The sequence below is a fragment of the Elusimicrobiota bacterium genome (genome assembly GCA_028718185.1).
In the GTDB taxonomy this organism is placed as follows: domain Bacteria; phylum Elusimicrobiota; class UBA8919; order UBA8919; family UBA8919; genus JAQUMH01.
Map to the genome: position 1 here is coordinate 86811 of JAQUMH010000003.1, position 57671 is coordinate 144481.

Annotated in this window: 3 protein-coding genes (1 of these 3 only partly in view); all 3 read left to right on the forward strand. The window is 42.3% G+C overall.

The window, feature by feature from the left end; genetic code table 11:
- Positions 1 to 26 precede the first annotated feature (26 nt).
- Positions 27 to 54755 (forward strand): Ig-like domain-containing protein, encoded by a 54729-nt coding sequence (locus PHE88_06195; protein ID MDD5687402.1) that lies wholly within the window; start codon positions 27 to 29, stop codon positions 54753 to 54755.
- Positions 54756 to 55141: 386 nt separating this feature from the next.
- Positions 55142 to 57307, forward strand: coding sequence for an MASE3 domain-containing protein (locus PHE88_06200; protein MDD5687403.1), 2166 nt, complete (start codon positions 55142 to 55144; stop codon positions 57305 to 57307).
- A gap of 207 nt (positions 57308 to 57514) precedes the next feature.
- Positions 57515 to 57671, forward strand: the start of a protein-coding gene (locus PHE88_06205; protein ID MDD5687404.1) for a response regulator. 224 nt of this gene lie beyond the right edge of the window; 157 of the gene's 381 nt are visible here — the first part of the coding sequence; it begins with the start codon at positions 57515 to 57517; the stop codon falls past the right edge of the window.

The following is a 57671-nucleotide window of genomic DNA, read 5'->3' on the forward strand; positions in this document are numbered from 1 at the left end:
GATATATATTTCCTTCAGCCAATAGTTTGACCAGCGGTCATATTTACGAAGTATGTGTAAGCAGTGTTCAGGATACCATAGGTAACTGGGCGCCGGTGTCTGCCTCAAACCAGGGTGATAGTTATGTAATAGGGTCAACACCTACCGTAAAGCGATTTTTATGGGATACCGGGGTTCCGACTTCATCAATGACGGCATTTACCTGTAATTCATTTCTATCGTCATTGGGAACAATATCCGGAACAGCAGCAGATAACAGCGGAGGAATTGGTGTCTATAATGTACAGGTCCGCATTTCAAAAGCAGATGATAATTATGTATACTATAATTGGACGACTTCCGGCACGTGGATTAATGATTCAAATCTCTTAAACTGGTGGCAGGAAGCCACTTCAGGACCGTCACCGTGGCAATTAGTGATAAAATCCACGGATGCCGGTGGTGGCACTCCGTTTACATCCGGCGAGCAGTATATAATCCGTTCAAGAGCATATGATAACACAAAACAAATGACAGCCGCAGAAGGAGGACCTGTCGTTAATGTCTCTAATACCGAGTTATATTCGCCCGGAGTATGGACAGTCAATCGCACCTCATTTACCTGGGACAGTGCCCCGGCAATATCGTCGTTTACCGCCTCTCCACCTACAACCGGAGATGTAGCAACCAGCCCGTATTTTATAGGTTGGGCATCAGATACCGTGAACGCAAACGGTAATCCGTCTTCAAAATGTAACAGGGTAGAGGTTTTACTATTTGCAAAAACCGGAACATACTCCGGAAAATACTGGCAGGGTACTGATAGCGGTTGGGATACGGGAGCAATATGGGTAAGAAGCGATACAAGAGCCAACTCAAGTTATTCAGTAGATAAATGTACCTGGTCAATTCAGGGACCTGTTAATATGCCCACCGGCAACTATTGGATAGAATGTAGAGGAGTAGATAATTTAGGCACTACCCAGACGGATTTTACAACATACCGTTCAAGTATATCATTTTCTATAGATGCATCACCGCCTCAATCTAAAATAACAATACCCAATAGTGATAATGAGGGTATGGCACGGACTGTGTCCGGACTACCGACAATTTCCGGGACTGTTATTGATATGTCAGCCGGTGGTGCAACCGGTAATATTACACAAGTCAAAATAACAATCCTTGACAGGTCAATAGGTAACGGCACAACAAGTTTCTGGTCATCAACGAGTAATAATTGGTTTTCAGGTGCCGTAAATGGTTCCACGTATGCTATATGTAATCTTGATACAGGACCTACTCCGGCTGTGTGGGGATATATATTTCCTTCAGCCAATAGTTTGACCAGCGGTCATATTTACGAAGTATGTGTAAGCAGTGTTCAGGATACCATAGGTAACTGGGCGCCGGTGTCTGCCTCAAACCAGGGTGATAGTTATGTGCAGGGTTCAACACCGACTGTTAAAAGATTCTGGTATGAAACAAATAAACCCAACTCTTCCAATTTGTATCCTACTTCCGGTTTATACCTTTCCTCACTGCTGACAATAAGCGGGAATGCGGATGATACCGGCGCAACCACTAATGCAGGTGTCAATAAAGCACAGATATGTATTGCAAACGGGGATGATACGCAATCATATAATGCATGGACATCTTCTGCAACTTTCGAGACAAACTATCCTCACTGGATAGATATGTATTTCAATGGAACAGCAAGCCGATATGAAGCAAGGAATGAATATGAACTCAAGTATTCTTCAACTGCATTTTCAGAGGGAGCGACATATAGGGTAAGAATGCGTGCTATTGATAAAGCATATGATGCTGCAACTGAAGCATCAAACTCCGGGAATACCGAAAACACGTTTACATGGACAGTTAATATATCCTCGTTTATTTATGATAAAACACCGCCCCTTAATGTTGTAGTGACAGAGCCGCCTTCAACAAGAGAAAAAATAAATTCTCTTCCAACTATATCAGGTACCTGTGAAGATGGTATCAGAATAGCGGATACTAATGCAATTGAAATAAATATACAGGATGTAGATGGAACCGGCGCGCCTGCTACGTGGAAACTTAACGGTAGCGGCTGGCAGTCAGGGCTTGATGATAATGTATGGATTGCGACCAATACATTTGTAGGTTATTCTTCGGGTACCTGGACATACACATATCAATATGTTGTAAATGCTTCAACAAATAGCGATAAATATCAGATAAGGATAAGGTCTAAAGATAAAGCCGGTACTTATTCTGTTACATATTCAACACAATTTGTTTATGATTTATCAAACCCGCTGTCTGAAGTTAAATATCCTAATGCGAATTATATAAGTTTAACTTCATTACCAACAATTTCAGGAACAGCATCATCTGATACCGACCCGACGGTCGCTGCACTGAAATATCCAGGCGTAAAAATTAAAATTAAAAATATGTCAAAGACATCAAATGACTGGTGGACGGGTGGTAGCTGGGGTGGAGAGACTTCAAGGAATGCGACCGCATTTACAGCTGGTAATCCCTGCGTGTGGAGTTACAATGAAATATCAGCCAGTGATTTAACTTACGGAACAAGTTATCAGATATATGTCCAGGCACAGGATAAAGCGACCAATACGGAAAACAACGGGACATGGGCGGTAAAATATACAATTACATATGATACTGCCCCTCCGACAACCCAAATTACAAACCCGATAAAGAACGGCGAGACAACAGGATTGCCGACATTGTCGGGTACCTGTGTGGATTCCAATGGGCTTTCCGGAGTATCCAAGGTAGAGATATATTTACAAGACGAAGATTCAGCAGAGGTATGGAGCGGCGGTAGTTGGGGCGCACCGCCTTTGGACAACTGGCCTGATGCAGATTTGGGATACAATCCGTCATTAGGATATTCAACCTGGACATATGTATATACAGGTGATAATTTAAGTAACTGGTATTGGATAACTGCCAGGGGTTATGACAATTCCTCAAAGAATATAACAGGTGACAAAAATGTCCAGACAGAGTTTTCAGTAGACACATCATCTTTCAGATTTATAGCGGACACGTCATTTACCGGACCGACCCTAATAACACGACCTAATAGGGATGACAATACAATAGCCCGCAAGGACTTGACAACAATCTCCGGCACATCATACGATAACCGCTCGCATGCCCAGATACAAATAACATTAGAGGATTTGACGTGGGGTACAAGTTTCTGGAACGGTTCCCAGTGGTTTGACGGTGCAGTTAACGGTTCTACCAAGGTTGTTTGCCAAAAGAGCGGTTCAGGAACATTAGTTAATTGGTGGTATGACTGCACAACAGCAATGACTAGCGGACATAAATATGAGGCGCGTGTTTATGCCCGGGATAATGCCGGTAACACGCTTGGCGAATATGGAGCATACAGTAAGGGTTCAACAGATACCGTGAAGGAGTTTTGGTATGATTCAACAGTACCTATATCAACAATAACAACGCCGAGTGGCGGGATAATCTCATCACTTGGTAGTCCGTTAGCGACAATTTCCGGTACATCAGTAGACAATCCATCTTCAGGAGCCAGTGGAGTATCTACAGTAAAATGGTGTTTATCAAATGATGCCGATACGATGTCGTTCCATATATGGTCAACATCCGGGTCGTGGGATACCGGGTTATATTATAATGACGGCGCATCGATATCCGGCGGGTGGAATGACTGGAAAAGCGTATTTTACAGTACGCAGGCATTAGTATCAGGTTCCACATACAGGTTACGGAGTAAAGCAATAGACAATGCAGTTGCAAGTATAGGCGAGGCAGCTGGTTCCGGCAATACGGAATCCGACAAATCGTATTATGATAGTCGTTTTAGGTGGGATACTAATGGACCTGACTCAAAGATAACAACGCCTGATAGTGATTCTGCCCCCGGTGGAGGAACAAAGCGGAGGTCATCACTGGCGATAATATCCGGAACAGCGGATGACGATTCAGGTAGCGGGAAAATAAATTCAGATGGAGTAAAGGTATGTATCCGTGCAATCCCATCAGGTGGAGATGGGGGCGCCGGCACCAATGTAATGTATAGTGCGGGCGGGTGGGTAGCGACGCCCGTGAGCGAGTCCAACTGGTACTGGTTAGATGCCGGTTATGTAGGATATTCAACAGGAGTATGGACATATAATTTTTCAGTAATACCAACGACATCAGGTTGGAAATACAACATAATAGCGAATGCATATGATGCATCGAGTCCTGCGAACAAGCAGCAAACGTCAGGTTATGATGCAAATCTTTCATCCCGTACATTTATATGGGACCAGCAGAAACCCGTGTCCGCTATTAGTTGGCCTAATGTATCATATATATCATCACTTGGAACGATAACAGGAAATTCTTCATTTGATACAGCAATAGAAGCCGGCGGAATAAATCTAAAAGTAAAGAAAATGACAGATGGTTATATATGGACATCAGGAGGATGGTCTAATGGTGCTAGTGGTGTGGATATACTACCTACAGATAGTGGCGGAGAAGTATCGGATACGTATCAATATTTCTCACAAACATTGGTAGATTCACTAAAAAACGGTACCTCATACCAGTTTTTAGTAGCGGCAAAAGACTCCGCATTGCCAACAGGCAACAACGAAGATGTATCCGGCAAGTCATGGTGGACTGTGTGGTACGATTCTGCGCCTCCGACGACCCAAATTACATATCCTACAAACAATGGTGAGACGACCGCATTACCGACCATTTCCGGAACCGCAGCAGATGATCTTTCCGGTATCTCCAAGGTAGAGATATATTTACAGGACGAAGATTCTGCGGAAGTATGGAGTGGCGGTACTTGGGGCGCCCCGCCTTTGGCTGACTGGCCTGATGCCGATTTAGGCTACAATCCGACATTAGGCTATTCCACGTGGACATATGTATATACAGGCGCTAATTTAAGTAACTGGTATTGGATAACAGCGAAGGCATACGACAATTCTTCCAAAGCTGACGGTACCAAGAATGCGCAATCGCTGTTTACCTTAAGTGTATCATCAAACCGGTTTATAGCCGACACCGCATTTAGCGGACCTACATTAATAACAAGACCTAACACAGATAATAATACAATCGCCCGTAAAGACCTGACAACAATATCCGGCACATCATATGATAATCGTTCGCATGCCCAGATACAAATAACATTAGAAGACTTGACGTTGGGGACGAGTTTTTGGAACGGTTCCCAGTGGTTTGCCGGTGTAGTTAATGGTTCCACTAAGGTAGTTTGTCAGAAAGACGGTTCAGGAACATTAGTTCATTGGTGGTATGACTGCACAACAGCGATGACGAGCGGACATAAATATGAAGCCCGTGTTTATGCCCGTGATAATGCCGGCAACCAGTTAGAAGAATATGGAGCATACAGTAAGGGTTCGACAGATACGGTGAAGGAATTTTGGTATGATTCCACAGTACCCGTATCAACAATAACAACGCCGAGCGGCGGAATAATCTCATCACTTGGTAGTCCGTTAGCGACAATTTCCGGTACATCAGTAGACAATCCATCTTCAGGAGCGAGTGGAATATATATCGTGAAATGGTGTTTATCAAATAACGACGATACAATGTCGTTCCACATATGGTCAACATCAGGTAGTTGGGATACCGGGTTATATTATAATGACGGCGCATCAATATCCGGCGGGTGGAGTGACTGGAAGAGCGTATTTTACAGCACGCAGGCATTAGTATCAGGTTCCACATATAAGTTGCGAAGTAAAGCGATAGACAATGCAGTAACGAGTATAGGTGAGACAGCCGGTTCCGGCAATACGGAATCCGATAAAACATATCATGATAGTAAATTTAGGTGGGACACAACCCCGCCTGACTCAAAGATAACAACGCCCGATAGTGATTCCGCACCCGGTGGCGGAACGAAGCGAAGGTCATCACTTGCGATGATATCAGGAACAGCGGATGACGATTCCGGTAGCGGAAAAATAAATTCAGATGGAGTAAAGGTATGTATCCGTGTAATACCTGCAGGCGGAGATGGCGGAGCAGGCGCCAATGTAATGTATAGTGCCGGCGGCTGGGTAGCGACGCCCGTGAGCGAATCCAACTGGTACTGGTTAGATGCCGGTTATGTAGGATATTCGACTGGAGTATGGACATCTAATTTTTCAGTAATACCGACAACATCAGGATGGAAATATAATATATTAGCGAATTCATATGACGCTTCAAATCCTGCGAACAAGCAGCAGACGTCAAATTATGATACAAATCTTTCTTCCCGTACATTCATATGGGACCAGCAGAAACCTGTGTCGGCTATTAGCTGGCCATATGTAACATATATTTCATCACTTGGAGCAATTGCAGGAAATTCATCATTTGATACAGCGATAGAAGCCGGCGGAATAAATCTAAAAGTAAAGAAGATGACAAATGGCGATATATGGACATCAGATGGATGGTCTTATGGTGCTAGTGGTGTGGATATAGTTCCTACGGATAGTGGTGGTGAAGTATCGGATACGTGGTTATATTTCTCACAACAACTGGTAGATTCACTGCAGAATGGTACCTCATACCAAATTTTAACAGCGGCAAAAGACTCTGCATTACCAACAGGTAACAATGAAAATGTGTCGGGTAAGTCATGGCAGACCGTGTGGTTTGATACTCAAAAAGCAACCTCAACAATACAATACCCGATGGACCAGGGTGAGACAACAGGTTTTCCGTCGTTTTACGGGTTTTATTATGATAATTTAGCAATAAGCGGCGTAAAAATAAAATTGCAAAGGAAAGTTGACGGCCAGTTTTGGAAAGCAGGTTCAGGCGCTAATGGAAGTTGGGAAGGTACGGCAGAGTGGAATGACGCCGAAGTTTACAGTTCTTCCTGGGTATACAGGTATGGCGGAGCAACCGGTCTTTCTGAATGGTACGTTTTAACTTCTAAAGCACGGGACCAGGTACAACCGACAGCAAATGAGGAAACAACATTTACGGCAACTGTTAACTCAAATACTTTTATAGTTGATTTAGCTCCGCCTTCTGTTAAAATAGTCAGGCCCGATACAGATGACCAGACAAACTTTTTTGCACGAAAGGATTTAACAACAATATCCGGTACGTCTGTTGATAATCGTTCCAATGCTTTGATTGAAATTGCGATAAAAGATGTTACATTATCTGCGCTATGGCCCAACGGTACATACTGGTCAGGTACCCAGTGGTTACCTGCATCATTTGATGTAAACATTACAACAAAAGTTGTCTGTACGAAAAGTGGAACCGGTACAAGCATTAACTGGTATTATGTTCTTGGCGGCGCAAATATGACATCAGGACATGTCTACGAGATTCGTTCAAGAGCAGTTGATAGTGCAGGAAATGCTCTGCCGTTTGATGCTAATGCGTATGTTCAAAATTCAACACCGACAGTAAAAAGATTTATGTATGACCCTACACCGCCGACATCAGAAATAACAAATTATACCGGTGGCGGCAGGTACTCTTCAATTTTAACAATATCCGGTACTTGTTCCGATAATGACCCTGCAACTGTAGATGATTCGGGGATAGCAGACCTGAACGACGGTGGTGTACAATTTATGATACAGCAGGGTTCAAAATATTTGTACGTGTGGGCATCTTCATCAACGCTTGAATCAACAGAACATTGGATTACTCCTGACTGGGTATTAGGGCAAGAGGGTGCAAAATGGCAAAAGGTTATCCCATCTGCCGATAATGCTGCCGGACTACAAAATCAGGGTAGTTATACAATGGTATGTAAGGCAAAGGATAAAGCCAGACAAGCAGATAATGACACAACTACGACTCAGGGAAATATCCAGACAATACCGTACTCGATTACAATTACATACGATAACAGCAAACCGTCAATAGAAGTTGTAAGCCCGGCTGATGTCGCAAATAACCGTATAACCTCGTTGCCTACAATATCCGGTACGGCATATGATGATGCTCCGCTTGGTAATATACCTTCTAATAACGGTGTTGAATTGAACATTGTTGATTTATATGGTTCGAATTATACATGGGATGGTAATAAATGGTTAAATAACGAGGACTTGACTTTATGGATTTCTACCGGTTTTAATGCATATACCGGTGGTAACGGTTCAACAGGTACATGGACTTATGTAGTCCCTGTCTCGTCTTGGACGACCTTGCATCAATACAGGATAAGAGCAAGAGCAAAAGATACAGCAAGCCCTCAAAATTATACAGTTGCTTATTCAACCCGTCTATTTACCTACGATACAACACCTTTAGTGACACTGGTTACCAAACCGCCGATGTATGTAAATAATACATATATAGGTCAGATTTCCGGTACCGCTTCTGATACAGATTTTAACTATACACAAATACAGCTTCAGGTAAAGCGGCTAACTGACGGGCAAACTTTTATTACCGGAAGCGGGTTTAGCGGTGGTGACAACTGGCCTATTGCTACGGGTTCCTCGGGAAATGACTGGTATTATATTGCAATTTCAACAAAAGATTTAACTGACGGTACATCATATTCCGTTGTTTCCAGAGCGACTGATTTGGCAGGGAATCCCGAATCACTGTTAAAAGCGTACACGACATTTTATTATGATATAACAAGACCTACACAGGCAATTAGTTATCCGCTTGATTCTCCAAACAATATTTCGTCTTCAATTTCAAGTATTTTTGGTAATTGCGGAGATGTTGTTCCTGGGGAAGGCAAATTTGCTGTCGGTATTGCTTCTGTATCTATAAGGATTCGTGATTTATCAAAAGGTAATGCAACGTATTATGCAGGAACAAATGCAGAGGGCTGGAAAGAGGATTCAACAGGTGATTTATACTGGAGAGCTTGCGCACTATCGTCTAATACAACCGCATGGTGGTATCCGGCCGGGACCGATGAAATGCCGACATTGACAACTGATATATCATACGATTGTATAGTAAGGGCAATGGACCGTGCCGGCAATTACGCTATTATATATACCACCAGAACATTTAAGGTTGACACGACTCCGCCGACCGCCTCTTCAATAGGCAAACCGTCAACTAATGATTATTATTTAAAAGAACTTACCTCTATTTCAGGAACATCGCAAGATGCAAATAATACCTCAAGTATAAAAAAAGTTGATGTAACTATCCGGAACTTAACACTTGGCAGTACTTATTGGCAGGGTTCCAATAATAGCTGGGTTCAAAGCTCAACAGTTACAACGGTCAGCGTAAGTGGTTCACCGGTTAGCTGGGCTTATACAATTGGCGGCGGAACATTTACAACAGGAAACCAGTATCAGATAACAGTAAAAGCGTTTGATGCTATCGGAAACGGAGAATCATCACCGCCGACAAGGACATTTTTCTGGGATGTCAGTGCGCCCACAACCACCATTACTAACGTTACCGAGGGTGCAGTGCTTGCCTCGCTTCCTACTATTAGCGGTAATATTGGTGACAGACCCTATATAAATCAGGCAGGCGTCTCTAAAGTAGAAATGCAGATTTATGATGGCGCGCGGGTAAGATATTATAACCCGTGGGCTACAACAAAGTGGGGTTCTGATTCTGTATGGTATTCTTCCGGTACTGCCGGTGATGTATATATAGGCGGTGGTGTGTTTAGGACCACTGCTTCATGGGAAGATAATTATACCTACAAAATAAGGAGCCGCGGTTATGACTCCTCCAGAAATGACAGTGAATCAGTTTCAGGAAATGTTGAATCACCATACACAGAAAAGACATTTACGTATGATGCCGCTGCACCATTTTCAACCTTTACTTTTCCTTCCGTGGCAAATGGTACAAAAATACCGATGTTTGCGACAATATCCGGTACTGCTGCTGATGCCGGGGATAATGTTAATTTGAGAATTAATTCAGGTTTTGAAGGTGTAAATATTTATGATGCTACAGTAGGTTATTTAAAAACTTTAAATGCCTCACAACAGTGGGTCAGTGACAATGATTCCGGGATTTACCTGCCGGTTGTGTATACTCCATATACAGCAAGTGCTTCATCCGGAACCTGGACATATACTATAATATATCCGACTGCCGTCTGGACAAACGGTAACACATACAGGGTAAGAAGCCGCAGTCAGGATATTGCCGGCTGGAACGAGGCAAGCCCGGTTCAAAAAACATTTGTTGTTGATACTTCATCGCCGGCATCTTCAGTAGCAATTCCATCGGGAGGGTCAATTGTTTCCACACTTCCTACAATATCTGTGAATGCCGATGCAGATAGTGTCGGCGTTAAAATCAGGTTAAAACATATTACAGGCGGGACAACATACTGGTGGACAGGAAGCTGGAATTCAGGAACTGATGATGACGGCGGGTGGATTAGTATAAGTCCTTCATGGTATTATTCACATGCAGATTTTGTAAGTACAGCTGCATGGACTAATTCGCCTGTTATCCCGGGAACGACATTTTATCTCAGGACACAGGCGAGAGATGAGGCGACAAATATTGAACAGTTAGACAATACAATCACGTTCCGTTTTGATAACAAGCCGCCTACAGTTTCAATATCGGCACCGCCGCAGGAACTTACATCACCTAACGAGACATCAAATGCCAGGTATTCTGCTATTTCAACCGTATCCGGATATTGTTCTGATGTGCCGGCAGGAGTCAGTAATATATATGTACAGTTTATCCGTAGCGATAATAGTAATTATTGGTCCGGTTCAGGCTGGGATACGCCTGTAACAACATTTACAGCCGTTCTTTCAAATGCAGCAACATACTGGTATAAGATAGCGCCAACTTCATGGACGCACGATAAAAAATATATACTGAAAATATGGGGTAAGGACAGCATAAATAACGAAAATTATAATTCAGCGTCATATGTTTCTTCAAGAACATTTGTTATCGATTCACAGGGACCGACAACAACAATATCAGACCCGGGGACCGGAACAAAAAGGAAATCAGTTACACAAATTGCAGGAACTGCACAGGATTCGGGCACTTATCCCTCTAATGTCAGTAGTGTTAAATTAAGAGTCAAGGACCTTACTTACCCGTCAACATACTGGCTCGGTGTTTCTGCGTCCTCTGCCTGCTGGACAGACGATTCCAACACGTGGTTTGATGCGTCAGGCGGTGGTGCAACTTCAATATCCTGGACAAGTTACACGATAGATTATGAGTCAAATGTATGGATTAACGGCAGGTCTTACACAATATTTGCGAAAGGATATGACCAGATCCCTGGTAACGAAGGCTCACCTACCTCAAATACATTTACTTATGATACCACTTCGCCTGCTTCAACCGCAACAGTACCGATGAATGGAAGATATATTAAACCATTTGCAACCATTTCCGGTATTGCTTCCTCTGATACTTTGGGTGTCGGTGTCAAGATAAAAAAAGCCGGTGTTAACGAGTGGTGGTGGGGTGATTCCGGTTGGCAGGGTAGCGCTCCTGACCCGTGGCTAAGTTCGATAGGTGGTTCTGAGTGGACATATACACATGCAAATTTACAGTCAGGCTGGACAAACGGTCAAACATATGAACTTACAACGGTTGCAACAGATACTGCCAAAAATATTGAGACATCACCAAACACAATTACATTTACTGTTGAATCAACGACTCCTACGGTATCAATAAAACTTCCGTTAGATACTAAATATTATCCTGCAACAACATTAGCGACTATTTCCGGTACGGCAAATGATTTATCAGCGAGCGCTGACGGTAAGTTCAATGTTTTGGGTTCAACAACAGTTGAGATTATTGTGAAGAAGGTAACCGGCTCGGCAAAATACTGGGGCGGTTCTGACTGGGTTGATTGGCCCGGTAGTACTGACGAACTCTGGATGCCTGCTGATTGGTATCCGCATGGGGTATCTTCCGGTACCTGGAAATATACAATTCCAGTCTCATCGTGGTCCAATAATACTGATTACAGGATTTGGGTGAGAGTAAAAGATGAAGCGGGCAATAAAATTGATTATGCAGATTCTGACATTACAGGAAATTCAGGTACAAATAATTTATTCTACTGTGATAATACACCGCCGGAAACAACGGTAACAATACCGCAAAATTTGGTTCCAATAAATGCAGCGAAAGCACCTTCGCAGCTTTGGGGGAGTTTTTCGGATAATAAATCAGGTTCTAATGCGATACGGTTAAAAATTCATCGTTTACCTGAAGATAGTGGTAACGGCTGGTATAATGGAGGAGGCAGCTGGGGGACTGAACAGTGGAACGACGGAGTAATTTATACTTCTTCATGGACATTTACTGACTGGAGCAGTTCCTACTTCCAGAATGACCATAAGTATGCAATTTATCCTCAATCTCAGGACAAGGCTTTATTATGGGAGACTCCTTACGGTTCTTCATCAACATTTGTATATGATACAACAATGCCGACCTCAACCATAACATGTCCTCTCCAGACAGGAAACACATTTTATAACGATTTAACAACAATTTCCGGTACCTGCGGTGACCCGAATACATACCCGTCCGGAATACAAAAAGTTGTTATTCAGATTCATAACGAAACAACAGGTTTTAATGTGTACTGGACGACAAATTCTGTCTGGGAAAGTTATGCCGGCTGGGTTGAAGCGACAAATATCTGGTCGTCTTCATGGTCATATACAGGTATATTAAATACCAACTGGGTTTCTAATCAAAAATATAAAATTGTTTCAAAATCTTCCGATACCGCCGGGAATGTTGAGTCACCTTCTTCCATGCAGACCAACTATTTCATATTTGATACGTCAGCACCTGTTAGTTATATTGTAAAACCGTCAACGACAGATGCAGGAGCGGAGCCGGCAGAATATTCTTCACTTCCTACGATTTCAGGAACAGCTTCTGATTCTACCCCTGGTGTTGTTAGTTATGTTCAGGTAGCGATTTTTGAAACTGCGACTTCCGGTGGTGCAAATCAATACTGGAACTGGGTAAATGCTTTTAATTTAGGTTCTTCGTCCTGGACACTTGTAACAGGTGGAACACCGACACTATGGCAGCAGGCAGCCGATAGCCCTTCTCCATGGACGCAAAACCGTGAATACAGGGTTTACTCCCGTTCAGTTGACAGGGCAGGCAATACTTCTTCTATCACCGTGTCATCATTTACTTTTAAACCTCCTATGGCTGATACCATTATAACTGCACCTTCTATGGGCAAACAGTATCAGGCATCCAGTTTAGCCACTATCTCCGGAACAGGCAGTTCTCCTGTTGACTGGACAGAAATCCGGCTGCAAAACCTGACACTTGGCTCAACATATTTTGATTTCAGGACATGGATGTGGGTAAGCACCACTACCCCCGATACCGCCTGGTTTAAAACAACTAATGCACCAAACTGGCAATTAGATTCTTCAACAATCACCTGGATTTTTAATAATGAGTATAAAGTAGAATCCAGGGGTTATGATGCTGCTCAGGCACCGCCGTATGAACAATCACCGTATGACTATGTTACATTTATCATGGATGACCAGCCACCATCAACCCAGATTTATAAACCGCAAAGTGACAGCTATTATAATACGGTTAATCTTGCTACTCTATCAGGAACATCTTCAGACACAAACTCGCTTGGCAAAGTAAATAAAGTTGAAATCCAGATTGAAAAACCCGGTCCGTCTTACTGGAACAACAATGGTATTGGTTGGACTGGTGCTTTTTGGAGTACTGCTGCTATTATTACAGCTGAAAGTAATTCTTCTGAATGGCAGATAGTTGTCCCTACACAAACCATCTGGGAAAGCAACGTTAATTATACTATCAGGAGTCGCGCAACTGATAAAGCGGGAATTTCCCAGGTAGCAAATATATTTACTAATTTTACGATAGACGATTCAACACCTTCCGTAAAAATTGTAGGTCCCGTAAGTGCCTCGCAATTAAGTTCTCTTACGACAGTTTCCGGTACTGCTAATGATTATGCTATTACACAGTTGAAAGAAGTCCGGATTGCAATAAGAAATGATGGGCTTGGCGGATGGTGGGATGGTGGTGGTTATTCTGCATCAAATTCATCGTTTGTTGTCACGGGACTTTCAGCGGGTGTTACACCGGCGACCTGGACATATATCTCTGCTACATTTTCTGATAATAACCAATACACGATATTAGCCAAATCAGTTGATAAAGCAAATAATGAAACTCAGGTTTCTCCATATGTTGAAAATATAACCTCTGTAACATTTATTGTGGATGCAGCACCGCCGTTGTCGACCATATCTGTACCGCAGAGTGAGCAGCCATATAAACCTTCAAGTCTTACAACTTTGAGCGGTTCACAAAATGAGCCTGCTGGTAAAACATTTAGTTCCGGTATCTCAGGAGTACAATTATTACTTGTTCGTCTTGCATCGCCGACTTCGCAATATTGGGATGGCGGCGGCTGGGTAACATATTATTCTTCTAATGCCCCGACATACTTTATTAATGTGAACACCGGAACATTTACATCAAGTCACTGGGATTATACTTTTGTTGCCGGTAACTGGGGAGCGACGGAAAATTATTATAATTTAACCACAAGGGGTATTGATAAAGCGGCGAATTATGAAACTAATCTTTCAACAATTACATTTGTTGTTGACCCCGTAGAACCCGTATCAAGAGTTGTCTATCCTGCTAATAAATCGTATGTAAATACTCTTTCACTTGGTACAATTTCCGGTACTGCTAATGGCGGACTTTCCGGTATATCTAAAGTATGGGTTGCATTTAAGAAACTCCCGAATAGTGGTGATTATAACTGGACAGGTTCTTCCTGGACAGCAGGTCCGGACCCATACTGGTATGATACATCTAATGCTACTGTGTGGACAACAACCAGCCCCACATCGGTTCCGACGCTTACCTCTGGTACTACATATAGCGTTCACGTAATGGCAACTGACGGTGCTGGTAATAACCAGACAGTTGTTTCTTCAGGAACATTCATGTGTGATACAGGTGAGCCTGAAATAGTCATCGCAACACCGACACCTAACACAAGTGCATATTCAAAGTCACTTCAAACCATTTCCGGTACTGCGTCTGACGGTTTAACGGGCATAACCAAAGTAGAACTGGAAATACAAATGCAGGGCGGGAATTACTTTGACGGTGCTGGATTTAATTCCGCAGTTTCGTCTTATGTGGTTTGTGTTTCATCAGATGCTCCTACAAAATGGTATTACAGTAAAGATATGAATGCTTACTGGGTGCCTGATAAGAAATATACAATTACGGCAAGGGCGAGTGACGGTGCGAACAACACAAAAACATACGTAGTCAGCAACTTCTACTACGACACGACAATCGCATCGTCTGTGGTAACCACGCCGTCGCTGCAATATTATAACAACTCGCTTTCCCAACTTGCAGGAACTGCACAGGATAATCTTTCAAATCCTTCCGGTGTCCCTTCAACCGGTGTGAAAGTTCGTGTCCAGAGAACCGATGGTAAATACTGGAAAGGAGGTACAACACCTGAAGAATGGGCTGAATCAACAGGTTCACCCGATACAGATTCTACAATTTGGAGACAAGCTACATATTCATCGCCGCCCTCATGGACAATTCCTATAGATACAAATAATTGGCAAACAGGGACAACTTATTACGTGTGGTCAAGAGCAGAGGACAAGGCGGGTAACATTGAAACTCCGCTTAATGCTCCCGGTACATTTTTATATGACTTGCAGGTTCCTACATCGGTGGTTTCAGTGCCGGTAGACGGTGGTGCATACGGGAACGGCGTTTTATCCTCGCCGCTTACTTCTATATCGGGAACAGCTATGGACACGTTGCAAGTCCAGACCCAATCAGGAGTAAGTCAGGTTAGAGTTGCAATTAAAAGAGTAAATTTATCTCCGAACTGGTGGAACATTACAAAATTAGGTACTGCTAATGAATGGCAGGCAAGTATATACTGGTCAACAACTACTGCACTTACTTCAGGCACTACTATCTGGGCGGTAACAAGACCACAGGCAATTAGTGATGGTGAAGAATACCATTTATGGGTAAAAGCAGATGACAAAGCGAATAATTCGCAGAACATTACAGAAACCGACCCGTATATAAAATTTTATTGGGATGTAACTAATCCAAACTCATATATAACTACACCGTCAAGTGGTACTGCTTATCGATATATATCACAGTTAGCAACAATTACAGGTTCTCAAAATGATACAGGTGGTTCCGGTATAAGTGAACCGCCTCAGATGAAACTTAGAAGATTTCCCGACGACCCTTCAGGTAATAATTATTGGCAGGGTTTGACCTGGGGATCTGATAATATTTGGTTCTCAGCTGACGATACATTATGGAAGAAGGATTTAACTGCTAAATTAGATGTAATTTGGAAAAATGACACTGCTACTAAGGGATGTGAGTACAGTTATCAGTTATGGACTAAGTCAAGAGATAATGCATTTAATGAAGAGGGCAACGGTAATGGCAATCAGGGTGTATTCTTCAGGACTGACTTCTCATCACCGACGACTACAGTTACAGCACCGGGTAAAGCATATTATAATAACCTGTCCATACTTTCCGGCGGTTCATCTGACCCAAATACCAACTCGTCCGGTGTGAAAGGCGTGGATATTTCAATTTATGACGGTACACAATGTTGGAATGGAACAAATTGGGTAATAGGTTCTGATATATATATTAAAGCATCCACGCCGACTACCACTACCTGGCAATATGAAATCAACACATCAACATGGACCGAAAGCGTAACATATTATATAAAGACCAGGGCGTATGACCTTGCATCAAACACACAGACAGTTATAACACAGTCCATATTCCAGTGTGACAGGACATCTCCTACAATAACTATTCAAACGCCGGAAGATTCAAGTGATACTCAGGCTTTAGCTACGATGTCAGGTCAGGCAGGAGATACGCTTGGCAAAGTTGATAACGTTAAAATTGTTGTTGCCTGGATGCAAACTGGTGAGTTCGACAATACACCTGAGGAATACTGGTCATTGGGAGCCGATGGTCAGCCCGGCGGCGATGATGATACCTGGACTAGTATTTTTGATAATTCTTGTATATTGAGCGGTTCAACTGCAACATTACCGACTTGGAAATTTACCGACCAACCTTCATGGAAAACGGGTGTAAATTGGTATAGGGTTGCGGTAAAAGCAGAAGATATAGCAGGTAACTATAAATGGTCATCTGAAGCTGCAGGCATCATTGACTGGGTTAATGCAAGGAAATTTAAAATCTCACCTACGGCATCTTTGGTAACTATAACAACTCATCAGAATAGCAGATATTATAAGACTCTTACCTCCGTCACAGGTACTAATAATGCTGACCCGGACACAACAAAGGTATGGTTACAAATAATAAGGTTAAGTGATAACTGGAATTGGAACAGTTCTCAGACAGCACCTTATTGGGTGAGCGGTTCTTCATATGCTAGTAATGTACCAAGCGGTACCGGTTGGGGTATTACCGTGCCTAATGCGATGTTTGTTTCAGGTTCTTCATATACAATTAAGGCATATGGTGAAAATGCATCATATCTATTTATACCCCCAGCACAAATGGGTGTTCCTGGTTCCAATTTTACGATTTACTACGATTCAAACACACCGCTTTCTACGATTAATTACCCCAATTCCAGCAAGACGAATTTTAGTTCTATAATTTATTCTTCCGGTACAACTGTTGATAAACCGGTAGGACTTAACTCCGGTATTGAAAAAGTAGAGGCACAATTATACTGGACGCTTGACGGGTATACCAGTTACTGGTCATTTACTCAGAGCCAGTGGCAGTCAGAATCAACCCATACCGTTGTAGATTCTTATAATACAAACACTTCAACCTGGTCCCTGACTCTGAATAATTCTGCCTGGACTGACGGGCATACATATAAACTTAGGGTAAGAGGTTATGACAAAACATATATAGCTTCAGCCCTGACCCCGAACATTGAAGGAAATAACGACTGGGCAAACATAACCGGTTTTAATTTTACTATTGATAAATCAAGCCCGTCCGCTTCAATAGATATTCCAATCAGCACTAAAGCATATTCCGGTCTTATTACGATATCCGGTTCTCAAACTGACCCGCTGCCTGGTGTAGGACTTTCCAGGTCCGGAATTAGTAAAGTTAAATTCCTGCTACAAAGAGGCGATGGACAGTATTATAAAGAACAGGCAGGTTGGCAGGGTGATGCTTACTGGAATATGCAGGCGACTGTTTATACTGATACATGGTCATATACAGGATTCGCAGTTGAAGACAATAATAGATATTCCCTATCCGTAAAAGCGCTTGATAACTCCGGTAATGAACAGGAAAGTTTTGTTGTAGGAACGTCTTCAAATTCCTTTATTATAGATACTTCATCACCGACATCAACTGTTACACTTCCTGCTGAAGGTATAAAATACAATAGATTACCTACGCTTTCCGGTACTTTTACAGACCCTAATGCAATAAATGCCGGAGTTAATTCTGTCAAGATACGGATAGTTCGTTTATACGATAATCAATACAGGACACCCGGCGGCGGCTGGGCGCCAAGTGCACCTTACCCATATGATATCGCGGTAGATACATGGACAGCCGCTGGTTATTGGAGGTACCCGGTTGGGACCAGTTTTGCTGATACTGATTGGGGTGTAAATGATTCATCTTATACAATATATTCACAGGCGTATGATGCTTCAATTCCGTCTAATATGCAGGTCGTTGTTACAACAAGGACATTCTATATTGACAGGTCTTCGCCGACAGCTGTTATTGTGAGACCTGCCCAACCGGATTTATCATATGTAAAGGCACTTTCAACAATTTCAGGTACGGCAAACGGTGATTTGTCAGGACTTAAAGCAATCCGGATTTCTATATATTGCGAAGCAGGAACTGAAATCGGAAATTACTGGCAGAGTGGCGGTAGTAGCTGGTTAGCATATGATTCTACCGCGTCCTGGAATACGGTAACCACTGCAAATAATTGGACGTATGCGGCGGTTCCAAACTGGGAAAGCGGTGCAAAATATGCACTTCAGGTAATGACAACTGATTATGCCGGTAACGTCCAGACAGTAATTGCTACAACCACATTCTTATTCGATAATACTGTTCCGACAGTCGGGATTACAATACCCTCTGATGACGGGAATTATGGACCGAAGAATCAACTGCCGACTTTAACAGGTTCTTGTGCAGATACTGCAGGAGCCGGTGGTACTGCTTCCGGTCTGACTAAAGTTACCTTAATTTTAAGGGACACTACATACCCGACCACATATTATAATTGGACATCATTTAATTGGGAAAATGCACCTGCTTTAACGGCAATCTATTATAAAGATATTGTACCTTCCAGTGGATGGGATATTACCCAGGATTTTGGCTGGACGACAGGTAAGAAATATGAACTTAAAGCCTGGTCAACAGATAATGCCGGTAATGTTTCTTCTACTTCAACTGTTACATTTGATTACGATGACCAGTCACCTGTTTCCGTAGTTCAGGTGCCTAACAAATCGCATCATAACAATTCGCTTACTCAACTTTCAGGAACTGCTTCGGATGCCGGTGGTTCCGGTTTTACAAATATGAAAGTCATGATAAAGTATCCGGCACAGGGAAGTCATGCTTCGGACGAATGGTGGAATGGTAAAAATTGGACCACTACCCCGCAATGGAAGAATGCAACCAGTGTTGCACCCTGGACATACAACGGTGTTTCTGTTTCCTCTTATACCGACAATAATTATTACATTGTATATTCATCAGGTATTGATGATTCACTGAATTACCAGACAACTGTTTCTTCCGCTGTGTTTTACTATGATATAACTAATTCAACAACAATTCTGACTATGCCTAACAGGTATCAGGGTGCAACAAGAGAATATCAGCCATTTGCAACAATTTCAGGAACATCTTATGATGAAAACTCAAATGCATCCGGTGTAAAAGAAACAAAAATTTCAGCATATCGTTCAGGTGCCGATTACTGGAATGGAGTTGATTGGACAGGTCCTCGTACATGGTATTCAGCAACACCGCTTACTTCCGGAAATACAATCTGGTATTATGCCGTACCTTGGGGTTGGAACACACTTCAATATGATGTATATGCCCAGGTCACTGATAATGCAGGAAATGTTTCACCTTATATATCAACATCAACATTCATAATTGATACTTCATCTCCAATGTCAACGGTAACAAAACCGGCTAATTCAACAGCAATAAGAGTAGGCTCATCAGACCTTGTCACTATTTCAGGAACATCACAGGATAATAATACTGTTACTGCGGTAAAAGTTTATATACGTAAAAATTCAGGGCAATACAAGTGGTGGGATACTGTCGGTTTTGATGACACCAGCAGCGAATATCCATTAAGTGCTGATAGTGTTACTCCCTGGCAATATACTCACATTACAGGAGCGTATTTTACTTCAGGAGCTTCTTATTATGTATATTCATCTGCGTGGGATAATGCAACAAATAGAGAAGATACACCCGGTTTACAACCCTCAACATTTATATTTGATACAACCAAGCCGACGTCAACCGTAACAAATGCCGGGTCAGTAACCGGCTACACAAATGACCTGGCAACTATCTCCGGTACCAGCAATGATGTAGTGCCCTTAGGTATCTCCGGAGCGCAGACATCCGGCGGGATAAACAAGATAGAGGTAAAGATAAGCAGCAACACCGGCAGCGGCTGGTCAATGCTGACGGATTGGACAGAAGTAACCAATAAAGGCGTAATAGCCGGCACCCAAATCTCATCATATACATATACGTCGTTAGCCGCCCATCAAATCTCCGGCAAGAAATACTTAATCAAGACGCGAGCCACAGATAATTCGTTAGATGTCGATGGCAATGCCGGTAATTTAGAAGACGGTGATGCAAAGACCGGTTATATAATAATCTATGATACAAATCCGCCAGTAAGCAGTATGACAACGCCCGAGTCGACAAATGCCAATTACGGACAGAGCCGTCCATTAACAACGATAACCTTAAGTGCAAGTGATGTTCCTACAGCAGGTGGCAGTGTATACAACAGTGGAGTGAGCAACGTGTATGTGCGTATCTCCTCCGGAGTAGTAGGTTCTCAATATTGGAATAAGAGTAGTTTAAGTTGGATAGGTGGCAGTTCCAGTGACTGGTTAGATACTACATTAGTAGGCAGCGATTATATATTAAGCGGTTCGTCAGTGCCCGCCTGGGGCAATATGGGCAATTACCGTGTAGAGAGCAAAGCGTTGGATAGAGCCGGCAATTACGAGGTAAGTTACACCACCCGCACATTTAAATATGACAATACCCCGCCGACGACAGCAATCAGTATCCCGTATGCGGAATTTCATCGTATGATGGTAGTCTCATCCGGAACTGCGAGTGATAGTTTTTCCGGCATGGACAAGGTAGAGGTTCGTATCTCGAGTGAAGGTGCGAATTACTGGCAGGTATCAGGTGGTGTAGGCAGTTGGACAACGGAGACCTCGAACACGTGGTTAGATGCGACGTTAGTAGGCAGTAACTGGACCGTGTATGCCTCGAGCATGCCGAGTTGGGATGAAGGACCAGGTTACCTGATAGAGAGCCGCGGACGAGATAAATCACAAAACGTACAGTCACCTGTAACGAGTAAGACTTTCATAATAGATGCGAGCACGCCGACAGTATCGATAACAACCCCTGCGGTAGGCGTAACGACGATGTCAGTCTTGACGTTAATTTCCGGCACGGCGAACGACACGCCGTCAACAGGTCACATAAAGGATGTAAAGATAAGGATTTACAGATTACAAGATCATCAATACTGGGGTGGCGGTGCATTTAATTTAGGCGATGAATACGCGGATACGAGCGCATGGTTTATCCCGAGTTCGACGCATACCGACGGTATCCAATGGAGCCAACCATTTAATACAGTAGACTGGAACGACGGACTATTATACCGTATAGAGGCGAAAGTAGATGACCGGGCCGGCAATTACCGTACCGATTATTCGACTCGTGAATTTAGAATAGACTATTCACCACCTACAAGCAAGGTAAATCTGCCAGCGACAACAACATCGATATCACAATTTGTGAAGATAACCGGTACAGCGAGTGACACCGGCGGCTTAAAGAGCGTGAGCGTAACAGCACAGAGGTTAGATACAAAACAATATTGGGAGTCGACCGTCCAGCACTGGAACCAGAGTACGACGTATTGGATACAGGTGACACAGGTAGGCAGTGTATGGAACAACTGGGAATTCACGCAGATAACGCAAAATGATTTATCAAGCGGAGTAAGTTACTGGATAACGACAATCTCAACAGATGTATCTAACCCGCCGTTAGTAGAAACTCCGTCGCCAAGCCGTGGCTCATACTTTGTGTATGACAACACCGCACCCATAAGTAACATGTTATCGCCTGCGTCAATCTCAACTGCTACGGTGAAGTCGTATTCCTCAATAACAATAGCGAGCGGTAGTTGCAGTGACTTCCAGCCGTTTGTAGGAGCAGCGTATTCTAACATAATTTCGTCAGTGGAGATCTCAATCCAGAATTTAACCTTAGGCACGAGCTGGTGGGACGGTAACAACTGGGTCTCGCAGTCAGGCGTGTATTGGTCATCATCAACAAATTTTGCCGTAGGCAACACGAGCTGGACCTACACTTCATTAAGCAACGCATTCAAGAGCGGCAGCCAGTATAGACTGAAGACCCGTGCATATGATGGAGCGATACCAAATAACATAGAGGTAGCGATAAGCACATATACTGTAATATACGATACGAACGTACCGTCTTCAGTCTTAAATCTTCCGTCTTCAGTCAACCCGAATTATGGACCTTCGCGCGAGTTATCGTCGATATCCGGCACCAGCGATGACGACTCATCTTCGCCAAATAAGGCAGGCGTAAATAAAGTGCAAATTCGTATATCCACCGGCACAGCGACGAAGATGTACTGGCAATCAAATAACCGCAGCTGGGTAGCATCAGCGAATACGTGGCTTGAAACAGATGATACCGCAACCGCGCCGTTCGTGTTTAGTTCAACCCCGGTGTGGGAGAACGGCAAGCTGTATACAGTGGAGAGCAAAGCGATAGATAACGTAGTTCCCGTAGGTAACGTGCAAGTCTCGTATTCAACAGTAACATTTAAATATGACAGTACGCCTCCTGTATCAAGTATATTAAATCCGACCAGCTACTGGATAAACGCGCAGTTAGCGACAATCTCCGGCAGTGCGAGCGACGAATATTCTCAGTTGGAGAATGTAAGCGTGCGAGTCTCATCATGGACGGATAGCTGGGAGAACGTAGTAATGGATTGGTCGGTAGGTTTAGGTTCTGCGCCGTGGAGTTTAGCGAAGCCGACGTTAATAGATGGCGTGAAGTATAAGGTGGAAACAAAAGCGAAAGACCGCAGCCAGAACGTTGAGACCACACCGCAGTCATATATCTTTATGTATGACGTAAGCGTGCCTACGATAGTGGTAACAGCTCCGTCAACGAGCAAGGTTAATTCGGTAGCTAATTTACCGTCGATTTCCGGCATGGCATTAGACTACCCGATAAGTCCTTCAACGGGCACGTTATTAAAGGTGCAGCTGAGAGTATCACGAGTTGCAGGCGGAAAATACTGGGATGGTAGCGGCTATACGATAGATTATGCGACCGCCGCGTGGTATGATGCAATAAATGAATCCGGCGACTGGAAAGTATGGAAGAGCACAAAACCGACATTAAGTAATACAGAATCATATATGATAGAAGCGATAGCATATGACAAAGCCGGTAATGCGCCGTTATATGTATCAACCAGGACAATCCAGGTAGACACAAATGCACCGACATCATATGTAAATGTGCCTGCTAATTTAACAGCGCGCAGAGCACTAGCCAGTGGCGGAAAGATAACCGGTACAGCAGTAGATGGCGCCGGCGAGACTACGGTAGTATCAGTGCGTCTGTATTTAGAGCGGTTAAGCGGTAATGCGTCATGGTATGCCAATAGCAGTGACGGTTTTTCACAAGGCAGCCCGTCTTACAATCTATTATCTGCGCCTGTTGCCGATGCGTGGGAGTATGCAGTAAGTGAGAGTAAATTAGTCAGCGGGACCTCATATTTTTGTTACACGCAAGCAGCCGATGAAGCGACGAACTTAGAGCCGTTGTATGGCTACCAGCCGTCAACGTTTACATGGGATACAACAAAACCGACTTCAACAGTAACAAATGACGGAGCAGCAGCCGGCTATGTAAGTAACCTGGCAACTATCTCCGGTACTAGCGAGGATGTAGTCCCGTCAGGCATTTCCGGAGCGCGCACATCCGGCGGAATAAGCAAGATAGAGGTAAAGATAAGCAGCAATACCGGCAGCGGCTGGTCAATGCTGACGGACTGGACAGAAGTAACCAATAAAGGCGTAATAGCCGGCACCCAAATCTCATCATATACATATACGTCATTAGCTGCGCATCAGATATCCGGCAAGAAATACTTAATCAAGACGCGAGCCACAGATAATTCGTTAGACGTCGACGGCAATGCCGGTAACTTAGAAGACGGCGATGTAAAGACCGGTTATGTAATAATCTATGATACGAACCCGCCAGTAAGCAGTATGACAACGCCCGAGTCGACAAATGCCAATTACGGACAGAACCGTCCATTAACAACGATAACCTTAAGTGCAAGTGATGTTCCTACAGCAGGTGGCAGTGTATACAACAGCGGCGTAAGCAACGTGTATGTGCGAATCTCATCCGGTACAGGAGCAGGATTAATTTATTGGAATAAGAGTAGTTTAAGTTGGATAGGTGGCAGTTCCAGTGACTGGTTAGATACTACATTAGTAGGCAGCGATTATATATTAAGCGGTTCATCAGTGCCCGCCTGGGGCAATATGGGCAATTACCGTGTAGAGAGCAAAGCGTTGGATAGAGCCGGCAATTACGAGGTAAGTTACACGACCCGCACATTTAAATATGACAATACACCGCCGACGACAGCAATCAGTATCCCATATGCGGAATTCCACCGTATGATGGTAGTCTCCTCCGGAACTGCGAGTGACAGTTTTTCCGGCATGGACAAGGTAGAAGTCCGTATCTCGAGTGAAGGTGCGAATTACTGGCAGGTATCAGGTGGTGTAGGCAGTTGGACAACGGAGACCTCGAACACGTGGTTAGATGCGACGTTAGTAGGCAGTAACTGGACCGTGTATGCCTCGAGCATGCCGAGTTGGGATGAAGGACCAGGTTACCTGATAGAGAGCCGCGGACGAGATAAATCACAAAACGTACAGTCACCTGTAACAAGCAAGACTTTCATAATAGATTCATCTTCACCTACAGCGGCGAATACAACACCTGTTGTTGGTTATTCAACAATGTCTTATTTGTCTGTTATTTCCGGTACCGCTTCAGATGTTCCATATTCCGGGCAACTTAATAAAGTAGAAATAAGAATACACAGGAACGGAATCGGTGGTTTCTCAGAGAGATATTGGAAAAATGCTAACCCGCAAGGTTGGTCATATACTAATGACTACGCCGATACGAGCGCATGGTTTATCCCGAGTTCTACGAGCAGCGACGGCACACAATGGAGCTATCCTATTGATGACTCACAATGGGCTGAAACTGAAGAATACAGAATAGAGGCGAGGGCATTTGATAGGGCAGGAAATATGCAGACAAACTATTCTACCTCAACATTTAAAATTGATAAATCAAGTGCGATATCTCAGGTTAACGTACCTGCAAATAATTCTGCAATTAAATCTTATTCGGCATTATTTGGAACAGTTTCAGATGCATCAAAAATTGCAAAAACATACGTTTCCATAAGGTCTCTTTCCGGGCTGATGTATTATTGGAATGGTGATACTGCATTTGATTCCGCACAGATTGTATGGTCACAGGCAACACTTTCTCCTGCCACGACAGCGTGGGGTTATGCTGATTTAACTCAGCCAAGACTTACAAATGGATGTTCCTATTATGCAATGGTTTACTCTTCCGGTACTGAAAACCCGGTACTGATAGAGTCGCCGTCAGCTGCAGGAGCCTCGCTATTTATATTTGATTCAAGTGAACCGGTCACGGCAATCCAAATACCTGTTAGAACATATAACAACGCATCACTTGTAAGTATTTCCGGAACTGCCGTTGATATTCCTCCGTTTGCGGGTGCAAGAGTATCAACGCCTTTAGCGAATATTAGTATGTATATTGTCCGGCATGCTTCGAATTCAACAACAACAGAAAAGTATTTTGATGAAACTAGTTTTGTTGAAAACGACGGCTCACCTTACTGGATAACAACTATATCAACTGCTAATCAGCCGTCATGGTCGTACTATGATCAGGATTTAATCTGGATACAAAATTCATCATACACAATAAAAGTAAAAGCTACCGATAGAGCAGGAAATGTTCAGGGCACTCAGGTCGCATACGCAAGCAAGACATTCTGGTATGATAATTTTAAACCGACATCAACTGTTGTATTGCCGACAATAGGAAATCTGCCGTATAATACACTTACAACACTGTCCGGTACTTGTGAAGATGCTGTTGCCGGGATTACAACACTTTCTACTGTAACTGTTTTAATACAGGACCTGACGTTTGCTTCAACCTATTATAATAGTAGTACTGGCTGGTTTGCCGGAAGCAGTTATTGGAATTATGCTTCCACTAATCCTGCCGGCAGTAGCTGGAATCTAACCGTTCCGGATTCTATATGGACGGATGCTCATCAATATAGCATTAGGAGTAAAGCAACAGACCTTGCAACTAATGAAGAAGTCCCGTCAGCAGGCAACACTTTCGTCTATGATATAACTGCACCGACTTCAGTTGTTGTTGTTCCTGCCAGGAATACCGGTTATAAGACACTTTCATCACTTTCAGGAACTGCATCTGATGCGTTTGGTCTGTCAGTAGTAAAACTTTCAATAAAACAAAATGAAACAGACGGGCGTTGGTATGATCCAACGGGAGTCGCTTCATTTACAGCAACGACAGAGTACTGGTTTAGTGCAAAAACATCCGGTAACTGGACAACATGGTATTCTACAAGAGCGTCTGCAAATTCATGGAATGATATATTAGAAAGCGGTAAATGGTATATTTTAAGGTCTTCAGCAACAGATGTTGCAACTAATTGGCAGACTGTTTCATCATCCAATGTATTTACATTTGATAATACCCCGCCGGCAACGCTGGTTTATGCTCCCGTTCAGTCATCGACTATTTCCGTGCTTTCAACAATTTCAGGAACTTCTTATGATAGTGCCTCAGGTCCTTCCGGTGTCCGTATTTCAATTAAAGAGATTGGTGGTACCGGAAAGTACTGGACCGGTTCTAACTGGTTAGGTGAAAACGAATCCGATAACTGGCTTGTTGTCTCAACCGGGGTTTCTGTAGCCAATACACTGGTATGGACATATCCCGGATTTATGGGCGGAACTACACCTGACTGGTCAGATATTAATTATGATATCCATGCATATAGTTTTGATAGTGCCGATAATACGGAATTATTCACTTCTACAAGGACATTTTATTTTGACAAGACACCGCCTACGACTAAAGTTACAAAACCAGCTACAGAAGCAAACTCGTATTTCCAGAGTTTACCTACCATTTCCGGGACCGCTGTTGATAATAAATCCGGGATTTCAACAGCCAACGGGGTAAAAGTTGCTGTTTTGAAATCCACATCCGGTGCATATGGTTACTGGTATCAGGGAACTGATTTTGTATCACCGTCTCAGGTATGGATTGTTGCAACGGGAACATATCCATGGACGAGAGCAATAGATGATACTAAATATGAAGATACCCAGTTCTATGTAATTTATTCGTCAGCTGTTGATTTATCATCACCTGCAAATTTACAGACTGTAATTTCTTCACGCACATTTACGATTGACCATTCATCGCCGACCTCTTCGGTTTTGGCACCTGCGGATGATTCAAAAATAAATTCGCTTACCTGGATTTCCGGGGATGCATCAGACCTTAACGGTGCAGGCGGAAGCGGTATAAAAGCGAATGCAACAAAAGTGATGCTCACATATCTGGAGGGCTCAACAACTTACTACTGGACCGGTGATCCGGGTAATCAGTGGACAACCACTGAATCGACTGCTTCAACTACAGGTACTGGTACCTGGCAGATAGCAGCACCTGTTTTCACAAATCTTTCGCAGAAACGTTTCTATGTAAAATCAGTGTCCGAGGATATTGTCGGCTTAAGACAGGAAACAAATAATACAAAGTCGTTCGTATATGATGTTACTGCACCGACTTCAGCAATTGTGATGCCGGTAGATAGCCAGAGTTATGGACCTTCGAAAATACTTGCTACTATTTCCGGTACATCTAACGACCCGTATGTAGTAACGGTTGTTTCGGTTTCTATCCAATTATCCAATCAGGGAGGGTTACCGCTTCCTTCAACATATTGGATGTTTTCAGGTTCGCAATGGGGCGAGACACAAGAATGGAAAGTTTGTCAACAGTCAGTCGGCGGAAGTTGGGCAACATGGTATATAAATACGCCGCTTGCTGCGCCTAATTATATCTGGGCGAATAATAACGTTTATAGAGTCTATGTCCGGGCAAAAGATACTGCCGGCAACGAAAGTAGCGGTAACGCATTTTATAATCAGTTTAAATATGACACTGCTGAACCGAATTCAAATATTTCTATACCGAACAAACCTTATAATGGAGTAAATTTGACAACTCTTTCAGGCGCTGCTACAGATACGGGTAGTTCAGGTCTTAGTAAGACACAGGTTCGTATCACCTGGCCTATTCAGGGTGCACATTTAGGTGCAGAATATTGGGATACTACACTTGGATGGACAACAACTGTAAATACGTGGAACGATACAACTACGCCTGCTGCAAGCTGGAAATATACCCAGATTTCAACTTCAAATTATACTGAAAACAATTATTATGTAATTGAAAGTAGGGCGATTGACGGTTCTGACAATACCCAGACATCTGCTGCATCATATAGTTTTACATTTGATGTTACTCCGCCGGATTCGACACTTGTAATGCCGGATTCAGTAAATTATGCCTGGCCGCCGACAAAGAAATACAATGCAATGCCGACAATTTCCGGGGTAGTTTCAGATACATATGATTTAAAGACATCCACGCCTGTTGAGTTGATTATAAATGAGAAAAACGGGAGAGGTTACTGGGACAACACAGCAGGTCAATATCTTGGTTCAACCGTTAAGTGGAATGTTTTGACAACTACCGCCCCGTTTAAACTTACAATAAAAACAGATGGTCCTGACGGTGTGCCTTGGGTAAACGGCGAGGACTACCAGATTGTATCAAGAGCTTACGATATGGCTGAGAATGCAGAAATATCTTATTCCACAGCTACATTTAAATATGATAACAATCCGCCAAGCACACTGGTTATTACACCTTCAACCGGAAATGTTAATATATATAGTTCCATGCCGACAATTTCCGGTACCGCTTCAAGTGACGCGTTCAGTGTTAAGGTTATTATTCAAAGAGCGACGGATAAAAAATTCTTTAATAAGTTAGGTGACGGTTCATGGGAAAATTATTATGTTGAAAATTTACATTCTAACCTGACACCTGCTTCTCCGAGTTTATGGGATATGTCGAAGTCACCTGCAATGGTTACTCCCGGTTCTGAATTTTATGCCTGGACAACAAACACATCTTATTATGTCTGGGCATATACAGTTGATGATGCCGGTAATCCGGGACCGGTGCTTTCAACAGCTACTTTCAGGTTTGACAATACTCCTCCGTCATCATTAGTTGTTCAGCCGTCAGCCTGGCCTGCGTATTATAAACAGGACTCAATTGCTACCATATCCGGTACTGCCTCTGATGAATCAAGCACGATAGTTTCACCTGTTAAGATTGAAATTCTGGAAAACGATATTGCCGGTAACACTACATATTACTTCTCCGGCGGCGCAGGCGGATTTAATTCAACAGCAGAAGTTCCGTTAAATGCCGCTTTTGTCGGTGCTTCATCAGGAACATGGAGTTACTTCAGTGCATTCTTCGGTTCTAAACTATCTTCCGGCAGGTATTATAATGTTCGTTCCTGGGCGACTGATTCAACAGGCAACCAGCAATCAACTCAGACAGTAACATGGAATAGATTTTTATACGATGTCAAGCCGCCGTCGTCAACTATTAAAAACCCGTATCAACTGACTCATAATGCGAACCAATTGTTGACGATATCAGGTACTGCTACTGATAATGTTGATTCAGGAAAACCATATTCGGATATCAGTGATAATACAAAGATTTACGTGTCAATGTGTAAGACGACAGGTGACCCGTTGTACACTCCGACATCTTACTGGTATAGTTGGGTTTCCTCGGGAACATGGCAATTAGGTGAAAACTGGTTCAATCCTGGTGGTTATGATGGTACGTTATGGTGGTATTCAATGCCGGGCGGAGAAAGTGACTGGCAATCCGGTGTTTACTATAAAATAAATACAAAAGCGACAGATAAGGCAAACAATGCATCTGCTGCCGGAATTGATTTGTTATTCAGGGTTACTAAAGGCGCAGCATATCTTAAGTTATCGCAGATAAGCAATACTGTAGCGGGACAATCATCAGGAATAAAAATAGAAGTCTTTGATGCTGATGGCGGGGCTGCGTTAGGTTATGACCAGACAGTTGAATTTTATACTCCTGATGGTCCTGAGACCAGCGATGATGGTCTCCCTGGTCCATTTGCATTTACTGATGCTGATAATGCCGTTAAAGTATTTACCAGTTCTGTTACATTAAGAAAAGCAGCAAACAATACTCCTCAAAATCCCGGAACAAGAACGGTATATGCAAAAGCCAGTGCTGATCAAACAGTTAACAGCGGTCCTATCCCGGCAATTCCTTCAAAGACACCGTCGCAAACCGGAATACTTGTTTCTCCTCTTTCATGGTCCAAATTAAGAGTTCTTGTTCCTAGCCAAGGTAGGGATGGCGGGAATATGTCAGGCAATGGCAGAAATGGGAACGTTGAAACCCGGACTGCCGGTATTGGATTTAGTATAACAGTTGACGCAGTTGATGATTATTGGAACCTTGTTGATACAGGGACGCCTGTAAATGTTGATATTAATAATGAATATGCAACTGATGGTGAAGGACTCTACAATATAACAAGTGGTTCAGTTGTTGTATCCGGTCTAAAGTTAAGGCAAGCTATTTCTACAACTATTACTATTTCAACTTATAACAAAACTGATACATCAACAGCGATGTCTGTAACAGCTAATACCGCTCAAAAATTACAGCTTTTAGTCCCGGGTGAAACCGTAGAACCTGGTTCTAATTTAGGTAAGTCAGGTACTCTGGTACCTCAGACTGCGGGTGTTCAGTTTGATGTTACTGTAAATGCTTGCGATTTATACTGGAACAAAAATGCTTCTGCAAATCCGGTTTCGACAGTTACCACACCGACTGATATATACGATGTAGCACCGTCTACCCGTTCTTTGGTGAGTGGGACAACGACATTTACACTTACTCTTGTTACTGCTGCAACTCAATACATTTCTGCACTTGCAGGAGGACTTACAGCGAACACGACTTATGTCTATGTGAAACCTAATGTTGCTACACGGTTGCAGTTATTGGTGCCGGGTGAAACACTGGTACCGGGCAGACCACCTTGGATAGGCGGTGGTGGAAAACAGATGGTCAAAACAGATTTAAATGCCGGTGTAACATATTATTGTACCGTAAATGTTGTTGATGATTGGTATAACATCCAGACAGATACCGGAATGCCTCAGGTTAAGTTGCTAACGGTTAACGATTCTTATGATACAGAGCCAAGCTATTCACTAATTGCTTCTACAAGAGAGTTCCCCATAAACTTTACAACTTCCGGTAATCAGACAATACAGATGCAGATACAAAACGGGCCGGCATTTGATGCAACTGCTTCTTCAACCGTTATTGTGATACCCGGTGTAGTTGACCGCCTGCGACTTATTTTACCCGGTGAAACTGCGACAACCAATCCAAATGAAACTGACGGTAAGGCAGGGACTCCTGATTACGGTGGAGATAACGGGGACGGAATTCAATCATTTATGGCCGGTGTTGCTATAACAGTTACAATAAACGCCTGCGATGTCAGGTGGAATACCTCTGCTTCTGGACAGCAAGTTAAAGTTTCTGTTGATGCAGCTGACCAGCCGTACGCTCCGGTGTATTCCAATCAGACCCCAAATCTTGACGGCGGCGGTGTTGCAATGGTAAATATCACTTTGAAAAAGGCAACAGCCACGACATTCTATGTTGAGGACAACGATGTTACTGAACCGTTGATGTCTTCACAGACAGTAAGAAATGTGCCGGTTACTGCAAATTCGACCGCCGCACAGCTAAAACTTCAACTCTTGGTTCCGGGTGAGACTGCTGTCGCCGGTAAGGATACTTCACCTAACGGTAAGACAAATGGTCCGTCACAAAGGACTGCCGGTACTGCATTTACAGTAACAGTTAATCTTGTTGATGCCAACTGGAATAAGTATAACGACGGACTTACCGTCGGATGTACTGTACAAATTAATAAACCCACTAAACTTGAAAGCGACCCGTATGGAATATACCCGTCTTCAGCAGCACTGGTAAATGGTATTAAAACATTTTCTGTTACTTTAATCAGAGCCGCTACATCTCAGATTGTTGCCGAGGATGTTGATGGTGTAGGCCAGCTTTACACGCAGGATGTATCACCTGAGATTACAACTATTGCAGGCAACCCGACACAACTCCAGATACTTGTTCCGAACGAATACTCGGTACAGGGTTCCGGCAAAAACAGCAGCGATGTCCAGTCACAGATTGCCGGGATACAATATCTGGTAACAGTTCGTGCCTGTGATACTAATTGGAACCTTGTAACATCCACCGAGCCGACTGTTTCCGTAACTTCAAACGATACATTTGCGCAGATACAGGCATCCCATCCGCTTACACAGGGAGCAACCACATTCACAGTTTCTTTAAGAAAGAATACAGGCGGGGTTTCGTCAAGATATCTCACCGCAACTTACAGCGGTACAATGACAAAACCGAATTCACCGACATTTGTTGTTGCTTCCTCGGCACCTGTTAAACTACAACTTCTGGTTCCCGGTGAAACCGCTGTTGAGGGTGATGTGGATAATAACGGTAAATCAGTAATTCAGACAAATTTGACGGCTGGTTTTAACTATAGTGTCACGGTAAATCTTACTGACCCGTATTGGAATACAGTGACTTCACTCGGTTCGGATACTACGGTTCAGGTTACCGTTCCGGGAGCATACCTGAACCCAAGTTCTATCCCGAGCAATTATTTAGAGAACGGCACACGTAACTTTACCCTTGCGATTTTGTCGTCAGGCAGCTGGACAGCGACAGCTAGTGATGTTAGTGTTCCATCAAAATATACAAGTAATACTTCACCTCAGATAATCGTAGTATCCAGCGGTGCCGTAAAGTTGCAGGTTTTGTTACCTGGTGAGACTGCGATTAGTGGAAAGACATCAGACCCGGCAGGTAAGACAGGCTCACCATCTACCCAGACAGCCGGAATAAAATTTACAATAACAGTTAATGGTGTTGACCCGAACTGGAACATAGATGATTCAAAGTCAGGTGATGTTGTGACAGTTATAACAAGCGATAATAATGATTCCAATCCGAATGATAATACACTTTCATTCGGACAGCGGACATTTGATATAACAAACAAGACGGCAGCAGTGGCGGTTCATAAAGCGACAGCGACAGCATCGGGATATACAGAAGGTAATTCTGCTTTCTGGACAGTAATAGCTTCAGCCGCAGTAAAGATGCAGATAGTGATGCCTGGCGAGACTGTCGTTCCGGGCTCGGCATTAGGCAAGAGCGGACCTATAACTGCCCAGGTTTCAAGTGTTACGTTTTGTGTAACTGTTAACAGTTGCGACCCGTATTGGAATAAATCAAGTAGCGGTACTTTGTATGATAGTGCAGTCCGGCTGACTTCAAATAATGACGAGTTTGTTTCTTCAATTGACAAGAATTTACAAAGTGGTACAACATATTTCTGGATTACGTTGAAGAGGTCAACAGATACTGCGCAACTGACTGCTACTGATATTTCCGCTGCACCCAATATGGTTTCTACAACAACAGCATTCTTTGTTGTAGGTTCGTCTAATGCAGTAAAGCTGTTGATATTGATGCCGGGTGAATCACAATATAATGGTTCCTCAACAGGCAAGAGCGGACCGGTTTCGGCACTTACAGCAGGCACCCCGTTTGAATTAACCGTTAAAGCTTGTGATAATAACTGGAACACTGTAAATATCACTCAGCAGATTCGGGTAGAAACACCGACCGACATTTATGATATGTTGCCTAACGGCAATCTTGAACAGTGGCTGCAAAATGGTTCTACAGTATACACATGGACATTTGTAACGGCAAACGGCGTGCATCAGATAAAGGCGTTGGATATTGACGGTGACGCAGTACTTTTAAGCACGTACACGCAGACAGTAAACGTCCTTTCTGATACTCCGCTGAAACTGCAGATAGTAACACCCGGCGAGACCGCAGCACCAGGTTCATCAGCTGCCGGCAATGGTAAGACAGGTTCTCCTTCTACGCAGACAGCCGGAATACAGTATGTGGTTACAGTCAACGGATGTGATAATTTATGGAACGTTGTTACATCTACCGAGCCTACAGTTGAAGTAATTTCCGAGACGGACGAATATGAAGTTATCCAATCATCACATGCATTGACAAGCGGTTCAACAACATTTACGGTAATAATGAAAACGGGGGAAAGCACATCTCATACCCTGAAGACGCAGTATTCAGGTACTATGGCTTCCCAGACAACAGATAGTTTTGTAGTTATATCGTCCGCGGCGGCAAAGTTGCAGATATTGGTACCTAATGAGACCGCATTAAAAGGTTCAGGAAGCGGCAAGTCAGGAACACTAGCAACATTTACAGCCGGGATGAACTATGTAGTGACAGTTAATTTAGTTGACTCCTACTGGAATAAAGTAACAAATTTAGGCAACAGCACAACTGTACAGATAAGCGTTTCAGCGCCGTATGCAAGTTACGTGAGTTCAAAAACATATTTGCAGAGCGGAGTCAGAACATTTACATATGCAATGTTATCCAGCGGCAGCTGGACGACAACAGTATCTGATGTTGATGGAGTTGCACCATTTTATACAAGTAATACTTCACCTCAGATAACCGTAGTATCCAGCGGTGCGGTGCAGTTGCAGGTTTTGTTACCCGGCGAAACAGCAGCACCAGGTAAATCAACAGGTAAAACAGGAACACCGTCTACTCAGACAGCAGGAATAACATTTACAATAACGGTTAATGGTGTCGACCCGAACTGGAACATAGATGATACTAAAGACGATAATGTTACTGTTGTGACAACCGACAATAATGATACCAATCCACAACCCAGTTCGCTTTCAGCAGGACAGCGGACATTTGATATAACAAACAAGACGGCAGGAGTGGTAGTTCATAAAGCGACGGCGACAGCGTCAGGATATACAGACGGCAATTCGGCTTTCTGGACAGTTATAGCTTCAGCCGCAGTAAAGATGCAGATAGTGATGCCTGGTGAGACTGCTGTTCCGGGTTCAGAACTTGGCAAGAGCGGACCTATAACTGCCCAGGTTTCAAGTGTTACATTCTGTGTAACTGTTAACAGTTGCGACCCGTATTGGAATAAATCAAGCAGCGGCACTTTGTATGATACTGCAGTCCGTCTGAGTTCAAATAATGATGAGTTTGTTACTGCAATTGACAGAACTTTAAATGGTGGTACGACATATTTCTGGATTATGTTGAAGAGGTCAACAGATACTGCGCAACTATCTGCTACTGATACTTCCGCTGCACCCAATATGGTTTCTACAACAACAGCATTCTTTGTTGTAGGTTCGTCTAATGCAGTAAAGCTGTTGATATTGATGCCGGATGAATCACAATATAATGGTTCCCCGACAGGCAAGGGTGGATCAGTTTCAGCACTTACAGCAGGCACCCCGTTCCAGATAACAGTAAAAAGTGTAGATAATAACTGGAATACAGTAAGTTCCGGCGGTGGTTCAAATGCACAGGTAAGAATAGAAACACCGACCGATATTTATGATATGTTACCCAACGCCAATCTCGAGCAAGTGTTGATAAGCGGTTCAACCACTTACTGGTGGACATTTAAAACGGCTAATATTTCCACTGGTCATCAGATGAAAGCACTGGATATAGACGGTACTCTACCACTGCTTAGTACCTACACACAAACAGGCATCAATGTTGGGGCTGCATCTGCAGCCAAGTTACAAATTATTGTTCCGGGTGAGACAGCAGTTCCCGGCGATACGTCAAATAACGGTAGGAGCAGTTCACCTTCACAACAGACAGCCGGTGTGCAGTTTATTATAACTGCAAATGCAGTTGATAACAATTATAACGTTTCATATTCAACGGAGCAGATAAGGATTGTATCTAATGATATAAACGCACCCGGACCGTGGCTTAAACCGCTTGTGGATGGAACTACGCTTGTTAGTCTGACACTTGTTACTTCAGGGTATGTTACAGTTTCACTTGAGGATACGGATGCTATAAGACCGGACTTTACTTTCCCGTCAGACTCGCGCGGGATTACTGTTATTTCAAACACTCCTGCAAGATTTTTAATACTGTCTCCTGGTGAAACACATAAGCCCGGAACATCTGCAGGAAAATCAGGAGAACCATCTACCCAGACGGCAGGGCTTGTATTTATCGCGACCTGTTATGGAACTGACAACTGGTACAATATTACCTCAACTAATGCTTTGGTCAGGTTTAGTTGCGACGACCCGAATGATAAATATGGTGCGCTTGATTATATTGACTTGCCATTAACCAACGGGACAACATTCTATCCTGTAAAATTGAGAACTGTTTATGATTATGTTAATGGTTCTAACTGGATACCTAAAGTAGAAGGCACAATAGGCGGTTTTGTAAAGAATTCCACGTCAACTGTAAACCTCACTCAGAATATGAATGCAGATAACAGGAACCTGCAGATATTGATGCCGGATGAAACCGCAGACCCTGGTACTGTAACAGGCAAATTCGGTTCTGTATCAAACAGGACAGCAGGAATTTCATTTACATTTACCGTTAATTCAGTTGACAACTGCTGGAACAGGCGTCCCGAAGAAGTTGTTAATGTTTCAATTGTAACCACAGACCAGTATGACGATGAAAGCGAACTTACCAATAAGACTCTTACAAGCAACGGCACATTGACATTTAACCATGATTTCAAAACAAGAGGTACTGTAAAATCAACCGCAACAGTTACCGGCTATAATTCAAGTTCAACACCGTTTGTGACTGTTGTTTCATCAGGTGCTACTAAATTGCAAATCCTGGTACCCGGCGAAACTGCAGTTGAAGGAAAATGTAATGTGGAACCTCTTGGTAAAACGGGAACACCTACTCAACGGGCGGTATGGGACCAATACACAATAACTGTAAATTCAGTTGACCCAAGCTGGAATAAAGTTACCACTTCAACATATACTGTTCAGGTTATAACATCGGACGGTTTTGATGATAACCCTAACCCGAATAATCTTACTAATGGAACTGGGAGTCGAACATTTAATATAAAATTATTTACAGCACAGACATCGTCTATTGCTGTAATCACTTCAGGTCTGTATCCTAATCCGCAGTCTCCGGATACTTCACCGGAGTTTGTGTGTGTATCCTCAGTACCTGTAAAGTTGCAGGTTTTAGTTCCGGGTGAAACTGCCAATCCGGGTTCATCAAGTGGTTACACCGGTGAAGCATCTACCAGAACTGCGGGCTCGCCGTTTACTATAACTGTTAATCTCGTTGATTTAAAATGGAATGTTACGACCTCTTATAACAATGTTATTTTACCAATTACCGATAATGACCCGTATAACGATTTACGGGATGTATATAGTTTAGGTGCATCTACAGGTCAAAGAGCTCTTGTTTATGGAACAACAAACTTCATCCCGGTGCTGATTAGAAAGTCTACCGGGACTACCATTACAGCTAATGATAACAATTACCTCTATCAGAGTGGTAATTCCCGTCTTATACCGGTTACTTACGGTAATCCTTCGAAACTTATGGTTCTCGTGCCCAACGAATCCGCTTCGCAGGGTTCTCCAAATGGTAAGTCCGGTACAGTTGCTGCATTGACAGCAGGCACACAATTTAAGGTGACGGTTAATGCCTGTGATACTAATTGGAACATAGTTACTGATACTAATCCGTGGGTTACCTTAACGACAACTGATTTATACGACGATGAATCGGCTTCGCACTATCAACTCCAGAATGGAACTATAACTGCTAGCATCACATTCAAGACAGCTAATATGCAGGGTTATACTCTTACATATGCTACTCAGACGATTTCTGTTACCCCGGATGCTGGTTATATAATTGCTTCAACTAAAACACCGGTAATGACTGTAGATCCTGGCACTCAAAATCGTCTTGTTGTTGCTGTCCCAGGTGAAACGATAATTCCCGGCACATCAACTGTAACCGGTAAAATCGGTACTCCTTCACCACAAGCAGCAGGTATTGGATTCTGGATAACTGTTAACGGTTGTGATAGCCAGTGGAACAGGCAACCGAATGCGACTGCTAATCCTGTAACAATTTATACAACTGACCCGAACGATGTTAACCCATCTGCGTGGTCTAATTTACCGACTGGTTCAACTAATTTTTATATAACGATGTTAACAGCAGGTAATTGGCAGGTCTGGGCTGAAGACCAGGACGGGTCACCGCTTACCGTTTCCACTTCTCCTGCAATTACAGTTAACTCAGGTGCCACAGTAAAACTGAATCTTTTAGTTCCTGACAAGGTACAAGTTCCCGGCGTCGGAAATAGCGGGACTTTGCAGTCTCAAACAGCAGGTATTCCGTTTACCGTTACTGTAAATGCTGTTGATAGTTATTGGAATATCACAACTATTACTGACGAAGTCAAGATTCTTACTGATGACCAGTGGGATGCCGATTTATCAGATAAGAACCTCATTTCCGGAACAACCGAGTTTATAATTGATTTAAGAACTGCAAAAGACACGCTTATATGTGCTACTAATATAGATAGCCCAAGTATAACAGCTTCAACAGCACCGGCGATAACAGTTGGATATAGAAAAGACGATGCAAATAAATTGTACTTGCAGCTTGTTATGCCGAATGAAATCGCAGTTCCGGGTAAAGGAGAGTTCCCGACGGGTGGTAAGTCCGGTAGTCCGTCTGACAGAATGGCGGGTGTTCAGTTCACGATGACAGTTAATGCCTGTGACAGGTATTGGAATAAAATTACCGCTGACCCGGGTCTTGGCGGTGGCTGGCCTGTAGGAGCAAAGATTTATACAACAGATATTTACGATGCGGATGTATCCTCAAAAGCACTTACAAACGGGTCAACGACATTTAACTGGACATTCTTTACCGCAACAGTTATTTATTCTACCGCAACTGATGTGGACTCTGCCGCGCCTGTTTATAATTCCTATAGTTCATCTGTTAATGTTATTGCGAATAGTCTGGCTAATACGTTAGTAGTTTTACCAGGTGAAACAGCAGTCGGCGGTAAACACAATGTTACGCCTTACGGTAAATCCGGCATAATTTCAACACAAACAGTTTCCGTCCCGTTTACAGTAACGGTCATGGCAACCGACCAGTGGTGGAACCTTGTCACTGTTTCAAGCAATGTTTCTTTAACAACTTCGGTAGACGGTTTTGACGATGAGACTAATTTTGTTAATAAACCGTTAGGTGGCGGAGCAAGACAATTTACAATAACACCTTTCTTTGCAAGTTCAACCTATACAGTCACGGCGATTGTTACTGGTTTTAATGCTTATCTAACAAGTGAATTTACTGTGGCACCAAGCACCTCTACTGCAAAATTACAGTTACTTGTTCCTGGTGAAAGCGCTCTTCCGGGTTCTATAACAGGTAAAACCGGTTCTGTTTCTAACAGGGTAGCCGGTACACAATTCTATGTTACAGTAAATCTTGTTGACGAAAGGTTCAATAGAATTACTTCAATTTTACCGCAGCCGCTTGTAGCAATTTATACTTCTGATGTATATGCTACTACGCCTACACCTGTTGCGCTTACAAATTATACAAAAACGGACTTCCCGGTAACGCTTGCTACGGCAGGACTTTCAACTGCTACTATTCGTGCATCAACAACTGATTACTGGTTCCAGGGTTATCATTTTGCAGAATCAACTTCGCCGATACTCAATGTGGATATTGGTACTGCTGCCAGACTTCAGGTTCTGTGTCCCGGTGAAACACCGGTTGCCGGTTCCCCGGACGGAAAGATAGGAACGCCGACTTATCAGGCATCTTTGACAGCATTTACCGTTACTGTGAATATTACAGATAGTAAATGGAACAAGGTAAGTGCCAATGCCCTTGTTCGTATAGAGACAACTGATCCGAATGATAGCAGTTCATTCCCGGTTACTGTCCCGCCGGATTCGGGTGTATCAACTAACGGTGGAACTGCAGATATTGATGTTTCAATGGTTACAATGGGAACATGGACGCTTACAGCGGTCACTGTTCAGGCTGGTCTTTATACTTCAACAACATCAAAAACTATAAATATAAGGCCGTCTGCTCCTACACGTTTACAAGTCCTTGTTCCTAACCAGACAAATGACCCGGGAATCGGTAAAGCGGGTACGGTTACCACACGAACAGCCGGAATACCGTTTACTGTTACCGTTTTTGCGACTGATAACCAGTGGAATATTTCTGCAAATACATGGTATGTGCTGGCAGAGGTAGTTGCAAAAGCTGCAGAAGACCCTTATGTTATTAATCCTTCATCACAACCGTTAAACGGCGGGGTAACTTATTTCACGATGACATTGGTAACACAGAGAACGACAACACTGACTGCTTCAACAACCTGCGGGCTTATATTTAATGATTCTTCCGGTATACCGGTTACTGCAAATACAGCTACAAAACTTCAATTGTTGGTACCGGACGAAACGGCAGTCCAGGGCAAATGGAATGTTGAGCCGCTTGGTAAAACAAGTACACCTACTAACAGAATTGCCGGGACCGGATTTTATGTGACAGTAAGGAGTGTAGATGACTGGTATAATATAGTAACTACTAATCCGGTTGTTGGTTTGACCACTACCGACTCATACTGGTCAAATCCGACAGCAAAACAGATTACAGGCGGTCAGACTACATTTTATGTTATACTTTATACCGGCAATAATGGAGCGATGACCGGTCCTGCAACACATCAGATATGGGTAGATGATTCCGGTTTTACAACAGATTTAGCGGTCTCGTCATCACCGGTATTTAATACTATTCCCGGTGCAAAAAGCATACTTCAGGTTCTTTTGCCGGGCGAAACAGCAGTTCCCGGTAAATCTTCAAATGCAGATGGTGTAACACCGCCTTACGGAAAGACTGGTACACCTGAAACAAGAAAATCAGGCGAGTCTTTCGTTGCAACCGTTAATGGTGTAGATGCTCAATTCAACCGTATTTACACGGGTGGTGACGGAAATATCACCCTTAGTTTGGTTGATGACCCGTATGATGTTCCGGCATCAACAACAATGCCGTTAAATAGTGGGACTACACAATTTACATTTACACCTGTTTTAGGAAATACAACCGCACAGGTTTCTGCTATTGGTAATTTAATTGGCTATACAAATAACAAGAGTACTTTCGTCTGGGTGAATCCGTCAGGCCCGTATCAGTTACAGGTAATTTTACCAAATGAGACAGCAGTAGAAGGGCAAGGTAAATCGGGAACGCCGTCTAATCGTACTGCAGGTATTTCATTTAAAATAACTGTTAATGGTTGTGATTTTAGCTGGAATAAAATTTCAACTGACACGGTAACTAAAGTTGCAATAACAACACTTGACCCGAATGATGCGGCGATATCAGCCAAATATTTGCAGTATGGAACGACATATTTCTACCCGACACTCATTACTGCGGCGACTTACTGGACAATTACTGTTTCAACTCAGACATCAGAACCGCCTGGGTCTAATTATCTGCCGAATACATCTACTAAATTTACAGTTGAACCTAATTCAAGAGACCGTTTACAGATTCTTGTTCCGAACGAATCGGCAGTCCCTGGCGATGTTAATAATTTCGGGAAAACAGGTACAATTTCTCAAAAGGCAGCAGGGCAGACATTCACAATTACAGTTAATGGTTGTGATGCTTATTATAATGTGAAGACGGACGATTTAGGTGAAACATCACAACCGGTAGCATTTACAACAACTGATAATTATGTTGATTTAACAGCACAAAATAAAACACTTACCAATGGTCAGGCAACACTTAGTCTTGCTCTTGTTACTGTCTCAACTTGTGCAAGAATAAATGCGACAAAAAATACTTATAGTGCCGCTTCTTCTGACAATATTGAAATTATTTCAACATCTCCTTACCGGTTACAGGTTTTACTGCCGGGCGAGACAGCAGTTCCGGGCAGGTACAATCAGACGCCTTACGGAAAATCAAGTACAATAACAACCAGAACTGCAGGGACATCATTTACAATCACAGTAAACGGTGTAGATTTGTATTGGAATAAAATTATAACACAACCAGCTTCCACAACGACAATAAATATAACAACCTATGATTCTTACGATTCAGAACCGTCAAATTATGCGTTAAGTAACGGCTCGGCAACATTTACAATTACACTTGTAACCGTTTCAACTTGTGCAACGGTTACTGCATCCGAAGTGAATGTTAATTATTATCCTAATGACCCCAACACATCTGATTTAATGACTGTTGTGCCCGGTGCGCCGACTCAACTTCAGGTTTTGGTACCTGGTGAAACCGCAGTTCCCGGAAAATACAATAATGGTAGCAACCAGCCGCCTTACGGTAAGACATGGACCCAGCCGTTACCTAGTCAGGCAGGAGGCGAAGGATTTAAGATAACTGTTAACGCCTGCGATACTTACTGGAATAAATATACATCAGACAGTTCTACAAAAGTGTGGGTGAATACAGACGATAATTTTGATACAGAGCCGTCAACCCAGACACTGGTTTCCGGTACAACCATATTCTATCTGACTCTTAGAACAGCGGGTCTCAGGAAGACGACAGCATATGCCGAGTTTACTTATTCGGTTGCGTATTCAACACCTATTACCGTTGATGTTGGAGCTTATTATTACTTGCAGTTATTGGTACCCGGCGAGTACGCAGTTGCCGGTTCAACAGCAGGTGGTAAAGGCGGTTCTCCTGATACACGAACAGCAGGGACCCCGTTCTTTGTAACTGTTAATGCTTGTGATAAGGCGTATAATGCAAAAACTGCAGGTATGTCAGATAATGATATTGATATCTGGACTACGGACCCGAACTCCATGTATTATTTAGCCGACAATGTTTCAAATGCAACACTTAAGTCAGGGACCACATATTATCCGGTAACAATGGTTACTGCATCTTTGTGGTCGGGTACAACTTATGTAGTTTATGCAAAAGACCTGGCTAATGGAAGTATTGGACAAGTTTATTCGCCGCCAATACCAACATTGCCGGGAACTGCAGTAAAATTGCAGGTCTTATTACCTGGTCAGGCATCTGCACCGGGTACTTCAAATGGTAAAACAGGAACACCTTCGGATAGAAAAGCGGGAACGCAATTTATTATTACTGTCAATGCTGTGGATGCCAACTGGAACAGGGACATAAACTGTCCTGGTGATACAAATGTGACAATTCAGACAACTGACAGGTACGATAGCGAACTGGCAGGGCTGGACCTTATTTCAGGGACAACTCAATTTGCCATTATATTAAAAACAGGTGCTGTTGGGCTTACAGCAGGTGCAACACATCAGATATGTGCAACAAATCAGACAGGCGGTTATGGTGTACAATCAAACACATCAACAGTTGTAACGGCGGTCCCGGGTAGTCCTGCGAAACTCTTGATAGTTTTACCAGGTGAAACTGCGGTTGGTGGTAAAAATACTGACCCTGTTGGAAAAACAGGGACACCTGCAGGTTGGACAGCGGATGTTTCAACTGGTATAGTAGTTGTTGCCTGCGATACTAATTTCAATGTCAGCACAGGGGCTGTTCAGCCATCGGTCTTCGCTGTGCTTTCTGATTTGTATGATGAATCTGACCAGACGCTTGCACTTATGGCTGGTTCCGGCTACAGGACATTCCCGGTTAAACCTTATACGGTTGGTCTATGTTCTGCAGCAGTAACTGCCAATGGATATGAATCCTACACATCAACAAAAGTTACAGTAACTGCAGGTACAGCAACAAAGTTACAGGTTCTTGTACCAGGTGAAACTACATTGCCTGGTTCACTAAATGGAAAATCCGGTACAGTTACAACCGAGACAGCAGGGACAGCATTCACTGTTACCATAAACGCTTGTGATGGAAGATGGAATATCAATACAAGTAATACTTCAAATATACAAGTAACAACAACAGACAACTATGATATAAACGACCCTAAGAGTTTGACGCTTCAATCCGGGACCACTTATTACTCGGCGACATTTGTTACGTCGGAAGGTATAGGTAGCGGGCATGTTATCACCGTTACCGGTGGTTCTATGACTAATGGAACTTCTTCCCCTGTCCCAATGAAATCAGGACCTCCTGAAAAGTTGCAGATTCTTGTTCCTAATGAAACACCGGTACCTGGTTCGTCTTCCGGAAAATCAGGAATTGTTACAAATATGACAGCCGGTTCTGAATTTACTGTTACTATCCGCGCTTGCGACAGTAACTGGAATATTACTCAATCGACGCCTATAGTTCAGTTAAAATCATTTGATGCTTATGACGATTCGCCTAACGGCTGGGACCCGTCAAACTTCCAGCTTGAGAAGACCGGGACCAAGACAGCAAGCGTTACATTAGTTACGGCAGCCGTATCATCAATGTCTGTTGTTGCTACTGAGGGTTATGGTTATAATTATAGTCCTTATGTTTCTTCTTCATTTACTGTTATTCCGGGTACTCCTAAACAACTTCAGGTTATAATTGCTGCGGTTGGTGGATTTTCAACTGAGGTAGAACTTCCCGGTTCTCCGACAGGTAAAACGGGAGGAATTATTGGTTCTATAAGCGCCGGTACACAATTTGATGTCCGGGTAAACGTTGTGGATGAATTCTGGAACAAGGTTACAATTGCAGGTGAGGGTAAAACCATGGCTGATGTAAAAGTTACATCACCGAGGGACGGTTATGATGTTGAACCGGATACAAGAACAATTGGGCAGTCAGGTTCTCCGGGCACAGAAACGTTTAGTGTTAGATTATTGAATGCATGTACCCAGCACATTTATGCTATTGATGTTGATGGTCTTTCACCGTCTTATCCGATTGGTGGCGACGTTACAAAACAATATTCTTCAACATTTACGGTAGCGCCTGCTAATACCGCGGGTTTACAGCTTCTGCTTCCTGGTGAAACTGCTTTGCCGGGTTATGGTAATTACCCGACAGGCGGTAAATCAGGTGCGCCTACGACACGGACAGCAGGTATCCAGTTTACAACCACTGTTAATCTTGTTGATAGTTTCTTCAATGTAAAAACTGATGACGCTGTATCAAACTCGGCAAAAGTATGGTTAGTAACAAATGACTTGTACGATGTCGACCCGTCAACTCAAATACTTAGTTTAGGAACTGCTGTTTTTGCGGATAATAAACTTGTTACTGCAACAACTACGACCTTGCCTACACCGCCATATACAACTATTGCAACGAAGAACAATGCAAGTAAAACAAATGATACCAGCCCTGTCTTTGCAGTTGCGTTTTCAACACCTTCAAGACTTCAGGTCATTTTACCGGGTGAGACTCCTGTTCCGGGAAAATCACCTTACAATAATAATACAGGCGGAAAATCAGGTACACCTTCAACAAAAGTAGCGGGTGAAACATTAGATATAAAAATATATGTGACAGATGATTATTGGAATAGGATAGACAATTCACTTGGTAATGTTGCCACAGCAAGAGTTACATCAATTGACCCGCAATTTACTATACCTGCGGATATTACAATAACTCAGGGCTACAAAGAATATGGTATTGGTGGTGAAAATGCCTTGAAGACAGCATGGTCGACAAATACAGTATGCGTGTCAGATGTTAATGGTACTTTTGCCGCTTCCACATCTACAATTATAAGAATTTATCCGAGACCGGCGTACTATATGAGTTTTGTTCAATATCCGTCCACAGTTACAGCAGGTAACCCGATTACAATGCAGCTTAGTGTTTTTGATAATTATAATAATCTTTGTTCAACAGGTCCAAATGTTTATACAGGAACTGTTAATTTTTCGGCAAAGACATTTTCAAACACAAAACAGAATCCATCATTGCCGAGCTTTGTAACATTTACACCACTTGATGCCGGTACTACAAATCTTATTAATGCATTTATATTAAAAAAATCAGGTTCCCGGAGTGATCCTGATCACTTTATACAGGCAGAAGATGCCGGTTCTTCAAGTATTTCAACTAATAGAACTGATTATTCCGAGAATGCAAAAATAACTGTTAATCCCACTATTGCGCAGGGTTTCTATGTAACACCCGCTATACCTGAGCCGGATGCAATACAGGAGGTTGGCGGTGGTGAATCAAAACAGATAACCGGTCAGTATGTAGATATATATGACAACTACATTTCTTCCGAAGGTATTACAGTTTATCTCAATGTCGTGGATACCGGGACTTCGGTAAATGTTAGCAACCAGATACAAGATTCGTTTGGGAATGTCATAATATCAACTAAAACCGATGTAAACGGCGCTGTCGGCGGACTTCTTGGCAGTATCTATTATGTAGTCTCATCCAAAAAAGATGATGTTGCCCGTGTCTGGATTGCAACATATACTGCACCGACCGACATTTCACAATTTGTCGGTTTAAGACAGAATATTTCAAGAAAACTAAAAACCGTTGGCGGTGATGTGAGTCATTTTGTATTTATTGAGAAACCGGGTTCTGCTATTGCCGGCACACAATCAGCGAAATATAAAGTTGAAAAACGTGACAAATACGAAAATCCTACTTTCCAGGGTTCTATTGGGCATTATTATGTATTGCTTAAACTTGATGAAACGGAAAAAACATACCATTCTGCAGGTGGTTGGCAGTATCCGGGAGATTACGGGTTTAGGGATACCTCGGGTAATAATATCACACAGGTGGATATGCCGTATGGTACCTATCAGGCTGAGTTTTGCTACATTGACAAGATGGCTTCTATTCCACTTGGTGAAGATAATCGTTCGGGAACATGGCAGATAAGATGTGGAGTTGGTGCTGCCGCTGATGCTGTTGACCAGCTTTTGGTTAACCCTGCTGATATTTCTAAAGTTAATTTTGATAACCCGGCAAGAAAACTTACTGCCGGCAAACCTGAGGAATATATAATAGGTTCAGGTCCGGGTTCCACATTGCAAAACTTTGTAGTACAACTTCAGGACCAATACAGTAATCCGAAACTTTCAACTGCACCCTGTGTCATAACACTTTCAGTAGATAGAAATTCTGGTAACGATACTTCTGTTGACACTTATGGTTTCTCGCTTTCCACGGTAACCTACTCACCGTTCCAGCCTACGGGTGGATTTGTCAATTTAATTACTACGGTTACGATACCGCTTAACCAGTACTATGCGACTTTCTACTATATTGATACGGCGATTTCCGATGTGCAGGGTAGCGGTAAGCCGAAACTTATTGCTACGTCTAACTGGTCAATAGATACAGCAGAACAATCGGTAACGATAAAGCCTGATTATATCAAAAAGATTCGGTTCCAGAATTCATATCAGACACAGCCGTTAACAGCAGGTACAACTTCACAGTCAATTTATTTCCAGACAAGCGATATTTATGCCAATCAGTCACCTGTTCTTGCTACTGATGTTGAAGGTGGTTATGCTGCATTCAAATTGTCGTCTGATGAAGTGGGAAAGAAACGGTTTGCTTCACCTCATTATAGTTATGGATGGAGTAATACTACAGGCACGGCAAGAATGTCGCTTGGTGAATCTACAACTTCGTTCTACTACATTGGTACAATTGTCGGTTCTCATACATTTACAGTTGAAAGACCCGGCTGGTGGATTGCCGGTAAATCTTCTTTCACAATTGATGCAAACAGAGTTGAATCATTAATGGTTGTGTTACCTGGTATCCAGAACAGGCGGCTTATAGCGTGGACCACTATCCAGTGGGAACCGAATTATACAACAGGTGTTACAACCGACACAAAATTTGTTGTCCAAACCCGTGATATATTCGGGAATGTTACTCCTGTTAAGAAAGATGTAACAATTAAACTTGTGACAACTTCTGCTGAGGGTAAATTTGAAAATCAGAAAGGGTTAGATTCTGATCCAATATGGGACAAGCTTGAAGTGATGATAGGTTCCGGCACAAGTTCAACTGTTTTCTATTACAAAGATAAGGTAGCGGGAAATCCGAAAATTACCTGCTGGGAAGCACCCGGTCAGTTTGATTATGAAATTATTGACGCTACGGTATCACCTACAATTACTCCTGCGGTAGCAGGCTATTTCTCGGTTTTTGCTTCAACACTTACGGCATCAGTCAGAACAGTAGTAGGTGTTAAAGTAATAGCCAGAGATGAATATAGTAACGTTGCTTCCGGTGATGATGTTAACGGTAACTATTATGTCGGGACTGCATCAATTGGTGTAGTTTCTAACTCGGATAAGGGGACAATTCAACCGGCAACCGTTAAGTTTGAAACAACAGATAAAGGCGAGAAGTCAGTAAATGTCCAATCAGCATATATTGAAGAACTTCAGGTAAATGCAACTGACTACAATACAAAGTTCCCTGATGCAATTAGCGGCTGGACTTCCTATAAAGGTAAAGCTGCTTCCTCATTCTCATCTGATAGCATTAAAACTATAGGTGCAATGTTGGTACCACAGGACTCGGTTTATGAACCGAAGCTTAGTGGAAATAAGGATTTGTATCAAGGTGATGGTTATAGAGTCAAATCACCGGCACCTATCGAAATGGCACGGCTTGCACTAAGTGTTGAAGGAGGTAATACTTTTAAGTGGGAATGGTTGAGGGTTGATTTAACAACATCTACCACACTTGACTGGAGTTATGTAACAGAGGTTGCTCTTTACCTGGATGCTAATGGGAATGGAGTTTTTGATGGGGAAACAGAGTATAGTCCTGTACCATTTGATACATTTATTGCCTCTACTACAATGACGCAGAATAAATGGTGCAAACTTGATTTTTCAGGCAACATTCAGACTATAGGAGCTGCTTCTCAGAAATACTTTATTACGGTTAGGATTCCCATGAATGCTGAGAAGGACAAGTTATTAGGTTTAAGAATAAGGGATACTGACTCACTATTCGGTACTGGTGTTTACCTTGCTGCCAATAATTTAGAGTTTAAAACGAACGATGCTTATATAAGAACTAAACCGCCTCAGGTTAGTATTGAACCTTTTGATATAGCCGCATGGTGGGACCCGTTTGGTGCAGTTGAACCGCCGCTTGGCAAATATACAACTGTCCAGCAAGGGACCGAAAGAGTAGGTATGTTGAAGTTCGGTATGTGGACAAGTGAATTCACGTCGAAATTAAAGGCAGTCAGGGTTGATGCCATAGGTACATGTCTTGATAACAATCGTTTATTGGGTGATATTACTAAAGTACAGCTCTGGCGTGATGCAGCCGAGGACTCAGATGGTGTGTTGAGAAAAAATATAGATACTTTGATTTCAGAAGTTCAGTTTTCAACAACAGTTGCTACATATTTGCCGTGTGAAGATGTTGTGGGTACGGATGCGGATGAAACGCTTATTGAACAAACAACTCACTATTATTATATTGTGTATGATATAGGTGCAAGTGCCTTTGCAGGTGATACAATTACAGGTGAAAAAGGTGATACAATCGGTGCCAAAATACCCGAAGACCCGTTTGTTTTAATAGGTGGTGAATTAGCAGGAAAAGAAGTACCGGGACAAAATGTTTATCCGATACAATCTTCATTAGCAACAATAACACCTACTGTTGATATGGTAACACTTTCACCGAGAGTGGAACCGACTGCCAGTATACCGCCTGTCGGTGTAACACAGGGCGATAGTAACATAGCAATGGGAAGATTTAATATGGTCGTTAATGCCAATGCAGCGGTATGGAAACAGTTAAAAGTGGACAGATTAAGTGCTGCTTCCGGAAGTGATAGCGATATTAGTGCTATAAAAATATGGTATGATAAAGATGATAACGGACTTTTTGATCCGAATGTTGACCAGGTTGTTTCCAATCCTCCAAGGTATTTTGGCGAACCGCCGGATGATCCCGGTAAGGCGACACTTACAATTACTGGACCATTTGATGGTCAGGAAATAACAAGAACCAGCAAGACATATTTTATTACTTATGACTTTTCATACTTTGCTTCAACAGGTACTACTAACCTTGGTTTCCGTCTTGCTACTACAAATTACATAATTCTTCAGGAACCCGACCAGGTTAATACTGCTAACATACCGCAATCAAAACAGACAGGAACAATGAAAGAATTTGAGGATGTAGTAATATGTGACCCGATTGACCTGGTACCCGTGACACTTTCTCAGGATACGAGCAATGTTGCAATGATTCGTTTTAATATGAAGACAGAAAATTCATGGGCGCCGTGGAAAGGAATAAAAGTAAAGCGGCTTGGTAGTTCAAGAGATACAGATGTAACAATAGTAAAAATAGTAAAAGATAATGGTGATGGCGTATTTAATGTGGAAAAAGATGTAGTAATAGGCAGCGGTACATTTAACAATTATGGAGTACCGGGCGAAGCAGATATCAGATTCTTAACTTCTCCGGTGAGTTATACCCAGATTATTTCAACATATACCCAGTATTACTATGTTGTGTATGATATTTCCAATTTAGCGGTTCCTGACTTTTATGTAGGTGCAGCATTTGAGATGATGGGTTCAACTAAGGCAGTAGATGCTGCTAAACAGTTTAATATTCAGACACCAAACAGTATGGGTACAAATAAACTTCCTTTTGAATCATCAATGGCTTTACTTGTTCCGACACCTCGAACTGTTACAATAGTACCGACAGATATGTCCAAGACTGCCTGTGCGCTTGGCAGTGGTATAGGAATATCTGAAGCAAATATTCCTATAGATCCTGCTAATGGCGGTGCAGGAGCATTTGACACTCAAAGCACACCTGCAGGCAGAAGAGTTCTTATAGATAATGAAGTTATTTATTATTCAGGTATTTCAACAGGGGTCCCATATAATTATCTTTTAGGATGTACGAGAGGCGACCCGACACTTGCAAACACGCTTGTTTCAGGGCATACTGCAAATACTACAGTATGGAAAACACTGGTTCAATCTGAGACAAATGTACCTATGTTAAAGATGTCGGTTTCTTGCGATGGCTATAATGTCAAATGGACACAACTACAACTAAAGAGAGAAACACTACAAGGCGGTAATGTTAATGATTCGGATGTCATAGAAATAAAGGTATGGCGTGATGCTGAAGGGCTTAATAAAGGTAGATTATCACCTGATGATGTTCTTATTTCTACGGGTAGTTTTTCTCCTTACAAGTTTGGTTCGCGTGGTAAGGGCTACGAAGGTGCAGATGGTATGGCATATATAGATTTGGATGACCCTGAGTGGAAGGGAATATATACACCCGGAGTTCCCGGTCAGTATGCTGTAATTACCACAACACCGGTAGTATATTTTGTTACCTTTGATATATCGCAATCAGCAAGGGAGAATGATTCAATCGGCTGTTCAGTATCCAGGTTAGTGATTAATGACCCGAACACTTATTCAACTGCTAATTTCCCGATAAAATCAGCGACCTCGATTATAAAGCCGACCAGAGATATTATGGAAGTGAGATATGAGAACAGGGCTAAGAAATATGTTTTACAGTCAACAACCGGTTATGCTATGATAGCAATTGATTTAAGGACTGCCACAAGAGAAGCGATATGGACAGGTTTAAAGATTAAAAAGACAGGTACTGCTATTGATTCGGATATTTTCAATATAAATATTTTCAAGGATACCAATTATTCTAACGAGCTGGATGCCGGTGATGAAATGCTGACACTTGGTACCGATAAATTTATTGAAGGTTCAGCCGTTATCAATTTGCCTCAAAAAAGCTATCAGACCATACATTCGTATGAATATCAGATATTAAAGCAAAAACAAAACCCGTCATGGAACCAGAGATATTTTGTTGCTTATGATTTTAATCCTACGGCAATGGTAGGTAATTATGCCGGTATTATAATTGAGAACACTTCTGACTTTTATGTTGTTTCGCCGGATGATGTGATGTTTAAAGGGATGCCGCCTCAACCGGAATCAGATAAGTCTACAATAATGGATTATCCGGATAAGATTACTGTTCAGATGTACGAAGTCTCTCCGCCTTCTGTAATTCAGGGAGATAAAGATATTAAAATGCTCTGGATAAAGATGAAGACGGATGTTGCAGAAGCGACATGGAAGGCGCTTTTAGTGGAGAGAATACCGGCATTCCAGGCGGCAGCACAGGGTGCAGGCGGCGGAACAAACAGGGATGTCCAATATATTAAAATTTACAGGGATGCTAATGGTGATGGCGAGTTGCAGATAGGTGATGACCCGCTTATATCTTCCGGGACCGACCAGTTCCCGGCGGATCTTGTAGGTAATTCCAAACTTATTATGTTGACAGAGCCGCAGCAAATAGGTGCTTTGTCATGGAAATCATATTTTGTTGTATATGATGTTTCACCTACTGCTTTAAGAGAAAATACTTTAGGTATGAGGATTGCATCAGAATCATTTTTCTTACTTGATTTATCAAATGATAGAGCAGATACAGTAAATCCATTTCCTACTTTTGAAACAGCACCATCTGCAATTGGTCCTATAAAAGTGACAGCAGCAGGCCAATTCCTGATACCGCCCGGACTTACCCAGGATAGACAATATGCTTTGATGTCGTTTGATATGAAAGCCCATGTCCATTCGGTTAAGTGGACAGGACTTATGGTTGAGCAGACAGGTACTTATAACCCGCCGTATTCTCTTAAAGGTGACGGTATTTTATCGGAAATTGGACTTTTCAAGGATAATGGTGATGGCGTATATGGTTCAGATGATATATTTATTTCATCAGCAATACACGGTACTGCCAACTTTATAAACGGTGTGGCACGTCTTAATTTCTCAACTCAGACAGTAACTACAGCACTGTCAAGATACTTTATTGTCGGTAAGATAGGCAGAAAAGATACTCTTGGCGATACTACCGAAGGGGAAACTGTCGGAGTACGGATATTTGCATATAATAACTTTACCGTAGACCCTTATACAGCAGTTTCTTCAACATTCAATGCGTTCCCGTATGAATCACCATTAGGGATTGTGAGACATTTCTCAAAAGCAAGTGAGCCGATTGTTCATGTTGAAGAATGGATTAATTCGCAGAATGAGGTGAGAGCGTCATGGATACCGGGCGAATCCCCTGATCCTTTACAATTCCCGATTACTAACAACGAATACGGAATTTCAACATTACCCGTAACAAAAGATGATGATAAACCTGATTTTTCAGACGGATATCAGGATGTACAATTATCAACCTTTATTATTGCAAGTATGCCGATACCTCTATCGGATAATGCGACTTATTATATTGCAGTCCGTTCAGTTAATAGTTTGAAAATTGCTTCATTGCCCGGAATGGCAAAGTTCAGAGTTGATTTAAGCCCTCCGACTACACCAGGCAAACCGGTTCCGACAACGTTTATAACTAAGATTGCTGCTACACAGTATGTAGTCGACTGGGGTTACTCGGTTGATTTGCAATCAGGTCTGTTTGGTTACGAAGTACAGGAAAGAGAAGATACTAATCCTGTCTGGAGATGGTATGACGCTAATGGAGACGGTGAAACTTCTACACCGAGGGATGAACATACTTTAACGAATGATATAGTTCAGGGCGGTTCTCCGAGACTTACAGTTCTTGGAAAGAAACCCGGACACTTCTATTTCTACAGAGTCAGGGCGAAGAATAAAGCCGGTTCCTGGTCACAATGGTCTGAAATATCTGAAGCAGCAGCTACCGGTCTTCCGGCAGATGTAATATCTAATATCTCCAACTACCCGAACCCGTTTGATACCAGAAAAGGCGGTGAAGAAGGCAAGACGCATATCACATATATTCTGAATCAGGAAGCGGATGTTACAATCACATTATTCGATTTACTCGGTTACAAAGTTATGAGTATAAGCTTTGCAAAAGGAACACCGGGCGGCAAACAAGGACCTAACGATGTTACCTGGGAAGGTAAGAACGAGCTTGGTGATTTCGTAGCCCGTGGTGGTTACATTGCCCAGATAAAAGCAGTAGGTAACTACGGCACAAAAACAGCCATCCGCAAAATCGGCGTAATCCACTAATTAGTTCATAGCTTGTAGCTGCAGAGCAAAGCTCTGCTTCCGTTGTTAATGTAGCCGCACCGCCTTGCGGTGCTTATTTTTTTCCCCATTTGTCATTCCCGTGAAAACGGGAATCTATAAGTAGATTTTTTGTGTGTATTTGCAAACCTTGTTTTGCGCCACCAAATTTTTTCCAATTCCAAATTAAACCCTTGATTTTTATTTCAAAAATAGTTAAAATTACTATAAAGTTATTATTATGGTTATGTAATCATTCCGCTTTGAGGGACTGCTGTTTTGTCATTTTTTTGTAGTAGCACCGCCTTGCGGTGCAGGTTCGTTGTTTGTTTTATGTAGTCGCACCGCCTTGCGGTGCAGGTTCAGATGTTGTAGAATCGGTCGCATAAATGAATAAAAAACACTTAAATATTTTTATTGCTTTATCAATATTCTTAATTCTGCATTTTATCAGAACGCAAAATTATCTTTTGTTTCATGCCGTTATTGAATTATCTGCTATTATCATATCCTATGGAGTATTCGCGTTCGCCTGGAACACCCGCAGGTTTAATCTTAAAAACAACTTTTACTTGTTTATAGGTATCGCCTTTTTATACATTGGTGTACTAATTTTATTTCATATACTGTCATATAAAGGAATGGGGGTATTTTTAGGATACGATTCTAATTTACCAACTCAACTTTGGATTGTCCTGAGATTTATGACCGGTATCTCATTTTTCATTGCTCCTTTTTATGCTAAAAAGAAATTAAATGTTCGGCTGGTTTTCATTATTTTTACAATAGTAATATCATTATTACTCGCAAGCATTTTCTATTGGAATGTTTTCCCGGTATGTTATATTGAAGGCGAAGGATTAACGTTATTCAAAAAAATAAGCGAATATATTATATGTTTAATCTTTGCAGCTTCAATTTTAACATTATTAAAAAACCGGAAAGAATTTGAAAGCGGCGTACTAAAAATACTGATTTTGGCTATCGTCTCGTCAATAATTAGCGAATTGTTCTTTACGCTTTATAGTGATGTTTATGGGGTTTATAATTCATTAGGGCATTATCTTGAATTTGCCTCTTTCTATCTTATATATAAAGCCATTTTGGAAACAGGATTTACTAAACCGTATGATACCATTTTCAAAGAACTTAAAGAAAGCGAGAGAGTTCTGCTTGAAAGTGATAATTTTAACAAGTCACTATTAAATACAATCCCGTTTGGAATGGATATAATAGATGAAGAGGGTAACATATTGTTTGCTAATCAAAACCTGAAGAAATTATTAGGAAAAGATATTATCGGCAAAAAGTGCTGGTCGGTATATAAAGATGATAACAAACAATGTGTACATTGTCCCCTGACAAGAGGAATTCGTATATCGGAAACTGCATCTATTGAAGCAGATTGCGTTTTAGGGGGGAAAACGCTGCAAATTACCCATACCGGCATAATTTACAAAGACAAAAAAGCGATTCTGGAAATTTTTGAAGATATAACAGAACGGAAACAAGCGGAACAGGAAGTTAAACATCTTGCTTCCTTTCCCAAATTGAATCCAAATCCTGTTTTAGAATTGGATTTATCCGGCAACGTGGTTTTCTATAACAAAACTTGTCTTAAAATTTTAGAAGATTTAAAACTTCAAAAAGATGTAAATATATTTGTTCCTCGTGATATACAGGAAATTATTAAATCTCTTAGCGGGAAAGGAATAAATTCAATAAATAGGGATATAAAAGTAGGTAATAAAGTATTCAAAGAGGATATCTATTCTGTCCCGCAATTTAATACCATTCGCATCTACTGTGATGATATAACAGAACGGAAACTGGCTGAAGAGGTATTGAAAAATGAAAACCTGCGGCTCCAGGAACTTGACAAAAAAAAATCAGAGTTCGTTTCAATAGTTGCGCATGATTTGCGGACACCGCTTACTTCAATTATGGGATTTGCAGATACTATTATGAATAAGAAGTTGAATCTTACGGGGGAACAAAAAGGAACATATATCGGGTATATACAGGAAGAATCGCGCAGGTTAGGCAGATTAATTTCCAACTATCTTGATATAGCTAATATAGATGAAGGAAAACTTGAGTTAAATATTAGTGAGACCGATTTAAAGCAGCTTATAGATGATACAGTTAAAATGTTTTCAACTAATAGTAAAGATATGCGGATATCTTTTGAATCTGAACCCGATTTGACGGGACTAAAAGCGGATCCGGACAGGATAAAGCAGGTATTACAAAATATTATTGGTAATGCAATAAAATACTCTCCCCAGCAGTCAATCATAAAGATTACTGCCAGAAAAAAGTTAAATGATATACAGGTAAGCATAAGCGACCGCGGTCCCGGTATACCTGATACTGAAAAGGAGAAAATATTTCATAAATTTTACAGGATGGACAATGTGCTTTCAAGAGATGCGTCCGGTACCGGACTGGGTCTGACAATTACAAAATCTATTATTGAAAGGCACAAAGGAAAAATATGGATAGAAGATAATTCTCCTATAGGCAGTATCTTTATTTTCACCTTGCCGATTTAAAGATAGATTACAGTATTGAAGTTATTTTGTAGCCGCAAACCCTTGTTCTGTTGATGTTATGTAGCCGCACCGCCTTGCGGTGCTTTAGCTGATGTGTTGTGTAGCCGCAGAGCAAAGCTCTGCTTCCGTTGTTTGTATATTTGCATGTTCTTGACGTATCGTATACGTATATCTTATAAACAAAAAAATTTTAAAATTTGCAATCTTATGAACAAAAAAATTTTAATAATTGAAGACGAAAAAAAAATCATCCAGTTGTTAAAGATTAACTTTATCGGTGAAGGTTATGAAGTTGAAGAAGCAAACAGCGGTGAAGAAGGATTAAAAAAAGTTAATATTTTTAAACCCGATTTAATAATACTTG

Bases quoted from the DNA above. Each gene is read 5' to 3' on its own strand.
- PHE88_06200 (MDD5687403.1), top strand. From the start codon at position 55,142: ATGAATAAAAAACACTTAAATATTTTTATTGCTTTATCAATATTCTTA.